Below are 57,135 nucleotides of genomic sequence, written 5' to 3'. Positions count from 1 at the left end.
GAAGACGTCCCCCTCGCCCCGCTGGAAGGCCGCCACCTGGGCCTCCCGCTCGGCCGCGGGCGTCTGGCCGTCCAGGTAGCGCAGCGGCACGCCCCGCGCCTCCAGCGCCTCGCGCACCAGCGCCAGATGCTTGACGAACTGGCTGAAGACGAGCGCCCGGCCTCCCCCGGCGCGCACCGCCTCCACCACCTCCAACAGGCGCTCCAGCTTCGAGGACGCCAGCGGCGAGTCCGCGTCCACCAGCCTCGGGTGACAGGCCGCCAGCCGCAGCCGGGTGAGCGCCGCCAGCACCTCGAAGCGCTTCTTCGGGCCTTTCGCGTCCGCCAGCCGCGCCAGCGCCGCCAACCGCGTGTCCTCGTAGAGCCGGCGCTCGCCCTCGGACAGGGTGATGGGCACCACCGTCTCCACGCGGGGCGGTAGCTCGCGCGCCACCTCCCCCTTGGTGCGCCGCAGCAGGAAGGGCCGCACCACCCGCGCCAGCGCCGCGCGGGCCTCGGGGTCCTTCGTCCGCTCGATGGGCCCGGCGAAACGCGTCCGGAAGGACTCGCGGCTGCCCAGCAGCCCCGGGAAGACGAGCCGGTAGAGGCTCCACAGCTCCGACAGCCGGTTCTCCACCGGCGTGCCCGAGAGGGCGATGCGCGCCTCGGCCTTCAGCGCCCGCACCGCCTTCGCCCGCGCCGTGTCCGGGTTCTTCACCGCCTGGGCCTCGTCCAGCACCAGCGTGGCGAAGGACACCTCGGAGAAGCGCCCGGCCTCGCGCATCAGCAGCGTGTAGCTCACCACCACCACGTCCCCGGCGCCCAGGCCGGAGAGCAGCTCCTCGCGCTCCGCCTCGCGGTAGGCGTGCACCTTCAGCGAGGGAGCGAAGCGCGCCGCCTCGCGCACCCAGTTGAAGCACACCGAGGTGGGCGCCACCACCAGCGCCGGGCCCGCCTCCGCGCGGTGCAGCAGCAGCGCGAGCGCCTGCAGCGTCTTGCCCAGCCCCATGTCGTCCGCGAGGCACCCGCCCCCGCCCCAGGCCGCCAGCCGGGCCATCCAGACGAAGCCCTCGCGCTGGTAGTCGCGCAGCCGGGCCTTCAGGCGCGAGGGCACGGGCACCTTCATCTTCTGCGCCTCGCGGATGCGTCCGGCGAGCTGACGCCAGTCCGGGGGAGCCTCCACGTGGGCCCCCGCTTCGGCCAGCCCGTCCAGCGCGGACGCCGCCGCCGCGCTCACCTCCCACTGGCCATGGGAGGGGTGTGCCACGTCCACCAGGGGCGCGAGCTGCTCCCGCAGCGCCTCGGTGAGCCGCATCCACCGCCCCGGCGCCAGCGGCACGTAGCGGTGCCCGCGCCGCAGCGCATCCAGCAGCACGGCCAGCTCCACGCGCTCGCCTTCCAGGTCCACGCCACCGCGCACGCCGAACCAGTCGCGCTCCCGGTGCACCTCCACCTTCAGGCCCCGCGCATCCGGCGAGCGCACCAGGCTCCACGGCCGCTCCTCCCACTCCACACGCAGCGAGGGGCCCGTCAGGGGCTCCAGCCGCTCGAGGAAGCCTAGCGCCGCCTCCGGGCCCTCCAGGGTGAAGCGGCCGTGCGTCTCCGCCGGCAGCCCCAGCCGCTCCAGCAGCGCGGCGGCCTCGGCGCGCTCGGCCTCCAGGTTCCTCCGCGCCCGCACGCGCTCACCGCCCCGCAGGCCCCGGACGACGTCGGCGCCCTCGCCCACCACCAGCGGCGGGGCCTCGGGCAGGGGCCGGACGAGCAGCGCGCCCTCCAACGTCTCCCCGCCCGTGGGGCGCAGGCGCAGCAACAGTCCGGGCGCGGAGGGGACCTCGCGCGCCTCCATGGACGCGGGAAGGGACACGGGAAAGGCCGACTCCACCCCGCCGAGCCGGTGCAGCAGCTCCGCGCGCGCCGAGGCGGGCAACCGCCCTCCGTACTCCGCCACCGGCTCCAACACCGCCAGGGCCTCGGGCGAGGCGGACACCAGCGTCACCCGGGGCAGCTCGTGCTCCACGTACAGCCAGGGCAAGGGAGGACGCCCCACCATCAACCCGTGCACGGTGCGCAGGGGGACTGGCTCGCCCCCGATGGTGGGGCGTACCCGGAGCCCCTCTCGCGCCTCCTCGCCCTCCTCGATGGCGAAGCCGAGCGGCGCGCTGCGTACCCGCAGCGGCGTCTCCGGTTTCGACTCGAGGACCAGCCGGGGGTGGTGCTCGAGCAGCTTCAGCGCCTGGACGAGCACCCGCCGGCGATCTCCCGGCTCATGCATGCGCACCACGAGGCGGCACAATTCGAAGGCCTCCACCTCCTCGGGGGAGACGAGGGAGGCCCGGGCCTCGGGCTCGTCGCGCAGGGCCACCTGCGTTCCCCTGGACAGGCCGCCGCGCTTGAGCGGCCGGTGGAGATAGGGCCGCAAGCGCGGTTCCCCCTCGTCGAAGCCCCCCAGGCGGAAGCTCACCTGGGAGGCGGTGGCAGGCGACTCCTGACGGGCCCGGAAGCTCGAGGCCCACCCTGTCCATGGCGGCCAGCAGCTCCCGGCTGGGCGCCACGAAGAGCCGGTCGGCGAGCCGCGCGTTGTCCACCGCCCGCCGCGAGTCCCCGAGCGCGGCGAGCAGCAAGTCGAGCGCGGTGAGGGTGTGGTGGCAGCGCGCTGGGCCCCGCGGCGCACACGTCGAGCACGTGAGGGCGCCCTCCTCCTCCTCGAGGAGCTGGGACAGATTCAGCCGCACACACCGGTGATGGGCGTGCTCCGAGAAGAGGGGGGTCCTGGAGAGCCCATACCCGGACTCATGGACGTGGGCGATCGGGCGATTCTCCGGGAAGCGGAGCATGAACTCGTTGTCGGGCAGGAGGCGGGGAACGGCGTGCTCGCGCACCCGGGCCCGCTCCCGCTGGAGCAGTTGCACGAGGGGCACGAGCCGCGCATCCGTGGGCGGAGGATGGACACGGCGGGTGCGCTCCAACTCCAGCCCCAGGCTCACGCGCTGGGCCTCGGCGCGGGCCCGGAGCCACGCGGCCCGCCTATAAAGGTCCCGATCCTTCTCGGGCCAGCCCTCGGGCAGCGGCATCGAGCCGTCCAGGAGGGACGTGACCGGGTATCCATCCAGGTGGTAGAGGCGGCGGGAGACGGCGAACCCCCGCGGCAGGAGGGAGTCCAGCTCCGAGGCGGAAACGGAGCGCAGGTGGGAGACGTGGTGGGCCTCCAACCAGGCTGTCACCTCCTCGGGAGAGCGCGGCAGTGCCTCCTCCTGACCCGCGGGCGAGCCCGTCCCACTTTCGGGAGTGATGGCCGCGAGGACGGCGAGCCCGAGCGCCACCACATGCTCGCAGAGGCGGGAGGCCTGGAAGCTGGAACACGGGCAGTTGCCGAGCAGGCCCTGCTCGTTGGCGGACACCGACACCGGGAGATGCCCTCCCCCGCGGCCGCGGACCTCTCCGTGCAGCACCTCCGCCACCGCCAACCAGGAGCGGACCCGCCCCTTGGCGGCCAGAGACCTGCCCCGGGAGTAGATGTCTTCGCCCGCGAGCAGGTGGAGTTGTTCCCGGGTGAGCCAGTGCCGCAGCCAGTTGCCGGGCAGGGAAGTGGACTTTTGCGGTAATGCCTTCGGCATGACCTCCAAGATAACGTCCGGAGGCGCACTTGTCCGCATCCACGTTGACGGATTGGCGGCAGCCGGGCGTCCAGCCAGGAGAGCGGTCCGCTCCAGTGCATCCCGGCCCTCGGGCAGGACCGGGCGGGTCCGGGACACCGTGAGGCGCTCCTCCGGACCCGCGCGGTCACGACGGGGACGACGGTACGAGCTACAGGACTAGCCGGTGACCTTCTTCCACGAGGGACGGGTGCTGATGCGCTCCCACCACCACTTCACGTGCGGGCGCTCGGTGATGAGGCTGCCGTGGGGGGTGGCCGAGAGGTACTGCAGGTAGGGCAGCCAGGAGATGTCCGCGAGGGAGAACGTGTCGCCCGCGAGGTAGGCCTGCGCCATGAGGGCCCGGTCGACGACGTCGAGCGCCTTGGCGGTGCCATCCCGGCCCTTGCTCACCTTGTCCATGTCGGGCTTCTCGCCGCGCATGGGCTTGAAGAACATCTCCATGATGATGGCCATGGAGCTCGGAGAGAAATAGGACTGCTCCACGCTCAGCCACTGCTCCATGCGGCCCAGCGAGGGCAGGTCGCTCGGGGTGAGCTTGGGCCCCGGCAGCTTCGCATCGAGGTAGCGGATGATGGCGCGGGACTCGTACATGGTGAAGCCGTCATCCTCGAAGAAGGGGATGACGCCGAAGGGGTGCTTCGCCGTGTACTGGGGCGCCTTGTGCTCGCCCTTCATCAAATCCACCAGTACGAACTGGGCCTCGTGGCCCTTCTCGGCGAGCGTGGTGAGCACCTTGCGGGTGCAGGTGCTGAACGGATGACCGTAGACCTTCATGAACGTGCCTCCTGGGGGTTGAAGCGGCGCGAAGCTATAAGAAGGTCCCGGGGGTTGCGCTAGCCTTCCGAGCCATGGATCGGAAGCGCACACTCGGGTGGCTCGTCATCGTGCTGGTGCTCGTGGGAGGCCTGCTGCTCGTCCTCCGGGGACGCGGCGGAGGACAGGAGCCCCAGGCCCCGCGGACCGCGAGCGCGGCGGCCCCGAAGCCCGCGGCCACCCGCACCGTCCCGGAAACGGCACCGAGGCCGGAGCCCGCCCCCACCGCGACGGCCCTGCCCACGCGTCTGGTGCCCGCCACCCGGGCGGAGGACTCGGCCGAGCCGCATGGGGCCTTCGAGGGCCGCGTCATCTCGGCCACCACGGGAGAAGGGGTGGGAGGCGCCGAGCTGACCTTCGCGGGGGCGGGGGGCGCCACGTCGGCGCGCACGGATGCGAGTGGACGGTTCCGCTTCGTCCCGAGCACGGCGGGCACGTGGCAGCTCGCGGTGGTGACGGCACGAGGCCACCTGCCCTTCGGTCCCGAGTGGGGACAGAGCCCCATCCGCTTCACGGCGGTGCCGGGCCAGCGCATCTCGGACATCGTGCTCGCCCTGACGCCCGAGGTGGAGCTGCTGGGGCGGGTGGAGGGCCCGGACGGGCAGCCCGTGGCCGGAGCGCGGGTGCGGGTGCTCACCGGCCGGGGCGGGGAGTCGGTGCTCTTCCCGACGTCGGACCACTACACGTCGGATGCGCGCGGGGAGTTCCGCTTCCACGGGCCCGAGGGAGCCGTCGTGGAGGCGCGCCACCCGGCCCACGCCTCCGCCCGCGCCGAGGTGACGCCCTCGACGGTGCTGGCACGCCGGTTGGTGTTGAAGCTGGGCAAGCGCGCGGGCCCCGAGGCCGCGCCACTGGGTGAGTCACTGGAGGGGCGCGTGGTGGATGCGGGCGGAACGGCCGTGCCCGGGGCGCTGGTGTCGGTGGTGTCCGCCGCGAGCGCATGGCCCAAGAGGTATGGAGACGAGCTCGGCTACGAGCGGGTGACGGACGACGAGGGACGCTTCACGGTCGAGGGCCTGGAGCCGGGGAGCTACGACGTCACGGCGCGGCTGATGGGGCTGTCACCCGGGGAGCTGCGGGATGTGGCGGCGGGGAGGAAGGACCTGGTGCTGACGCTCGCGCCGGGGGCGAGGCTGGTGGGCACGGTGCGCGACGCGGCCACCGGCAAGCCCATGCCCTCCTTCACCCTGGCCGTGTTCACGAAGCGAGGCCCCTTGCAGCGTGAGGTCTTCACGCAGCTCTCGTTCATCGACGCCCAGGGCCGCTACGAGCTGGCGGGAGTGCCGGCGGGGAGCTACGTGGTGCAGGCGGCCGCGTATGGCTACGCCCCGTCGGAGGTTGGCGTGGAGGTACCGAAAGGAGCCTCGGGGCCGGTGACGGCGAACGTGTCGCTCGGGCGTGGGGCGAAGATGACGGGGAAGGTGGTGGAGGAGGGCTCGGGCATTCCGCTGGAGCGCGCGAGCGTCTCCGTCGAGGGCATCGGCACCGGAGCGGGAGCACTGTCGGTGCGCTACGACGCCCTGACGGATGCGCAGGGGAACTTCACGCTCGACGGTCTGCCGACGGGCCAGATGACCCTGTACGTGTCCGCCGAGCGGCACCACAGCCGCCTCATCTCGGGAATCAACGTGAGCCCCGAGGCCACGCCGCCACGGCTGCTGGAGTTGAGGAAGACGGAGGAGGGAGAGGAGCCGCAGTTGGAGATGGTGGGAATCGGGGCGGTGCTGGCGGCGCGAGAGGATGCGCTGGTGGTGGGCCAGGTGTTCCCGGGAGGAGGCGCGGCAGAGGCGGGGTTGATGACGGGGGACGGCATCGTGCGCATCGACGGACGCCCGGTGGTGGAGCTCGGTTTCACGGACGCCATCCAGAGCATCCGTGGCGCCGAGGGAAGCACGTTGGTGCTCGGGGTGCGCAGGGCGCCGGCGCCAGGAACGGAGGGGAGCCCCGCGCCCATCGTGGACATCCCCGTGACGCGGCGGCGCGTACGGCGGTAGGGCACTCAACAGAAGCCGGGCTCGACAGGGTGCGCCCTCCAGCGGAGTGCTACCGTCCTCACCTGATGGCAGCATGCCAGGAGGAGAAGTGAGACAAGTGGTTTTGCTGATGACCGTGGCACTGGTCAACTTCGGGTGTGCGCACACTCAGCAACCGGAACGCAGAATCTACGTCATTTCCGAGGAGGGAGGAGGCATCGGCGGGTCTGGTGGCCATGATTGCGATGAAGAGCACATCCAGTGCTTCGACAGGTGCTGGAACAGGTCCCCTCCCATCTCGAGCATCAAGAAGGGCTCTGGCCCGCATAATGAGTACTGCACGAAGATCTGCCGCGAGCAATACACAGAGTGCATCGAGGAGCAGGAGCAGGAGCAGGCTGAACGCGAGAAGAAAAACAAGAAGCTGCACTTCTCAAACATTGATGCCGCGCTCGACTGGCTCGGAAATCACAAGACCGAAATCGCAATTGGAACTGTCGTTGTCGTCGCTGGTGTTGCCTTCGTCGTTGCAACTGGCGGCTCTGGCGCGTTGATTCTGGCGCCCCTCGCACTCTGAACCAGTGAAAGGACCTGGTGGTGAAATGACGATCATTCCAGATTTCGACTTGGACGACACCCTTAGAACCCTGGACTCCGCGAGCAAGAAGTTCCAAGAGGGCTCAAAAGAGGAAAAGACAATCCAGCTTGCTGCGGTTTCGCTACTCTACGTCCTCCACATCGGGAAGACGAAGGATTTCCAAAAGTACTACCAAGACATCCATGACCCCTCCTACCAAATCAAAGTGTCTCATTCGTTTTCGACACAAGAAGAGGCGGACGGATGGCTCTCCAGTGGAAATGCCACCGATGGCGAACGTGTGAGGATCGCCGGCCAGGGATTTCAAGTCATTCAACTCCCAAAGGGACTGAGATTCCTTCGAGCCCCCCTGCCAGAAGAGTTGGGGGATCCAGCCCCGGAGTAGGCGGCAGTCCGGGGCTGGATCCACTCAGCCGAAGGCGCAGTCCTTGCCCTTGGTCGGCAGCGCGGATTCCTCCCGCGTCAGGTACGTGTCGACGGCCTTCGCCGTCTCGCGCCCATCCGCGAGGGCCCAGACGATGAGGCTCGCCCCACGGCTCGCGTCACCCGCGCAGAACACGCCGTCCACCGACGTGGCGAAACGCGCGTCCACCTGCACGTTGCCTCGCGGCGTGAGCTTCGTCCCGAGCTGCTCGGCGAGCAGCCCCGTGTCCGGCCCTGTGAAGCCCATGGCCAGCACCAGCAGGTCCACCTCGTAGACCGACTCGGAGCCGGGCACCTCCACCAGCCGGAGCGCTCCTCCTGCCTCACGGTGCAGCTCCACCCGCACCGCGTGCAGCGCCTGAAGCCGCCCGTCCGCGCCCACGAGCTGCTTCGTCATCAGCCCGAACTCGCGAGCCCCACCCTCCTCCTGGCTCGACGAGGTGCGGAAGATGAGCGGCCAGCGCGGCCACGGGTTGCCCTCGGCACGCACCTTCGGCGGAGCCGGCATCAGCTCCACCTGCGTCACGCTCGCCGCGCCCTGGCGCAGCGCCGTGCCCAGGCAGTCCGAGCCCGTGTCACCGCCACCCAGAATCAGCACCCGCCGGCCCGCCGCGTCCAACCGGGGCTCGAGCGTGGCCAGCCCGGACACCACGCGGTTGTTGTGCTCCAGGTACTCCATGGCCTGCACCACCCCGGACAGCTCGCGCCCGGGCACCTCGAGCTCCCTCGCCTTCCTCGCGCCCATGGCCAGCACGACGGCGTCGTACTGCTCGCGCAGCGCGGCGAAGCCCGGCTCGCGGCCCACGTCCACGCCGCAGCGGAACTCCACGCCCTCGGCCTCCATCAGCTTCAGCCGCCGGTCCAGCACGGACTTCTCCAGCTTGAAGTCGGGAATGCCGTAGCGCAGCAATCCACCGGGCCGGTCATCCCGCTCGTACACGGTGACGCTGTGCCCCGCCTGGTTGAGCTGCGCCGCCGCCGCCAGCCCCGCGGGGCCCGAGCCCACCACCGCCACGCGCTTGCCCGTGCGGCTCGCCGGAGGACGGGCACGCACCCAGCCCTCGGTGAAGGCCCGCTCGATGATCTCCTTCTCCATCTGCTCGATGGTCACCGCGTCCTGGTTGATGCCGAGGACGCACGCGGCCTCGCACGGTGCCGGGCACAGCCGTCCGGTGAACTCGGGGAAGTTGTTGGTGGCGCTCAGCGCGAGGAACGCCTCCTTCCACTTGCCCCGGTACACCGCGTCGTTGAAGTCCGGGATGGGATTGCCCAGCGGGCAGCCCTGCTGACAGAAGGGCACGCCGCAGTCCATGCAGCGCCCCGCCTGCCGCTTCGCCTCCTCGTCGGACAGCGGCAGGACGAACTCGCGCGAGTCCCCCACACGCTCGGACTTCTCCCGCTTGGGGGCGGGCACGCGCTGCCACTCCATGAAGCCAGTCGTCTTTCCCATGGCTCAGCCCTCCCCTCCCACGACCTGGAGCCGTGGCACTGTGGCCGGAGGCGGCTTGCGGGCCGCCCGGCGAGCCTGGAGCACGCGCTTGTAGTCGGTGGGCATCACCTTCACGAACTGCGGCACCATCCGCTCCCAGTTGTCGAGCACCCGTTGCGCCAGCTTGCTGCCCGTGTGGTGCAGGTGCCGTTCAATCATCCCGTGTACGAGCCAGATTTCGGACTCGTCCACCAGCGACTCCAGCTCCACCATCTCCAGGTTGCAGCGCTCGCGGAAGGAGCGCTCGCGGTCGAGCACGAAGGCCATGCCTCCGCTCATGCCCGCGGCGAAGTTGCGCCCGGTGGGCCCGAGCACCACCACCGCGCCACCCGTCATGTACTCGCAGCCGTGGTCGCCCACGCCCTCGACGACGGCCTGGGCGCCGCTGTTGCGCACCGCGAAGCGCTCGCCCGCGAGCCCGCGCAGGTACACCTCACCGGCCGTGGCGCCGTAGAGGACGGTGTTGCCCACCAGGACGTTCTCCTCGGGAGCGAAGCGGCTGGCTCCGGGCGGGTAGACGATGATGCGTCCACCGGAGAGCCCCTTGCCGAGGTAGTCGTTGGCATCGCCCTCCAGCTCCAGCGTCACGCCGCTGGCGAGGAACGCCCCGAAGCTCTGCCCGGCCGAGCCCTGCAGGCGGATGCGCAACTGCCCGTCCGGAAGGCCCCGAGCCCCATAACGCCGGGCAATCTCCCCCGAGAGCATGGCCCCCACGGCGCGATGCGTGTTGCTCACCGGCCGGACCAGCAGCGTGGGTGCGCCACCGTCCAGCGTCGCCTTCGCGTCCTCGAGCAGCGCATGGTCCAGGTGGTCCGACACATCCTTGCGCCACGCCGAGTCGCACCGGCGGGGCTCCTCTTCGGGAGCACGAGGGAGCGACAGCAACCCGGAGAGGTCCACCCGCTTCACCTTCCAGTGGTCCGAGGCGGGCCGCTGCCGCAGCAGGTCCACCCGGCCCACCAGCTCGTCCAGCCGGCGCGCGCCGAGGGCCGCCATCTGCCGCCGCAGGTCCTCGGCCACCAGGAAGAAGAAGTTCACCACGTGCTCGGGCTTGCCGTGGAAGCGCTCGCGCAGGCCCGCGTCCTGGGTGGCGATGCCCACCGAGCACGTATTGAGGTGGCACTTGCGCAGCATGATGCACCCGAGCGCGATGAGGCTCGCGGTGGCCATGCCGAACTCCTCGGCGCCGAGCAGCGTGGCGACGAGCACGTCCCGGGCGGTGCGCAGGCCGCCGTCCACCTGGACGCGGATGCGCCCGCGCAGGCCGTTGTGCACCAGCACCTGCTGTGTCTCCGCCAGCCCCAGCTCCCACGGCAGGCCCGCGTGCTTGATGCTGGAGAGCGGCGAGGCGCCCGTACCCCCCTCGTAGCCGGAGATGACCACACCGCCCGCGCCGGCCTTGGCCACGCCCGCGGCGATGGTGCCCACCCCCACCTCGCTCACCAGCTTCACGCTCACCCGCGCCGCCGGGTTCACCGACTGCAGGTCATAGATGAGCTGCGCCAGGTCCTCGATGGAGTAGATGTCGTGGTGCGGCGGCGGGGAGATGAGCGTCACGCCCGGCGTGGACCAGCGCACGCGGGCAATCCGCTCGTCCACCTTGTGGCCCGGGAGCTGTCCTCCCTCGCCGGGCTTGGCGCCCTGGGCCATCTTGATTTGAAGCTCGGCCGCGTTGACGAGGTACTCGGTGGTGACGCCGAAGCGCGCGCTGGCCACCTGCTTGATGGCGCTGCGCCGCAGGTCCCCGTTCTCGTCGCGGGTGTAGCGGCGCGACTCCTCGCCACCTTCGCCGCTGTTGGAGCGCCCGCCCAGCCGGTTCATCGCGATGGCCAGCGTCTCGTGGGCCTCGGCGCTGATGGAGCCGAAGGACATGGCGCCGGTGACGAAGCGCTTGACGATCTCTGCCGCCGGCTCCACCTCCTCCAGGGGCACGGGGGCACGGCCCTCGGCCGCCACCTCCAGGAGCCCGCGCAGGTTGCAGTGCGCGCGCGACTCGTCGTCGGCCAGTTGCGAGTACTCGGCGAAGAGCTCGGCGTCATTCGTGCGCGCCGCCTGCTGCAGCTTCGCGATGGTGGCCGGGTTCCACTTGTGCGTCTCGCCCCGGCGGCGCCACTGGTACTGGCCGCCCACGGGGAGCAGCTCCGCCTCATGGTCCGCCACGGGTCCGAAGCCGAGCGCATGCCGCTCGCCCACCTCGCGCCCCAGCTCCGGCAGACCCACGCCCTCCACGCGCGAGGGCGTTCCGGTGAAGTGCTGCTCCACCAGTTCCCGCTGCAGGCCCACGGCCTCGAAGAGCTGCGCGCCCCGGTAGGACTGGAGCGTGGAGATGCCCATCTTGGACATCACCTTGAGCAGCCCCTCTTCAATGGCGTGGATGAAGTTCTCCTGCGCCTTCTCCTGGTCCACCGGCAGCTCGCCGGCGTCCGCGAGGGCGCGCAGGGTGTCCAGCGCGAGGTACGGGTTCACCGCGGAGACGCCGTAGCCGAAGAGGCACGCGAAGTGGTGCACCTCGCGGGCCTCGGCCGTCTCCAGCACGAGGCCGGTGTACATGCGGATGCCGTCGCGCACGAGCCGCTGGTGCACGGCGGACACGGCCAGCAGCGCGGGGATGGCGGCATGGGCCGCGTCCACGTCCCGGTCGCTCAGCACGAGGATGTTGGCGCCCGCGTCCACGGCCTCCACGGCCTCGTTGCACAACCGCTCCACCGCCGCCTCCAGCGCGCCCTCGCCCCCGTCCACCGGGTAGCGGAGGCTCAGCGGGAGCGTCTCGAAGATGCCCTCGTTGCGGATGGCGGCCAGCTTCGCGAGCTGCCCGTTGGTGAGGATGGGGCCCGGCAGCGACAACCGGTGGCACTGCTCCGGCGTCTCCTCGAAGGTGTTGCCCTCCGGCCCCAGCCCGGTGGCCAGCGTCATCACCAGCGACTCGCGGATGGGGTCGATGGGCGGGTTGGTCACCTGCGCGAAGAGCTGGTGGAAGTAGTTGAAGAGCGAGGGCGCCTGATCACTGAGCACGGCCAGCGGCGTGTCGGTACCCATGGAGCCCACCGGCTCCTTGCCCGTCTCGGCCATGGGGCGCAGCAGCAGCCGCACGTCCTCGTCCGAGTAGCCGAAGGCGCGCTGCAGCCGCCACAGCTCCTCGCCGCCCAGCCGCTGGGGCGCGGGCACCGTGGGCAGGTCCTCGAAGGTGAAGACGTTGTTCTGCAACCAGCGCCGGTAGGGCCAGCGTCCGGTGATGTCGCGCTTGACCTCCTCGTCCTCGAGGATGCGGCCCTCGAGCGTGTCCACCAGCAGCATGCGGCCCGGGGTGAGGCGGCCCTTGCGGCGCACCTGCGCGGCGGGCACGTCGAGCACGCCCGTCTCCGAGGCGAGGATGATGCGGTCGTCCTCGGTGATGAGGTAACGCGCGGGGCGCAGGCCGTTGCGGTCCAGCGTGGCGCCGATGAGCTGCCCGTCGGTGAAGGCGATGGCGGCCGGCCCGTCCCACGGCTCCAGCAGGGCGCTGGAGTACTCGTAGAAGGCGCGCCGCTCGTCGCTCATGAGCGTGTGGCCCTCCCACGCCTCGGGGATCATCATCATCATGGCGTGGGGCAGCGGGCGCCCGCCCAGGTACAGCAGCTCCACCATGTTGTCGAACTGGGCCGAGTCGCTCTTGCCCGGGACGATGAGGGGGAAGAGCGGCGCCAGGCTGCCACCGAACCTGGCCGACTGCAGCAGCCCGCGCCGCGCGTTCATCCAGTTGCGGTTGCCGTGCAGCGTGTTGATTTCGCCGTTGTGCGCGATGTAGCGGAACGGCTGCGCCAGCTCCCAGGTGGGGAAGGTGTTGGTGGAGAAGCGCGAGTGCACCAGGCCCAGCGCGCTCACGCACTCGGGGTGCTGCAGGTCCACGTAGAAGCGCGGGAGCTGCCGGGGCAGGAGCAGGCCCTTGTAGATGAGCGTCTCGGCTGAGAAGCTGGCCACGTGGAACTGGCCATCCGGGTCCAGGGCGCGCTCGCGGATGCGGCGCTCGGCCAGCTTGCGGATGCGGAACAGCTTGCGCTCGAAGGCGCTGGGCACCACTCGGCGCCGGGCGACGAAGAGCTGGCGGATGACGGGGGCACCCTCGCGGGCCAACCGCCCCAGGTGGGAGGGCTCCACCGGCACGTCGCGCCAGCCGAGCACGCGCTGGCCCTCGTCGGTGGCCACCTGCTCCAGGGCCGCCTCGCAGGAGATGCGCGCCTCCTCGTCCGAGGGGAGGAACACCATGGCCACGCCATACTGGTGGCGCGGAGGCAGCGCGAAGCCCAGCCGCTCACGCTCGAAGAGGCGGTGCGGGAGCTGGATGAGGATGCCGGCGCCGTCTCCCGTCTCGGGATCCCTCCCCGCCGCGGCCCGGTGGCTCAACCGGTTGAGCAGCTCCAGCGCGTCCTCGACGATGCCGCGCGACTTCTCCCCCTGGATGTGGGCCACGAAGCCCACCCCGCAGGCGTCATGCTCGGTGTCCGGTTCGTACAACCCATAGCGGCCCGGGCCTTGGTGCGACATCAGCACTCCCTCTCGGCGGGTGAATCCCGTTGACGCGGAGAGTCTAGTGCAGTGCGTCACCCCCGTCAGCCCGATGACGCGGTCAAGCAACGCGGAAACGTTCGCAAGCGCCTGGAGCGTTCAGGGAAGCGGGGGCCCGGTGAGCGCCCTCACGGCAGCATGAGGGCTTCCAGGGGGACGCGATCCAGACAGGAGGCGTGCTCCTCGGTGCGCCCGCGCTCGCCCACGAGGCCAAGCGTGGCGCGTACGGCGGCGAGCAGCTCCTGCTCCCGGTAGGGCCGGGCGCACAGCGAGTGCTCCGGGTGGGCCCAGGCGGGCCGCGAGGCCCCGGCCAGGACGATTGGAATGGGCCGGGCGCGCGGCAGTTCCGCGAAGGCGGACAGGAAGAGGCCCAGTTGCGTGGGCGGGGCGCCCTCGGACAGCAGCACCAGGTCCACCGGCAGGGAGGAAGCGCGGCGCAGCGACTCCACGCCCCCGTGCGCGGTGAGCACCTCGAAGCCCTCGGCGCGCAGCACGCGCTCGGCGGTCAGCTCCTGCACCGGATCCTCGTCCAGCAGCAGCACCCGGCGCGGCAGGCGGCGCACCTCGTTGGCGGACATGCGCGGCAGGCCCAGGGTGAAGGTGGAGCCCTCGCCCTCGGCGCTGGCCATGGACAGCGCGCCCTGGTGCAACTGGGCGATGGAGTGGCTGATGAAGAGCCCCAGCCCCAGCCCGCCGAAGTGGCGGTGCGAGGAGTTGCCCGCCCGGTGGAAGCGCTGGAAGAGGCGCGACTGGTCCTGCGTGGGGATGCCGATGCCCCGGTCCCTCACGTGCAGGCGCGCCTCACCGTGCGATGCCTCCACCTCCACGGAGATGGGCTCGCCCTTGGGGCTGTACTTGTCGGCGTTCTCCAGCAGGTTGATGAGCACCTGCTCCAGCCGCTCCCGGTCCGCCTGCACCCAGAGGTGCTCGCGTGGCACCGCCAGGCTGAAGGGGCGCTCGATGCTGTGACGGAATTGATCCACCACTTCGGCCACCAGGTGGCCCAGCTCCAACGGCGCGAGTTGCAAGGCCAGTTGACGATCCTCCAGCCGCGAGACATCCAACAGCTCGTTCACCAGACGCTCCAGACGCTCCACCTGCCGCTTCGACTGGGTGACGCAGGAGGGCTCCACGCGCTGCCCCTGGGCAATGCGGCGCTCGATGGAGCTGCAGCGTGAGCTTGAGGGGGGTGAGGGGCGTCTTCAGCTCGTGCGAGGCGATGGACATGAACTCCTCGCGCACGCGCAGGGCCGCCTGGGCCTCGCGCAGCAGGCGCGCGTTCTCCACCGTCACCGCCACCTGCCCGGCCGCCGCGCTCCACAGGTCCAGCTCGCGCAGGGAGAAGGAGGTGCCCTGCTCCTTGTAGAGGACGAGCAGCCCCAGGGCGCGCTTCTGGGACAGCAGCGGCACCGCGGCGAAGATGGAGCCCACCGCGTCCCCGTAGCCGCGCTGGACGCCAATCTGCGGCTGGCGGGTGATGAGGGCCGCCTCGAAGGAGTCGGCGTGGTCCTCGAGCGCGTCCTCGGGAGAGTCGGCGCTGGCCAGGTCGGACACGGCCACGCGGCGCAGGGGCTGGCCCTCCTCGGAGAGGTACACCTCGGCGCGGCGCACCTGGGCGCAGCGCACCACGGCCAGCACCGCGGCCTTGCACACGCTGTCCACGTCCAGCGTCTCGCCCACCTCGCGGGCGATCTCCTGGAGGGCCTGGGCGAAGGCGACGTCGTCATCGGCGCCGGAGGGCTCGAAGAGGAGCCAGGTACCCGAGGCCGCTCCCGGCGCGGCGGGACGCACGCGGATGCGCACCTGCTTGAGACCCGAGGTGATGGCATGGCCCGAGTGGGCATTGCCCTCGCGCAGCGCGCGCTCCAGGGCATCCCGGCCCCAACCGCCCTCGAGGGCCGAGAGCACCGGGTCCCCCACCTGGAGGACCATGCCCGTCTTGGAGCCGAAGTCCGGCTCCAGCCACTCCACCCGGAGATCCGGTCCGAGCCGGACCACGGCCTGGGGGACGCACGCGAGAATGTCCTGGAAATCAGAGGGCAGCATGCGGGGCGAGGATCTGAGTTACGCCCCTGGGAAGGGAGACACAAGGTGGCCCGGCCCGGGCTGCTCCCCCCTGGACAGAGGGGACGTTGGGGGCCGGACAGGAGGGGGGGCCAGGCAGGAGGGGGAGCGTCCGCCAGACGGAGGCTGAAATCCGCGTGGTGTGTGTTAGACGACACCCCGCCATGTCTTCCCAGCCGACCAAGGAATTGAAGACCTTCCCCAACCCCGCCGCGGATCGCGACTACGAGATCGCGTTCGACGTGCCGGAGTTCACGTGCCTCTGCCCGCTGACCGGGCAGCCGGACTTCGCGAAGTTCAAGATCCGCTACGTGCCGGACGAGCTGTGCGTGGAGCTGAAGAGCCTGAAGCTCTACATGTGGACGTACCGGAACGAGGGGGCCTTCCACGAGAAGGTGACCAACACGATCGCCGACGACATCGTGCGCGCCATCCAGCCGCGGAAGCTGACGGTGGAGGGGGACTTCTTCGTGCGAGGCGGCATCGGGACGCTGGTGACGGTGACGCACGAGAAGAAGGGCCGGAGCGCCAAGGCGAAGAAGAGCGCCCCCGCGCGCCGCAAGTAGGCCCCGGCTCCCCGCTCCCGTAACCCCGTAAAACCATCTTTACACGCCAATCCGGTGTTGCTCGGGGGTGCCACTCGTGAGAGATGGCCGCCCCCCACCTGGAGGCGTGATGTCGAGATGGAGTGCCTGGCTCATCCCGTGGATCGCAGTGCTGACGTACGGGTGCGTGCCCCTGGAGGGGGATGACGCGCGGGAGGGCCAGGGCGTGCAACAGCACGCCCTGACGGGCACGGAAGTCATCGACTTCTCCACCGCGAGCACGCTGGCGAACACGGATGCGTCCGGGAAGACCGGAGGCATGACCGTGCTCAAGGCGAACAGCTCGAATTGCACGGTGGGCACGTACGCGGACTGCTACGCGCAGTACATCGAGTTCAGCGCGGCCTACACGGGCCACCTGTCCTTCAAGCTCTCGAGCCTCACCCAGGCCGCGCCGGCGCCCTCGCAGATCACCCACCTCCAGGTGCTGACGAAGTACCAGGGGCCCGCGGTCTCCACGTCCTATTACCGGTGGCAGCTCTACCGGTTCACGACGGCGAGCTGGGTCAACATCGGCACCTCGCAGGGGCGCGGGGACTGGGCGTGGACGCCCGCACTCACGCTCAACCTTCCGAGCACCGAGACGGCGTCGAGCTTCGTCTCGAGCGACGGTGAGATTCGCGCGCGCCTCATCAAGGGCGCGGGGACGGATGCGGCGCAGCTCGACAGCCTGCGCCTGCAGGTGTCGTGGGATATTCCCTCGACGTGCACCCCCGAGACGAACGCGGCCTTCTGCGCGCGGCTGGGCCGCGACTGTGGGCAGGTGACGGGCACCGACAACTGCGGCCAGGCGCGCACCGTGTCGAGCTGTGGGACCTGCCTGAGCCCCGAGACGTGTGGCGGTGGCGGCACGGCGAACGTCTGCGGCCAGGGGGCGTCCTGCACCCGCGCGGCCTTCCCCAAGGGAACCACCTGGATGTGGGACCTCGAGAACAGCGCCATTCCCACGAACCTCAATGCCCAGGTCTACGTGGTCGACCTCTTCAACACCTCGAGCGCGAAGATCCAGGAGTACAAGAGCGCGGGCAAGAAGGTGGTCTGCTACTTCAGCGCCGGCACCTACGAGGACTGGCGGAGCGATGCCGGCCAGTTCCCGCAGGACACCTATTGCAGCCCTGGCGAGAACTGCGCCCAATCCGTCCACATCCTGGGGGACTGGTGCACGAGCGGGGGCTGCGAGTGGTGGTTGGATCACCGCAAGCCGGCGGTGCGGACCGTGATGGCGTCCCGCATGCAGCTCGCGCGTGACAAGGGCTGCGACGCGGTGGAGCCGGACAACATCGACGGCTACGCGCACGATGATGAAATCGCCTGCACCGACCAGGCCTGCTGGGGCCTCACGGCCACCCACCAGCTCGACTACAACCGCTGGCTGGCCGATACCGCCCATGCCAAATGCCTGAGCATCGCGCTCAAGAACGACGTGGATCAGATTCCCCAGCTCGCCGCGTCCTTCGACTTCGCCCTCAACGAGGAGTGCCAGCGGTACAACGAGTGTGGCGCCTACAAGACCTGGTTCACGGACCAGAACAAGGCCGTCTTCAACGCCGAGTACCTCAAGGACGCGGGCGGCGATTCCATGGCCTGGACCTCGTGCACGGGAACGCAAGCCACCTGCGCCTGTGGCCAGAGCGGCTTCGCCCCGGGTGACATGAGCACGCTGGTCTACAGGACCTCGGCGGTCCGCTACGACAACGTCGGCATCACCTGCTGGTAGTCAGTCAGGGCGGACGGGGGGACTCGCGCTACTGCGAGTCCCCCATCTTCGACTCCAGGTCGCGCGCGCGCTGGTCGGCATCGGACTCGATGCGGCTGGCGGCGCCGCGGACGTTGTCGAGCTGCCGCCTGGGAGCGCTGGCGCCCTCCGCGGAGGAGCCACGCGAGCCGTGGTTGAGCGCGTAGTACGCGGCGCCCGAGATGACGGCGATGGCGAGGATGGCGGTGATCATCTTGCCCATGACGAGTGCTCCCGGGGCCGTGCGCGTCAGCGGATGGTGAGCTGGCGCACCAGTCCCATCCAATACGAGTGGGTGAGGGCCAGCCCGGTGCCCAGGGCTCCGGCGACGGCGGCGAAGGCGAGCAGCCACCGGGCCCACGGCCGGGAGAGCAGCTTCGCCTGGTCGTCGAAGACCTCGACGACGTCCAGTTCCTTCTGGGTGAGGTGGGCGAGCGCCTCGGTCTCGGTGAGCTTCTTGCGGTGGCGCAGGAAGCCGACGAGGAGGGCCTCGTAGGACATGCGCACGCGCTGGGCGAGGAACATCTCCAGCTCGCGGCGCATGGCGGCGGCGTTGGGGAAGCGATCCTCGGGCCGCACCTCGAGGGCGCGCTTGACGATGTCCGCCAGCGGCTTGGGGATGTGGGGCGCCACCTTCTGCAGCGGGGTGTACTCGCCGTCGCGGATGCGGGCGAACACTTCACCGGTGTTGCGGCCCAGGAAGGGGCGGGCTCCGGAGAGCGCCTCGTAGAGGAGCACCCCGAGCGCGAAGAGGTCCGTGCGCCCGTCCACCGGCGCGCCCGTCACCTGCTCGGGGGACATGTACGAGGGGGTGCCCACCGCCATGCCCTGCGCGGTGAGGGCCTCCAGGCCCGCGTCCTTGGCCACGCCGAAGTCCATCAGCTTCACGTCTCCGGCCTTGGAGAGCATCACGTTGGCCGGCTTGAGGTCGCGGTGGATGATGTGGCGGAAGTGGGCGTGCTCGAGCGCCCCGGCGATGCGCGCCGCGATGGCGGCACCCACCTCGGGCGGCAAGGGCCCCTCCTTGATGAGCTCGTGCAGGGTGGGCCCGTCCACGAACTCCATCACCATGAAGAGGACGTCGTTCTTCTCCACCAGATCGTACAGCGTGACGATGTTCTGGTGGCGGAAGGCGGCGAGCGCGAGCGCCTCGCGGCGGAAGCGCGACACGGCTTCCTTGTCCCGGATGGGATCCGCGAGCATCTCCTTGATGGCGACCTCGCGCTGCAACATCTCGTGCAGCCCCCGGTACACCTGGGCCATGCCTCCGCGTCCCAGCTCTCCGAGCACGCGGTAGGCGCCTATCTTCCGATGTCTGACAACGGGCTTCTCACTGGGCGGCACGGACGGGAGGGTACCGATTTGCCCGCGAGGCGTCGACACGCCCGGAGTGCAGACAGCCTGGCGGTAGAAATCCCTGTTCACGGGAGAGCAGAGCCACCCACATCCCGCGCCCGCTACGCTGCGCGCGCCATGAAGAAGACCCTCTTCCTCCTTCCCGCCATCCTGCTCGTCCTTCCGGGCTGCTTCGTCATCCGCGAGACCCGGTACGTTCCCAAGAGCAAGAAGTCCGCGCTCAAGTCCCGCCCCGACTGCCACCCCAGCCAGTACTGGGATGGCGAGCAGTGCCGCCACAAGGGCAAGGGCAAGGGCGCGCGGAAGCACGACGACTGACGCCCGGCCGATTCCACGGCTTCCACGGACACGGATGGATTCCCGGGCTCGAAATACCCTCACCCCGACCCTCTCCCGAGGGGAGAGGGAGGAGTTGTCTGGGGAGGGGTTGTCCGGGGAGCGCATCACGCTGCTGGATGGGGGCACCGAGGCCTATCCGCGCATGCTGGCGGCCATCGCCTCGGCCACCCGGCACGTCCACTTGGAGGTCTACGCCTTCGAGTACGAGGGCGTGGGGACCCACTTCATCCAGGCCCTCACCGCCGCGGCCCACCGGGGCGTGGAGGTGAAGGTCATCGTCGATGGGTGGGGCTCCATCGGAGAGAGCCGCGCGCTGGCGGACAGCCTGCGTCCGGCCGGCATCAAGGTCCGCGTCCACAATCCCCTCACCTCCGTCCTCCTGCTGGGCCGGCTCTGGCGCAACCACCGGAAGATCCTCCTCGTGGATGACACGGTGGCCTTCCTGGGCGGCATCAACATCGGGGACCACTACGCGGCGGCGGAAGGCCGGCCGGGGTGGGCGGACCTGGCGCTGGAGCTGCGGGGCGGCATCTGCGCGCAGTTGGGCGCGAGGCTCAACGCGGGAGCGTCCGCGCTGGCGGCGGGCCCGGTGCGCCTCCTCCTGTCGGGCTTCGGCGGCGGATGGCGCCTGCGAGCGCGCTACCTGGCGGCGCTGGCGCAGGCCCGGCGCGAGGTGGTGCTGGCCCATGCGTACTTCCTGCCGGACCGGGGCTTCGTGCGCGCCCTCACCCGCGCGGCGCGGCGGGGCGTGGAGGTGCACCTGTTGCTGGCCGGCCGCAGCGACGTCCCCTTTGCCCGCGCGGCCACCATGCGCCTGTACCGCACCCTGCTGCGGGGGGGCGTGCACATCCACGAGTGGACGGAGACCACCCTGCACGCCAAGGCGGCGGTGGTGGATGGCCAGCGCCTGCTGGTGGGCAGCTTCAACCTCGATCCGCTCTCGCTGGTGAACCTGGAGACGCTGGTGGAGGTGGAGGACGCGGACGTGGCCGGACAGGCCACCCGCTGGGTGCGGCGGCACCTGAGCGGCGCGAGGACCGTGGGCCTGGAGGATTGCGCGCGCTCGGGCCCGCAGCGCTGGCTGCTGGACGTGGTGGGGCTGGCGGTGGCGCGCTTCGCCGAGCGCGTCGCCACCTTCATCGGCTCGCGGCGCATGCGCCGCCGGGGCTGACGCTCAGGCCCTGCCCTGCACGCCGGAGACCCGGGCCACCGCTTCCAGGAGTTGCTCCAGCCGGAAGGGCTTCTTCAGGAAGGCCTGCCAGTGGCGCGGCGTGCTGGCTCTCGGGGAGGTCTCGCTCATGAGGATGACGGGCACCTCGTCCAGGCCGGGCGTCTTGCGCATCTCCTCGAGCGTCTGCATGCCGGAGAGGATGGGCATCATCACGTCCATCACCACGACGTCCGGGCGGTGCGTGCGCAGGCGCTGCAGGGCATCCCGGCCATTGCCGCAGACGGACACCTCGTAGCCCTCGTCCCGCAGCACGTCGGCCACCACCTGCTGCACGTCGAACTCGTCCTCGACGACCAGGATGGACCTCATTTCCCCCTCCCGCCACCCCGGCCGCCACGCCCGAGCACCTTCTTGAGCACCCCCACCCTCTTCTTCTTCTTGGGCTCCTCCGCCCGCTTCTTCCCGTCGCGGATGCGCCCGTGCCCGCTGAGGATGGCCTCCGCGCTCGCGAAGGACTCGGCCACGTCGATGCCGTCGCGCGAGATGCGGAACTCGCGCAGCGAGGTGTCGTAGCGGCTCTCGCGCATCTTCATGATGGAGAGCAACCGGTAGATTTGAGAGCGCAGCTCCACGTAGCGCAGCAGGAGGACCGTCTCCACCACGTTGGCGAGCTCCGGGGTGGGCAGGTTCAGCTCGGGCTGGAAGAGCTCCAGCTCGTCCGTCATGACGGTGGTGACGTCCTGCATGCGGAGCTGGTTGGTGAGCGCCGAGAGGAAGCGGGGGACGCGGTCCGGGTACACCGCCGCCGCGCGGAAGCCCTCGGCCCCGTCGATGAACAGGCGCCGGCGCTCCTTCTTCTCATCCACCCGCATCTTCTCCAGCAACTGCTCGGCCAGCGAGTCCATGAAGTGCTCGAGCGGCGGCTGCCACACCAGCTCGATGCGGCCCTCCTTCACGTACCGCTCCAGGGGCAGGCCCACGTCCTCGGCCTTCTCGATGAGGCGGGGGGGCGGCTCGTAGAAGCCGAAGTAGGTGCCGTGCTGGCCCTGGCGGGCCCCCTCCACCAGGAAGGAGAGCCCCAGCAGCGTCTTGCCCGTGCCCGGCGCGCCGATCAGCGCCGTGGTAGAGCCCGAGGGCAGCCCCCCGTCGAGCATCTCGTCCAGCCGCTTCAGGCCGAAGCCCATGCGGACGCGCTGCTCGCGTGCCTGCTCGGGCGGCCGGGCGAACTGGATCTCCGTGCGCGGGTGGATGACCAGACCCTCGCCGGTGATCTCCACCTCGTGGCGGCCCCGGAGGTAGTCGCTGCCGCGGAACTTGTGCACCGTCAGCTCGCGCACCGCCCGCGGCCCGACGAGCTTGTCGGACAGCTCGACGACGCCGTCCACCACGGCGTTCTCCACGTGCGTGCGCTCGCGCACGTTGGAGACCAGCAGCGTGGTGCAGCCCAGCAGGTTGGTGAAGGCCTGGAGGCCGTGCACGAACTCCCGGTAGGACTGGGGCGAGGTGGAGAACTGCTCCGCGCTCTCCATGCCGTCGATGACGAAGAAGGTCGCCCGGCGCTCGCGCAGCGTGCGGCGGATGAGTTCCATCAGCCCGGTGAAGCCCCCCTCGCGCACCTGCTGGTAGCCGCTGATGTAGTAGAGCCGCTCGGGGATGAACTCCGGCTTGTAGAAGCTCAGCGTGGAGAGGTGGGAGATCATCTTCGCGTGCGACTCGATGAGCAGCGTCATGTAGACGCAGCGCCCCTCCTGCTTCTGGATGTGGTTGCAGCAAAGCTGGTTGGCGAGGATGGTCTTCCCGCTGCCCGGAGGACCCATCAAGGCGTAGATGCCGCCGTGCTTGAACCCACCCTTGAGGATGAAGTCCAGCCGCGGGATGCCGCTCTGGATGCGGACATCACCGGCCTTGTTCTCCGTCCCCCCTGTTCCGGACTCACTCATACCCCTCCACCGCCTCCACGGGCAGCCGCAGCGTGAAGCAGGAGCCTCCGCCGTCGCGCCCCGTCAATCCCACCGTGCCTCCATGGGCACGGGCAATCTCCCGGACGATGTACAGGCCGAGCCCCAGGCTCTGCACCCGGTGGGCCGAGGAGGCCCGCTCGAACGGGTTGAAGATGCGCTCGCGGTCGTCCTCGGCCACGCCGAGGCCCCGGTCCGCCACCTGGAGGGACACCACCCCATCGCGCAGCTCGGCCCGGACCGAGATGGGCCCGCCCGCGCCATACTTGATGGCGTTGGTGATGAGGTTGCTGAGCGCCTGCTCCACCCGCAGCCGGTCCCAGTGCACCTCCACCTGGGGATGGGCCTCCAGGGTCAGCTCCGAACCCGCGTGGCGGGCCTGCTCGGTGAATCGCTCGCACACCTCGCGCAGCAGGGAGCCCAGCTCGAAGCGCTCGCGATCCAGGTCGAAGTGGTTGTTGCGGGCCCGGCTCACGTCGAGCAGGTTCTGCACCAGCACGCCCAGCCGGCGCACCTGGCGCAAGGCGGGCTCCAGCCGCTCGGCCACCTGGACGCCGGAGAAGCCCACCTCGCGGCGGGCGCTTCGCTGCAACCGCTCCAGCACGAGCTGGAGCGCGGTGATGGGGGACTTGAGCTCGTGCGAGGCGACGGAGAGGAAGGAGTCGCGCGCCCCGAGCGCCCGCAGCAGATCCGCCTCCGTCCGCTGCCACGGCGTCACGTCCTGGAAGGACACGGTCGCCACGCCCGGCGAGCGCGAGCGGTCCAGCCGCGAGTGCACCACGAACGACCGGTCCCCCTCGGGCGTCTTCCAGCGGAAGAGCTCTCCCTCCAGGGGCTCGCCGCGCGCGGCCCGCGACACCGGACACAGCTCGGGAGGCAGCGGCTCGCCCGACCCGTCCAGGACGGCACCGGGGGTGGGCGCCTCGAGGGAAAAGGGGAGGGCCCGTGCCGCCGCGTTGGCGGCCAGCACCCTCCCCGTCTCCTCTTCCACCCGCAGCACGGGCACGGCGAGGAAGTCGAGGACGCTCTCCTGTCCTGGCTGCTCGGACACGCCCGTCTCCATGTCCTCCACCCGCACAGCACGAACGGATGGAGCCCGCGGCACCCGGTGTCGCATGATGTGACCGCAGTCCCGCAAGATGGGCACGGGGTCAAGGATGGCAAGCGAGCCGCGGAAGCCCGCCCGGCCCTCACCGTTGCCTGATGGACGGATGGGGCCAGGGGCCCGCGGATGAGGGCAACCGGGGGAGCAGGCGCACGACGCGAAGCGCCTTCCCCGGCCCGTCTCAGCCCGGAGACAGCGGCAGCAGGCCGGCCTTCTCGAGCCGCTCGCGGACGCGCCCGGCCAGGGCGACATGCTCCGGGTTCTCCGGGGAGAAGCACTCCGGCGTGAGGGTAATGAGCGTGCCCTTGCCCTCCAGCGGCTCGACGCGCACGGGCCTGGGCAGGGACGGCACCTTGCCCCGCCGCGCCGGGACGTACATGAGCCACCCGAGGCAGGCGCCGCCCTCCTCCATCACCTTCTTCGCGCTCCGGTCCGCCTCCGGAATCACCGCGCACCCGTCCGGATCCCACGCCTGCACCATGGCGCGCACCACCTTCTTCAACACGGCGGCGGTGAGCACCCGGCTCGCCGCCGGCTCCTCCCGGGGCAGATGGAGCAGACACCCGTTGGAATAGTAGGGCTCGTTGGAGCCGCAGACGAAGCTCAGCCTGCCGCCACGCCCCTGCTGCTCCTGCCCCGTCCAGGCCTCGAAGGTGAACACCTCCCTCGCCAGCCGGTACTTCCTGCGCTCGAAGAAACGGAGGAACGTCTCCGCGGTGGGCTCGAATGGCAACTGGAGCGCGTGCCTGCGCGAGTACGCGTACTCGAACCAGCGCGCATAGGCCGCATCACACTGTCCCAACTGCCGGAAAAGCACTTCCACACGCCGGGCACACGCCTCGGCGGACTCCCTCCGGCCTGCCCAATGTGCCCCCGCCTGGAAAAGTTCCATCGGGCATGACATACGCCATGGGTAACAAAGTCACCATCCCAGAATGAGACTCGGCCCCACCTTCCCGGTCGGGCGGGCTCAGCTCCCCGTCTGGGGCACCTGGCGCGAGGGCACGGGCGCATCCGGGACCGTCGCGTGGCGCAGCGCCTGGAGGGGCTTGGGGTCCGGCTGGTTGGTGCGCCGGGCCAACTCCATCAGCACCCCCTGGCTGCGCACCGCCGTGCCGTCCCTGCCCACCGGGACGTAGGTGCCGTCCACCTGCAGCCGCCGCGCCTTTACGTTGTCCTTGAGCGACATCCCCAACACCTCGTCCAGCAGCCGCTGGCGGATGGCCGGGTCCTCCACGGGGAACATCGTTTCGATGCGGCGCACGAAGTTGCGCGGCATCCAGTCCGCGCTGCTCATCCACACCTCCGGGTGGCTGCCCGCCCCGAAGGCGAACACCCGGCTGTGCTCCAGGAAGCGGTCCACCACGCTCGTCACGCGGATGCGCTCGCTCACCCCCGGCACCCCGGGCCGCAGGCAGCAGATGCCGCGCACCAGCAAGTCGATCTCCACCCCCGCCTGGCTCGCCGCGTAGAGCGCGCGGATGACGGTGGAGTCCACCAGCGAGTTCATCTTCGCCACGATGCGCGCGGGCTCGCCGCGCCGGGCCTTCTCCGCCTCGCGCTGGATGAGCCCGAGCACCTTCTCGTGCAGCCCCATGGGCGCCACGGCCAGCCGCTTCCATTGCGGCGCCACCGCGTAGCCGGTGAGCATGTTGAAGAGCGCGCTCACGTCGTCCGCTATCTCTCCGCGCGAGGTGAAGAGGGACACGTCCGTGTACAGGCGCGCGGTGTGGGGGTTGTAGTTGCCCGTGCCCAGGTGCACGTAGCGGCGGATGCCGTTGCCCTCGCGGCGCACCACCAGCGCCACCTTGGCGTGCGTCTTCAGGCCGATGAGGCCGTAGACGACGTGCACCCCGCTCTCCTCCATCTTCCGCGCCCAGGCGATGTTGTTGGCCTCGTCCAGCCGGGCTTTTATCTCCACCAGCACCGCCACCTGCTTGCCGTTCTCCACCGCGCGCGACAGCGCCCGGGCGATGGGGCTGTCCCCGCTGGTGCGGTAGAGCGTCTGCTTGATGGCCAGCACGTCCGGATCCTCGGCGGCCTCCTCCAGGAAGCGCACCACGGGATCGAAGGACTCGTAGGGGTGGTGCAGGAGGATGTCGCGCCCGGCGACGACGTCCAGGAGGGACTCCACGTCGCGCAGCACCGGGGGCACCGTGGGCGTGAAGGGCTCCACGCGCAGCTCCGGCCGCGCATCCAGCTCCGTGAGCGCCATCAGGTCCGAGGGCTGCAACGGCGACTGCTGCCGGTACACGTCCATGGGCCCCAGCTTCAGGGCCGCGGTGAGCAGGGCTTCGATCTGCGGGCCGGCCGAGGCATCCAGCTCCAGGCGCACCGCGGCGCCCCGGTCCCTGCGGCGCAGCTCCTCTTGGATGGTGGAGAGCAGATCCTCGCTCTCCTCCTCGTCCACGTTGAGATCCCAGTTGCGCGTGACGCGGAAGGCGGCGGCGTGCTCGACGACGTAGCCGGGGAAGAGGTCCGCCGCGCACAAGGCGATGACCTCGCCCAGCAGCAGAAAGGCCAGGCCCTTCTCGGCGGGCATGGGCACGAGCCGGCTGAGGACACTGGGAACCTGCACCACGGCCAGCGAGGTGCCGTGCACGTTGCGCCGACGCCTGGGGCCCTCGCGCCGCAGCAGCACCGCCACGTTGAGCGACTTGTTGCGCAGGTGGGGGAAGGGGTGCCCCGGGTCCACCGCGAGCGGGGTGAGGGCCGGGAAGACGGAGGTGGTGAAGACGGTCCGCGCGACCGCCTTCTGCTCGGCCGTCAGCTTGTCGCGCGTGAGCAGGGAGACGCCCGCGGCCAGCAGCCCCGGGTGGAGCTCCTCGACCCAGAGGCGCGAGGCCGAGTCCACCAGCGCGTGGACGCGCTCGCTGATGGCGCTCAACTGCTCGGCGGGCAGCAATCCGTCCGCGGCCGGCTCGGCCACGCCGCTGGCGAGCTGCTGCTTCAGGCCCGCCACGCGGACCATGAAGAACTCGTCCAGGTTGGAGGAGGCGATGGCGAAGAACTTCAAGCGCTCGTAGAGCGGCAGCTCCCGGGAGCGGGCATCGTCCAGGACCCGCTCGTTGAAGGCGAGCCAGGACAGCTCGCGGTTGATGAAGAGTTGCGGATCGTTGAATTCCACGGGCCCAGAGTCTTGCAGGTGGCGGGTGACGTCACGTCACGGACCTGTCAAGAAACCCAGGTAAAGGTGGGCCGCCCGACAATGAAGGCCGTATCTTTCGAGCCGCAACCATCCCGAGCGCCTGAACCCCATGCCCACTTCCACCCAACAGCCCGTGCTCGCCGCCATCGACGTGGGCACCAATGCCGTCCGTCTGGAGTTGGCCCGGCCGGACGCGGAAGGCTCGCTGGAGACGCTCCACCAGGAGCGAGACCCCATCCGCCCGGGAGAGGGCGTCTTCACCAGTGGGGAGATGCCCGAGGAGACGGCGGACCGGCTGCTGTCCACGCTGCGGCGCTACGCGGCGCTGTGCCGGCGGCACAAGGCCCGGGTGCGCGCGGTGGCCACCAGCGCGATGCGCGACGCGAAGAACCGCGAGGAGATCGTCCAGCGGGTGCGCGACGAGGCGGGGCTGAACCTGGAGGTGGTGAGCGGCAAGGAGGAGGCGCGCCTCATCTGCCTGGGGGTGTTGCACCGCAAGCCGCCGCATGCGCGCTCGCTGCTGGTGGACATCGGCGGGGGCTCCACCGAGGTGGTGCTCGCCACGGGGGAGCGGCCGGATGACTTGTGGAGCCTCGCGCTGGGCTCGGTGCGGCTGACGGAGATGTTCGACGCGGCCGGGAAGGTGACGCCCAAGCAACTGCGGCTGATGCGCAGCTACGTGGAGGAGCACCTGCGCAAGTCCATCCCCGAGCGGCTCCCCAACCTGCCCCGGGTGGCCCTGGGCTCCTCGGGCACCATCAACGCGGTGGTGGGCTACGCGGCGAGCGAGGGCACCGGGCACGCGTCCATGCGCCAGCTCACGCACGCGGTGGAGACGCTGGCGGAGATGACGCCCGAGCGGCGGCGCAAGCGCTTCGACCCGCGGCGCGCGGACATCATCGTGGCGGGCGCCACCGTGCTCGAGCGGGTGGCCCGGCACCTGGGCGTGGAGACCGTCACCGGCGTCAACCGGGGCCTGCGCGACGGCCTGCTGGTGGACCTGCTGTACCGGCAGGACACGACGCGCGAGGACCACTCGCTGGCGGACGCGGCGGTGTCCATGGGGCGGCGCCTCCACTTCGACGAGAAGCACGCGCGCCAGGTGGCCTCGCTGGCCCTCACCCTCTTCGACGAGCTGGCCGCGCTGCACCAGTTGCCGCTCTCGTGCCGGCCGTACCTGGAGACGGCCGCGCTGCTGCACGACGTGGGCAACGCCGTCAGCTACGAGCGTCACCACAAGCACACGTACTACCTCATCCACAACGGCGACATCCCCGGCCTGGCGGACCGCGAGCGCGAGCTGGTGGCCCGGGTGGCGCGCTACCACCAGCGCAGCCCGCCGGAGCTCCACCACTCGGGCATGGAGGGGCTGAGCACCACCGAGGCCCGCCTGGTGCGCAAGCTGGCCACGCTGCTCCGGGTGGCCAACGCGCTGGACAGCAGCCACCACCAGCCCGTGAAGGAGCTGCGGGCCGTCAACGGCCGCGACGCGGTGTCCCTGCACTTCAAGTCGCGCCAGCCGGTGGACCTGGAGTTGTGGACGGTGGAGCGCGAGACGGCCCTCTTCCGCCGCGTCTTCGGCAAGCGGCTCACCCTGCACGTCAGCCGCTAGCCGCGCCGCCCGCCCTCCAGGAGAGGGAGCACCTTCGTCTGGCACCGGACGGAGCGCGTGCCCACCCCTACCGGGGAGATTCCGACACCAGTGCGCTCAGCGCCTGGAGCCCTGCGGGGAGAAGGAGCGGCAATGAAGGCGGTCGTCTTTCATGGGATTGGGGACATCCGGCTCGAGGACGTCGCGGAGCCCGTCCTCCAGCAGGACACGGACGCCATCGTCAGGCTGACGGCGAGCGCCATCTGCGGCACGGACCTGCATTTCGTACGCGGCACCTTCCCGGGAATGAAGCCGGGCACCATCCTCGGGCACGAGGGCGTGGGCATCATCGAGGCGCTGGGCCCGGACGTGCGCAACCTGCGCGTGGGGGACCGGGTGGTGATTCCGTCCACCATCGCCTGCGGCACGTGCTCGTACTGCCGCTCGGGCTACTACGCGCAATGCGACGTGGCCAACCCCAACGGCAAGCGCGCGGGAACGGCGTTCTTCGGCGGGCCGGAGATGAGCGGGCCCTTCCACGGGTTGCAGGCGGAGAAGGCGCGGGTGCCCTTCGCCAACGTGGGGCTGGTGAAGATTCCGGACGAGGTGACGGATGAGCATGCCATCCTGCTCTCGGACATCTTCCCCACGGGCTACTACGGGGCGGACATCGCGGAGATCAGCCCGGGTGACACGGTGGCGGTGTTCGGCTGCGGCTCGGTGGGGATGTTCGCCATCCTGAGCGCGAAGCTGATGGACGCGGGGCGCATCTTCGCCATCGACTGCCACCCGGACCGGCTGGACGCGGCGCGGACGCTGGGCGCCGAGGTCATCAACTTCGACGTGGAGGATCCGGTGGAGGCCATCCTCCGGCTGACGGGAGGCATCGGCGTGGACCGGGCCATCGACGCGGTGGGCGTGGACGCGATGCACGCGCACCACGGGCCGGCGGCGAAGACGGCGCGCAAGGAGAAGGCCGAGTTCAAGCGCGAGCTGAAGGAAGTCGCGCCGAACACGAACCCGGACGGAGACAACTGGGTGCCGGGTGACGCACCGGCCCAGGCGGTGATGTGGGCGGTGGAGGCGCTGGCCAAGGCCGGCACGCTGGCCATCATCGGCGTGTACCCGCAGCAGATGCGCACGTTCCCGCTCGGCCAGGCGATGAACAAGAACCTGACGTTGAACATGGGCAACTGCAACCACCGCAAGTACATCCCCCACCTCATGGAGCTGGTGCGCACGGGCGCGGTGGACCCCACCGAGATCCTCTCGCACGTGCAGCCGCTGACGAGCGCCCTGGATGCCTACCGCTCCTTCGACACGCGCAAGCCGGGCTGGATGAAGGTGGAGCTCGAGCCCTCCATGCTGACGTGAGCCGCCCCGCTCACGACTCCAGCAGGAGGGCAGCGGCAGCGGCAGCGGCGTGGGAGCCGTTGGTGGCCGTGCCAGGGCATTGGCAGAATGCCAACCCATGAGCGACGAGGAGCTGGCGGGCTGGCTGGCGCGCAACATCAAGGCGCTCCGGGAAGCGCGGGGAGCAACGCAGGCGCAACTCGCGAAGCTCGCGGGCGTGCCTCGGGCCACCTGGGCGAACCTGGAGTCGGGGTCGAGCAACCCGACGCTGGCCGTGCTGCACCGGGTGGCGTCGGCCCTCCAGGTGTCCCTGGAGGAGCTGGTGGCAAGGCCCCGGGCCAACGCCCGGCACTACCCCCGGGCGAGCCTGGCCGTGCGGATGAGGGGGCCGGGCTTCGTGCGCAAGCTGTTGCCGGACCCGCTGCCGGGAATGGAGTTCGACCGGGTGGAGCTGCCACCCGGGGCGCGGCTGGCGGGTGTGCCGCACACGCCCGGGACGCGCGAGTACCTCGTCTGCGAGTCGGGAAGCCTGGCGTTGGTGGCCAGTGGCGAGCGCTTCGTCCTGGAGACGGGAGACGTGGTCGTCTTCCGGGGGGACCAGAAACACTCGTATGAGAACGTAGGACCCAAGGTGGCAGTGGGCTATTCGGTGGTGCTGCTGGCCCCGGCCCTGCGCTGACGACCCCCCGGGCCCTAGGTTTCCGGGGCATGTGTGTGCTACGAAACACCGCGTTCCCGAGCCCACACTCGACGGGGGGGATTGAACGAATGCGGAGCCAGTCACTCGCGGCAGTTGCCCTCATCTTCGCCATGCTCTCTGGCTGCACCTGCGGCGGGGGCAAGGAGGAGGCGAAGAAGGGCCCTGCGCCCTCCGAGCTGTTGAAGTCCCTGCCCAGGGCGGCCGTCTCCCGGCCCTCCGCGCTGGTGCCCAAGGCCGTGATGGAGGGCTCGCCCCGCGCCATGGTGGTGGCCGCCGCGGACGCCCGCGGTGCCTGGGAAGCCTTCCTGAAGACGGCGCCCGGCCAGGCGCTGGTGGAAGGTGGCGCCCTCGAGCACGTGGGCCTCTCCGCGCAGATGGAGCGGGCGCTCTCGTTCAGCCATGACCTGGCCTCCGCCTCGGAGCACCCGCTCGCCGCGGATCGCCTCACCGAGGCCCTCTCCGGCCCCGCCGCCGTGGGCGTGATGGACGACGACCGCGAGGACGCCGACTTCGTGCTGGTGAAGGAAGTGGATGGCTCCCAGGAGTTCGTGGTCCGCCTCGCGCTGATGGCCTCCGCCGTGAAGGGCTATGGCGTGAGCACCGAGCAGCACGAGGGCCACCCCGTGCACCAGCTGCGGCGCGGCAGCCGCACCCTCTGGGTCGCCGCCTTCCAGAACGTCCTCATCGCCTCCAGCAACGCGACGCTGGCCAAGGCGGCCGTGTCGCTCGCGCTCGACAAGGGCGGGGATTCCGTCGAGGACATCGAGGGCTACAAGAAGGAGGTGGACAAGCTCCAGGGCCACCGCCTCGCCGCGCTGGTGTCGCTCGAGCAGGACGGCCCGCCGGCGCTGCTGCTGGGCCTCTCCCAGCTCGTGCTCGGGCTGGACGTCGACTCGGGGCAGCTCCAGCTCGGCGGTGAGCTTTCCGATTCTCCCGACACGGTGGCCGCCTTCCGAGCGCTGGCCTACGTGCCCAAGGACGCGGTGTTCTTCTCGAGCCTGGGCGCGGCCAATGCCACCGCCTTCCTCGAGCGGCTCGGCAACCCGGAGGGCAACAGCGCCGACGAGATGCGCAAGGCGCTCGTGATTCCCGCCGACCTGGAGGACGCCCTCACCGACGAGGCCTTCTACGGGCTGCTCGGCGTGTCCGACACGCGCTTCAACCACCTGCTCGGCCTGGGCCTGAAGGATGCCGCCGCCGGGGCCAAGGCCTTCCCCAAGCTGGCGAAGAGCTGGCTGGACAAGCCCTCCAAGAAGGACATCGCCCCGGGCGTCTCCGCCTTCTGCAACTCGACCGAGGGGCTGTGCCTGGCGCTGGCCAAGGACTACCTGCTGGCGGCCACGGACCTGGAGTCGCTGAAGGCCGCGGTGGAGACGGGGCTCGGCAAGCGCCCCGCCCTCTCCGACGTGCAGGGCTTCCAGCAGGTGGGCAAGAGCGGGGACCCGCGCTTCCTCACCGCCTACGTCGACACCGCCGGGGCGGCCGACGCCATGCTCACCTTCTTCCGCGCCGTGGGCCGGGGCCAGAGCCAGAACTTCGACACCGGCGACGTGGACGCCACCGTGGCGCCGCTGTGCGAGGCGATGAAGAAGCTGCCTCCCTACGGCGGTGGGCTCACGGTGGACGGCACCGCGGTGGCCGGCCAGTTCCAACCCCTGCCGGTGCAGCAGTAGGGGGCCGCCGCGTGAAGTGGGCCGTCGCCATCGCCGCCGTGCTGGCCGCGCCAGCGCTGGGCCTGCGCACCTCCGCGCGGGTGGAGCGCTCCGCGTCCGAGCTGCCCGCCGATGGGAGCGCCTCGATGAGCTTCCACGTCCAGCCGCGCTCGGTGCTGGGGCTCTCCGCGCCGATGCTGCCCTCCACCCGGGCGGCGCTCTCGCTCTCTCCCGCCATCGCGCGCGCCTCCTGCGGAGCGGGCAGCCGCGGCCCGGTGTGCACCGTCGTCGCGGGCACCACCCCGGGCGAGGTGCGCGGCACCCTGCGGGTGGAGGATGCGCTCGGGCTGGTGACGGAAGTGCCCGTGGAGCTGCGCCTGGTGGCCGACGCGTCCGACACGGACAAGGACGGCTTCCCGGACGCCGTCGAGCTCGACTCGGAGGACGACCGTCAGGCGTTCCGCCGCTGGTTCGTGACGATGGCCGCCGCGCAGTACCCCACGCCGGACCCGCGCTGGCCCGAGGTGCACCGCGACTGCGCCGGGCTCCTGCGCTTCGCCTACAAGGAGGCCCTCAAGGCCCACGGGGCGGGCTGGCGCAAGGGCCGCGAGCTGAACACGGCCTCGGCGCCGGACGTGAGCAAGTACCGCTACCCCGCCGTGCCCGTGCTCGGCGACAAGCTCTTCCGGGTGGCGCCCGGCGCCTATGACGCCCAGGCGGCGCTCGAATCGTCCTTCAGTGCGTCGGCCAGCGCGCGCTGGCTGCTGTCCGCCAACGCCGTCCGCGTTCCCGCTTCGCGGGCCCAGCCGGGGGACCTGCTCTTCTTCGAGGATCCCGAGGCTGGCGGGATGGCGTACCACTCGATGGTGTACCTGGGTGACCTCGACGGGGTGGGGCCCGAAGTCGTCTACCATACCGGCCCCGACAGCCGGCCCGGCGGTTCCAAGGGAATCGTCAAACGGCTCCGGCTCGAAGACCTTTTGTCGCATCCGGACGAGAAGTGGCGTCCACGCGACGACAACCCGCATTTCGTGGGGTTCTACCGATGGAAGATTCTCGATTGAAGTGGCTGTTCGCCGTGCTGTGGGTGCTCGCCGCGCCGGACGCATCGGCTCGCGGGCGCTTCTACCTGTCCACGCAGACGGTGACCGCCCCGGGCGAGCAGCCCGAGGTGAGCATCGAGGCGAATGGCGTGCGCGCCCTCTCCATGCGCGTCTACCGCATCCCCGAGCCGGAGCAGTTCCTCCTCGGGCAGACGGACCTGCACCGTCCGGTGACGCAGAACACCCTGCGCGACAAGCACCTCTTCACCGTACTCACCGGCGGCTACCGCGCGGCGGCCACCTCGCTGCGTGAGCAGGTGCGCGACGCGGTGTCCCCCAAGGCGCGCGCCTCGGCGCTCGGGGTGCTCGAGAAGGCCAACACCGGCCTGTCCAAGGCGCAGTCGGCCCCGGCCCGCGAGCAGGTGCGCATCCCGCTGCTCAAGGACTATCCGCTCGTCAGCTACTGGCGGGAGGACCTGGATGGCTCGGCCTCGGAGCCGGCGGAGGAGAGCGGCGAGGACGGCGAGGGGTACTCCGGCAACAGCGGGGGCTGGACGCTGCGCTCGCTGGAGCTGGGCGTGAAGGAGAGCGGCGTCTACCTGGTGGAGGGCGTGACGGGCGAGGACGTGGGCTACACGCTGGCGGTCGTCTCGCGCATCGGGCTGATGGTGAAGCAGGGCCCGGAGCAGACGGTGGCGCTGGCGGTGGACCAGACGACGGGCGCGGCGCTTCCGGGCGTGAAGGTGACGCTGTTCGACCAGGGCAAGCCGTACGCCGAGGGCACCACGGACAGCGACGGCCTCTTCAAGGCCAAGGTGAAGGCCGCCACGCAGACGCTGGCGCTCGCGCGCATGGGCGAGGACGTGGCGCTGGCGGATGCCACCTTCTACTCGGGGGCGGCGAATGACCGGGTGGTGTACCTCTTCACGGACCGGCCGGTGTACCGCCCCGGGCACGAGGTGCACTTCAAGGGCATCATCCGCTCGCGCTCGGGCACGGCCTACGCGCCGCCGAAGGGTGGCGAGGCCTCGGTGTCCGTGGTGGATCCGAGCGGCACGGCCGTGGACACGCTGGACGTGCAGGTCTCCGCCAATGGCAGCTTCACCGGGCGTTTCGAGCTGCCGGGCAAGGAGGCCCAGCCGGCGGCGGGTGTCTGGCGCATCCGCGCCGAGGTGGAGGGTGAGTCCTTCGAGGGCGAGTTCAAGCTGAAGGAGTTCACCAAGCCGGAGTACCAGGTGAGCGTGCAGTTGCAGCAGCCGTCGTACGTGCAGGGAGACGAGGTGTCGGGCCGGGTGCTCGCCCGCTTCTTCCATGGCGGCGTGCTCAAGAACGCGGACGTGCAGCTCACCGTGTACCGCAGCCGCTTCTTCATCCCGGACTTCGTGGACGCGGAGGCGGACTTCTTCGTCTCCGAGGGTGAGCGGGCCTCCGCGGGGCGGGAGATCGCCCAGGAGCTGTCGGGCAAGCTGGACGCCAACGGCTCGTTCCCCTTCAGCTTCACCACCACCTCGGATGACCAGGACTTCACCTACTCCATCGAGGCCAAGGTGGTGGACGGCTCGGGCAAGACGGCCCGAGGCCAGAAGGCGGTGGACGTGACGGTGGGCCGCTTCTTCCTGTCGGCCCGGGCGGACAGGCTCGTCTACGAGCCGGGTGACGAGGTGTCGCTCCAGGTGGTGGCGCGCGACTACGGCGAGAAGCCGGTGGCCACCCCGGTGAAGGTGGACATCACGTACCAGAAGCGCACGGGCGAATCGGTGGCGGAGGCCTCTCTGCCCCAGCAGCAGCTCCAGGTGGCGGCGTCCGCCACGGGCGGGGCGCACAAGCTGAAGCCCACCGAGCCCGGGGCCTACCTGGCCACCCTCACCGCCTCGGATGAGGCCGGCTCGGTCATCACCACCACGGTGCCCTTCTTCGTCACGTCGAAGGGCGGGGACATCCCCATGGCCAAGGGCGGGCTGGAGCTGTACTCGGACAAGCCCACCTACAAGGTCGGCGACGAGGCGGTGGTGCTGGTGCGCGCCCCGTTCGACTCGGCCAGCGTGCTGCTCACCCATCAGGGGCTGGAGGTGCTCTCCAGCGAGGCGCTCGAGCTCAAGGGCTACTCGGCGGTGCTGCGCTTCAAGGTGACGAAGGAGATGACGCCCAACATGTACGTGGGCGCCATGGCCATCTCCGCCGGACGCACCTTCCGCCAGGAGCTGCTGGTGCGGGTGCCGCCCACGGAGCGGGTGCTCCAGGTGAAGGTGACGGCGGACAAGGAGAAGTACGCGCCGGGCGACACGGGCACCTTCACGGTGTCGGTGACGTCGCCGGACGGCAAGCCGGTGGCCAACGCGGACATCGCCCTGTCCGTCGTGGACGAGGCCATCTACGCCGTGTCCCCCGAAATCGCTCCCTCGCTGCCGGAGTTCTTCTTCCACCCGGTGCGCGACAACGTGCGCGGCACCAGCTCCACCACCTTCCGCTTCTACGGCTACGGCCGCAGCGTGCGCGAGCAGATGAGCCAGCTCGTGAAGCGCAGCCGCGCGGGCTACGGTGACCTGAAGGCGCTCTCGCGCAAGGTGCGCAAGGAGTTCAAGGACACGCTGCTCTTCTCGCCCAACCTGGCCACCGGCCCGGACGGCAAGGCGCAGATGAAGGTGACCTTCCCGGACAACCTCACCACGTGGCGGGCCACCGCGCGCGTCATCACCAGCGACACCTCGGTGGGCTTCGGCGTGGGCAAGGCACGGGTGCACCAGGACTTCCAGGTGCGGCTGGCCACCCCGCGCTTCTTCCGCGAGCGCGACACCCTGCAGCTCGGCGTCCTGCTGGAGAACTCCACCAGCCAGAAGGGCACGGCCACGGTGACGCTCGAGGCCACCGGCGTCGAGCTGACCGAGAAGCAGAAGACCGTCACGGTGGACGGCAATGACCAGGCGGTGGCGGTGTTCGCCGTCAAGGTGACGGGCGGCGAAGGCAAGGTGAAGCTGCGGGCCAGCGGCAAGCTGGGCGCCCACTCCGACTCCATGGAGCTGGAGGTGCCCCGGCTGGCGCACGGCGCGCTGCTCGGCGAGGCCGTCGTCGCCTCGCTGGCCGCCGACTCCACCGAGCCGTTGGACCTCGCGCTGGAGATTCCGGCCTCCGCCCACCCCGAGTCCTCGCGGCTGGCGCTCTACGCCAGCACCGGCATTGCTCCGGCCATCGAGAGCGCCCTCGACTACCTCGTGGGCTACCCGTACGGCTGCACCGAGCAGACGATGAGCCGCTTCGTGCCCAACCTCGTGGCGGTGAAGGCGTATGAGCAGCTCAAGCTGCCGCGCAAGCAGCGCCATGGCGAGCTGCCGAAGATGGTGATGGCGGGCGTGGCGCGGCTGCGCCAGCTCCAGCACGGCGATGGTGGCTGGGGCTGGTGGGAGGAGGACGAGACGGACCCGGCCATGACGGGCTACGTGGTGCAGGGCCTGGCCATGGCGCGCTCGCTCGGCTACGGCGGCGAGGAGTTGGATCAGATGCTCACCCGCGGGCTCGTGATGCTCTCCGCGCTCGCCAACAAGGGCGACATGGAGGACGGGCTCCGGGCGCGCCTGCTCTACAACCTGGCGGTGGCGGGCAAGTCGTCGGACTCGATGCTCACCGCGCTCTCGCAGAAGGTGCGCGAGCAGGCCGAACTCTCGGCCTACACCAAGTCGCTGGTGGTGCTGGCGCTGGCCGAGTCGGGCAAGCAGGAAGACGCCGCCGCGCTGGCCGAGGAGGCTCGAGCGCTCGGCCAACCGGGTGGGCGAGCTGGTGGTGTTCGGTGGCGGCGGAACGGAGCCCTGGTGGCAGGGCCGCATCCAGCCGGCCATGGCCACGTGGGGGGGTGACCCCATCGAGTCCACCGCCTCGGCGATCCGGGCACTCGCCCGCGTGCGTCCCTCCAGCCCGTTCATCGACGGCGCGGTGAAGTTCCTCCTGCAGCAGCGGCGCGAGGGCCACTGGCAGAGCACCCGTGACACCGCGGTGGTGGTGGCCGCGCTGGCCGACGTGCTGCCGCGCTTCGCCAGCCAGACGCAGGGCGCCACCGTGGCCGCGCTGCTGGATGGCCAGCCGTTCGGCGAGCGCACCTACTCCGGCGAGGACCTCTATGGCCCCGAGCTGATGGTGGGTGAGTCGCTGACGATGAAGCCGGGCACGCATGCCCTCCAGGTGTCGCGCCGTGGCCAGGGCGCCGGGATGATGCTCGAGGCGCGGCTGTCGTACCTGGACGCGGGCGAGGGGCTGAAGGCGAGCACCAGCGGCCTGACCATCACCCGCCGCTACCACCGCGTGGTGCGGGAGCAGGGTGGCTCGGGCATCCAGGAGACGCTCCAGCCGCTCGGCAAGAGCGCCGAGCAGGATGGGCTGCTCTTCGTCGAGCTGGAGGTCAACGCTCCGAACGCCATGGAGTACGCGATGCTGGAGGATCCGCTCTGCTCCGGCTGTGAGGTGGAAGAGGCCGACGTGGGCCGCTCGCCCGGAGGGAGGGATCTCCACCCCAAGGGTCTGCACCGCGAGGTGCGTGACGAGAAGGTGGTCTTCTTCGCGAGCGACCTGAAGGCGGGCAAAAACCTCTTCGGCTACATGGTGACGCCGGGCCTCGCGGGCACCCTGCACGTGATGCCCGCCAGCGCCTCGCTCATGTACCACCCGCAGGTGCGGGGTACTTCGAACGAGCAGACGCTCGTCGTCGGAGGTGGGCTGTGAACGTCCGGACCCTGTTGTCGCTGTTGACGCTGCTGCTCTGTGGGGCCACCTCCGCGTGGGGCAAGGACGCCCCCACGGTGACGCTCGCCACCCCCGCCGGGGGATGGACCTCGAACCGGGTGGCGCGCATCACCGGCTCCATCTCGGATACCTCGCTGCGCGTCGGCACCCTCTCCATCAACGGCACCGAGCGCCCGCTGCCCCTGCGCAACGGCGAGTTCGATCTCTCCCTCGTGCTCTCGCCGGGGATGAACGTGATTGAGGTGGCCGCGGCCAACGAGGCGGGCACGGGCCGCGCCAAGGTGTCGGTGTTCGCCAAGGTGCCGAAGATCGACCTGCGCGTGGTGCTCTCCTGGGACACCGACGGCACGGACCTCGACCTGCACGTGGTGGAGCCCTCGGGCGAGGAGTCCTGGTACGGCCACAAGGAGACCGCGAGCGGCGGCTCGCTCGACGTGGACGTGACGACGGGCTACGGGCCGGAGATCTACACCCAGGCCAACTCGCAGGCGGGCACCTACAAAATCCTGGTGGACTACTTCTCCGACAACGGGAACGCCCAGACCGAGGTGAAGGTGGACGTGCTCCTCCACGAGGGCACGGACCGTGAGGAGCGGCACTCCTTCCGCCACATGCTCACCCGCACGGGTGGCAAGTTCGAGGTGGGTACCTTCGAGGTGAAGGCCGCCCGAGTCGTTCAGTGACCCTCGTGCCGCTCGGGCTGCTGCTGGTGCTCTCCGTGGCGGGAGGCACACCCGAGCTGCGCACCCGGCTCGCCGAGCGCGCCGAGGCCCTGCTGCCGGACGAGGACGATGCGGCGGCGGTGATGGACCTGGCCACCGGCGAGCTGGTGCTGGCCCACCACCCCGCCATCCTCACCCGGGCCTTTCCGCCCGGGAGCGTGCTGAAGCTGGCCAGTGCCTATGCGGCGCTCGACAGCCACCGGCTGCCCGAGGAGCCGCTGCGCTGCCGTGGCCGCGCCGAGATTGGAGGCCGGGAGCGGACGTGCTGGCTCCGCCCCGGCCATGGCCGCCTCGAGCTGACGCGGGCGCTGGCGCTCTCCTGCAACATCTACTTCCACGCCTTGGGAGACGTGCTGGAGGGCGAGGCGCTGCTGCGGGCCCTGCGTGCCTTCGGGCTCGGCAGGCCCACGGGGGCGCTGCCGGGGGAGGAGGGCGGCGTGTTGCCCCCGGCGCTCTCGCGCGAGGACCGGATTCGCGTGGCGGCCGGAGACAGCGAGCGGGTGCAGACGACGCCGCTCCAGTTGCTCCAGATGGCGGCGGTGCTCGCGGGCCGGGGACAGGCGCGGAGCCTGGGCGGGACGGGAGGCCGTCAGGGGGTGCGCCTCGGGAACGCGGCGGCGGCGGAGGTGCTGCGCGAGGCGATGCGGCAGGCGGCCGAGAGCGGCACGCTGGAGGCCACGCGGCTGGGCACCCTGCAAGGCGCGGGGAAGACGGGCACCGCGCGCTGGGACAAGGGCTGGCACACGCACGGCTGGTTCATCGGATTCGCGCCCTTCCGCGCGCCGCGCTTCGCGGTGGTGGCCTTCGCCCGGGAAGGACGCGGGGCCCACCAGGCCGCGCAGCCGGGGACGGAGCTGTTGAGCCTCGCGCTCGGGGAGGAGGAGCCCCCGCTCCCGGCCTGGGAGCGTCCCCCGGGCCACCTGCGTGTCCGCGTCCTGGCGAAGCAGCGTCCGGTGCGCGCCACGGTGATGACCGATGGAGGGCGGCTGCGCTGCGATGGGAAGGAGTTGGACCTGACGGGGGCCACGGCGGAGATAGACCAGGGGCTGTTGGACCTGGGCCGCCCGGACCGGCGCTGCCGCGAGCTCTACGCGCCGGGCGAGGGAATCGTGGTGCGGCTCGGTGCCACCACACGGCGGTACCGGGGAGCACTGCGGGCCACCGTGCTGGATGGGCAGATCGCCCTCTTCAACGAGCTCTCCGTGGAGGACTACCTCCGGGGCGTGGTGGGCAGCGAGCTGGCGGGAAAGCCGGAGGCGCTCAAGGCGCAGGCCATCGTCTCGCGCACCTACGCCATCGCCGGACGCAACCGGCATGAGCGGGCGGGCTATGACGTGTGCGACCTCACCCACTGCCAGCTCTACCGGGGCCGGCAGGACGAGCGCGCCGGGGTGGACAAGGCGGTGGCGGCCACGCGGGGAAAGGTGCTCCGGGGACGCGATGCCAAGGCACCGCTGGCGCCGGCCTATTTCCATTCGAGCTGTGGCGGCTCCACCAGCACGGCCGCGAATGTCTTCGGCTCGACCGAGCCCTCCAGCGCGGTGGCGGACCGGGTGGGCGCGTCCGGGCCGTTGTGCGCGGCCTCACCGCACCACCGCTGGCGGTTCGAGGTGTCGCGGGAGGAGCTCGCCCAGGCCCTGGGGATTCTCGCCGAGGGTCCGGCCTTCGAGGTGCTGCGCGCAGACAGTGGTGGCCGGGCACTGGAGGTGCGCACCTTCGGCGTGCCCCTGTCGGGCGAGGCCTTTCATGCGCGGGTGGGCCGGGCGCTGGGCTACCAGACGGTGAAGAGCCTGGCGGTGAGTGCACGTGAGGTGGGCGGGAAGGTGCGTTTCGAGGGGCGGGGCCTCGGCCATGGCGTGGGGCTGTGCCAGTACGGCGCCACGGCGCTGGAGCGGCGCGGGTACAAGTACGAGAAGATCCTGAAGCACTACTTCCCGGAGCGCACGATTGGCGAGCCCCCTCCTTAGCGTGGTGCTGTGCGCGGTGCTGGCGGCCGAGGTGCAGATAGGCGCCACGGTGGTGCGGCACGAGGAGGGCGCGGAAGGCGTGGCCACGCGCGTGGCACGGGCGCTGGAGCAGGCGCGCCAGTCCCTGCCGCCCTTCGTGGGCTCGGAGGTATCAGAGGTGCGGGCGGTGCTCTCCGAGTCGGTGGAGGCGTTCAGCGCGCGCACCGGCCTGCCCCGCACCGCCGCGGCCGGAGTGGTGGAGGGGGAAGTGCTCTTTCCTCCGGCGCGAGTCGTGGACCGGATGGAGGACCTGGGCGCGCTCGCGAGGCACGAGGTGGCGCACCTGGCGCTGATCTCCCATGCGGGGCCAGCACTGCCCCGCTGGTTCATCGAGGGATTCGCCACGGCGCTGGTGGAGCCGGGGCCCACCGCGAGCGGGCCGGAGGACTGCCGGGCGCTGACGGCGGAGCTGCTGGAAGTCCGCCCGGAGGTGCGGGAGCGGGCCTATGCGCGGGCGGCGGCGCTCGCCCGGCGGATTGCCCGCGAGGCCGGTGGAGTGGAGGCGCTGTGGAAGAAGCTCGGCACGAGACCCGATGCCCGCGAGTTCTGGCGGATGCCGCTGGGAGACAAAACCATCCGGGAGCACGCCTGCGAGCCCGCTCCCCAGAAACGCCAGCCCGTCCTCCCCTCTCCCTCTGGGAGAGGGTCAGGGTGAGGGTCTTCGCATCCCTTCACCCCGAGTTCCGCCCGTAGAACCACGCGGTGAGCGCGAGCCGGGGGCCGTGAGCGGGCAGCACCTCGTGCTCGATGCGCTCGCTGAGGAACACCACGAGCCGGTCGAGCGTGGGCTCCACGTCCACCGGGCCGCCCTCGGGGTAGATGCGCAGCAGGCCACCGTGGGCCGGTACCCAGTCCGGATTGAGGTAGTAGAGGGCCGTGACGCGCCGGTTGGACTGGCCGGGGAAGGCATCGAAGTGGCGCGCGTACCTCGCTCCGTTGCCCGGGTACCAGGCGAGCTGCAAATCGAACCGCCCGAGCCCGAGGTACGCCTCGGCCGACAGCGCCTCACCGAGCACGGCATAGGCCTCGCGCAGCCGACTGATCGCCGAGCCCTGCTCCTCCTCTTTCACCCAGGTGATGAAGTCGCCGCGGGTGTCCCGGTCCAGCGTGTGGTCCGCGCCCCGGCGGATGCCCGCGGGACGCAGCAGGCCGGCCTCGACCCGAGCCTTCGCCTCGGCGTGGATGGCCCTGGCCTCTCCCTCGCCGAGGAAGGAAGCACGGGTGAACCAGCCCCGCTCACCGAGTGATTGGATTTCTTCATCCCGAAGGGACAGTGGGCTCATGGCTCGGCGAACCCTACCCTGCCCCGGCTAGAATGGGACGCATGGTGCGTTTGCTCTCGCGGGTGTTGCTCGTCCTCGTCGCCCTCATCGCCGGAGCCGTGGGCTCGTTCCTGCTGCTCCGTCCCAAGCCCCCCGCCCTGCCCGATACGCCAGTCCTCCTCACCCGCGTCCGCGAGGTCGCCCGGCTCGAGACGCTCCAGGTGTCCCTCTACAAGAAGGTGGAGTTCTCTCCCCAGCCTCAGGCCACCGACGCCCTCTGGAAGGACGTCATCAACTGGGCGCGCTACTCCATCAACACCCCCATCGGCCGGGCCATCGTCTTCGCCGACGTGCACCTCGGCTATGACTTCAGCGAGCTCGAGGGCTCCGCCATGCGCATCCAGGGCACCCGCGTGGACGTGGTGCTCCCCCCCATCGAGGTGAAGGTGGAGCTCAAGCCCGGCGAGACGGAGATCATCGGCTCCAACCTCGACAGCGCCCAGACGACGCTCCTGCTGGAGAAGGCCCGCGAGGCCTTCGAGCGCGAGGTGAAGGGCGACGTCCGCTTGAAGGAGCGGGCCCGGCGCTCCGCGGAGAACACGCTGCGCGTGCTGTTCCTCTCGGCGGGTTTCCGCGAGGTGAACGTGGTGGACGTGCTGCCTCCTCCCGCCACCGCGGGGTAAAGAGAACGGGGACGGGCACCCTCACCCCGTCCCTCTCCCGGGGGGAGAGGGGAGGCTGGGTTCACAGGGACTCGAGTGTCTCCCCCGCGAGGCGGAAGAGACCGGGGATTCCGTCCGGCGCACTGCCCAGGCGGGCCAACGAGTCGCACGCGGGCACGTCCGACTCGCGGCACACCAGCGCGAACTCCCGCCAGCCCAGGCGGACGCGCAGCGGCACCTCTCCCGCGTGCAGCACGAGGCGCCTGCGCTGCTCCACCGTGAGGAGCCGCGCCCCATCGTACCCATCGCCTCCGGAAACGGCCCACAGGCCACTGAAGGTCTCCGCGAGCACCACCTGCCCCTCGTCCAGCACCACCGGCCTCACCGGTGCGGGGTGGGCCTCCAGGTTGCGCCAGGCCAGGGCGTCCACCGCCTCCGCCGAGAGCCCCGCCGGCCCGAGCGAGTCCCCGGGCAGGTAGTGCACGAACTCCGAGTCCTCCAGGACGTAGAACACCGAGAGCCCCGCGGGGCCCGCCCGGTGGAGCGCCCCCGCCGCCTGCGTCTCGAAGCCCCCCGGCCGCAGCACCGGACGCAGCCGGGCCTCCAGCGAGCCCGTATCCACCGCGAGCCCGGACAGCCCCCGCAGCCGCGCCACCATGCCCTGCACGTACGCGCCCAGCTCCTGCGTGCCGTCGCGGTAGGCCGCGTAGAGCGAGGCCACGTCCACCCGCCCCACCTCGCCCGAGGCGAGCTTCACCAGCAGATCCTTCCCCTGCCGCCGGCACGCCACGCCCGCGCGGTGCAGCGCGGCCAGCAGCGCGGCGGTGAACTCCGGACGCAGCGCCTGCACCTGGGGCGCGGGCGGAGGCGGCATGTCCGCGGCCTCCAGCTCCGTGCGCAGCAGGCGCGCCTCCTCGTCGAAGGGGTCCCTCTCCAGCACGTCCGCCACGTACGCCCGCGCCCGGGCATGCTCGCCCCGCCGCAGCGCCAGCACCGCGAGCACCTTCAGGGCCTCGGGGTCTCCCGGGTTGAGGACGAGCGCCTCGCGCAGCACCGCCTCCGCGTCTCCCGGCCGCTCCAGCCCGAGCAGCGCCCGCGCCAGCCCCAACCGCACCTGCACGTCCTGGGGGAAGTCGCGCCGCAACGTCTCCAGCAGGCGCAGGGCCTCGCGCTCCGCGCCCGCGTTCACCAGCGCATGCGCCACCGCCAGACGCAGCGTGGGACCCGGCGTGTTCTGCGCCGCGGTGCGGAGCGACTCCAGCTCCGCGTCACTCAGGGGCTCGCCGGCCTCCACCTTGCGGCGGAGGCGCTCCAGGGAAGAGAAATCCACGGCCCGAGTCTAGCCATGTGGCGCCCCCTCGGCTCACTCCCAGCAGACGTCGTATTCGCTATCGAGCGTGCCCGTCTGGCGGCCCACCACCTGCACGTTCCGAGCCCCCGTGCTCTCCAGCAGGGCCTGCAACACGCCCTCCAGGAAGGGGTAGGGCATGAAATCGCGCTCCATGGCCCAGTGGACGCTCGCCGGCCCCGTCCACCGCAGGGTGTGCTTGCCGTAGCTCAACCCCATCCGGAAACTCATGGGCACCTCGTCCAGGAAACGCTTCCCCTCGCCCCCGCCGAGCTTCAGCACCACCCTGCCCGCGTGGGACGCCAGGGAGTCCCTCACGCTGCGCAGGCCCAGGTACCGCAGCCCCCGGGCACCGCAGCCCTGCCGCGCGGCCAGCGTCTCCAGGGCCACGGACATCATCTGAAGCTGCAACCGGACGGGGTAGCGGAAGAACTCCACGAGCGGCCCGGGGCCACACACCTCGAGGCAGCGCCGCGCCAGCGCCTCGTCCCCGAGCGCACGCAGGGTCTCCAACGTGCTCCTCAGGTACAGCCCCCACGCGGTGTCCGCGGGCGTCGCCAGCACCGCACGGAGCGCCAGGTCCCTCGCCCAGAAGTCCGTGGGAGACGCGGCCACGCGCGCCCCCAGGCCCAGGCTCAGTCCCTCGCCGATGGCACCCACTTCCACCGCACCAGGAACGAGCTCCGCGGGCAAGGGCCGCCCCCTTTCATTGCCAGGAGATGTCGTACTCACTCTCGAGCGCGTCCGTCTGGCGCCCCACCACCTTCACCTTGCTGGCGTTCAACCGCTCGAGCATCGCCACCAGCATGCCCTCGTGGAACGAGGGCGGCATGAAGTCCCGCTTCATGGTGAAACGGCAGCACTGCGGCCCCGTCCACCGCACCGAGCGCTCGCCCGTCATCGACATGCGGTAGGTCAACGGCAGGTTGTTCACCAGCCGCTTCGGCTCGCCGCGCACCAGCACCTTCACCGTCCTGCCCGCCTCGGACTCCAGGAAGTCCGTGGCCACGCAGTGCCCCATCAACCACAGGGCGTGCTCCACGTCCGTGTGGCGCGCGGCCAGCTCCGGCATGGCCACCGACAGCATCTGCAGGTGCAACCGGATGGGGTAGTTGAAGAAGTCGAAGAAGCGCGACTGCCCACACGCGTTGGCGCTGCGCTTCTCCAGCGCCTCGTCCCCGAGCGACCGGATGGACTTCAGCACGCCCTGGAGGAACAGCCCGCGCGCGATGTCCTCCGAGCTGCACCAGCGCCATGCGCTGGCCCCAGAACGGACCACCCTCCCGGGGTGACACACTCCACGCCATCACCGCACTGCTCATTCCCCGGTCCCCCCTCGTCTCACTGCCAGCAGAAGTCGCATTCACTGTCGAGCCCTCCCGTCGGCCGCCCGCTCACCTTCACCTCACGCCCACCAAACAGGCCCAACGCCATCTCCACCACCCCCTCGTGAAAGGGGTGGGGCATGAAGTCACGCTTCAAGATGAACCGGCCGCTCCGGGCGCCCGTCCACTGCACCTCGTACCGCCCGAAGCTCACCGCCATGCGGTAGGCCACCGGCAACGAGTACCCCAACTGCCGGGGGCTGCCCGGCGTCAGCGACAACATCACCTTGCCCGCCCCCACCCGCAGGAAGCGGTGGGCCACCAGCCGCCCCAATTGACGCAGCGCTTCTTCCGAGTCCCCGTACTGCTCGGCCAGCACCGGCAGCGCCGTGCTCACCATCTGGCAATGCATCCGCACGGGATAGCTGAAGAAGTCCAGAAAGCGGGACTCTCCACACTCCTCGACGCAGCGCTTCACCAGCGAGCCGTCCCCCACCGAGCCCAGCACCTCCAACGTGCCGTTGAAGAGCATGCCGCGGATGGTGTCCTCCGAGGTCGCCAGACACATCCGCCGCTCCAATTCCTGCTCCCATGTGTCTGCCTTTGCCCACCTGGTGCGTGCGCTGCTGGTCACGGCCATGTGTGTCCCCCTTGGCAGGAATCAGCCCGGCTGAGGAATGGCTATCCTAATTGTTTCAGGACTTGCTGTCAGTAGGGGGAGTCACGATTGAGCCCCTTATTCCGTCCACCCCCGTTGTGGGATTGCACCAGCACCGCACCCCATATCCGTGTCTATGAAAGCTTTCAGCGCTGCAAAGCTTTTCACGTTTACGGTGGGATGGGATTCAAACAGCCCCGCCGGACTCAGCGCCCGCCGAGGAGCACGTGCTCGAAATCGGCGGGAAGGGAGGCGAAGTCGGAGGTGACCCAGTGGGCCCCGGCCTCGCGCAGCACCTCGGCGGGAGTCAGGGTGGTGACACCCACCGCGAGCATTCCCGCCGCGCGCGCCGCGTGGATGCCGTGCACGGCGTCCTCGAAGACGACACACCCGGAGGGCTCCACCCCGAGCGCCCGCGCGGCGGCGAGGAAGAGGTCCGGCGCCGGCTTGCCCCGCGTCACGTCCTCCGCGCCGATCACCTGGGAGAAGAAGGGGCGCAGGTGAAGCCCGTCCAGCACGAAGGCGCGGTTGGGGCGCGGCCCCGCCGAGGCCACCGCGAGCCCCAGCCCGGCGTCCCGCAGCCGCACGAGCAACTCGCGCGCGCCGCGCAGGGGCGCCAGGTGCGGCGCGTAGAGGGCGCGGTAGTGGGATTCCTTCTGCTCGGACAGGCGCGCCAGCTCCTCGGGAGGCACGGGCCGGCCGAGCAGCGCGGGAAATATCTCCTCGTTGCGCCGGCCGTTGAACTCCCGCTCGAAGCGCTCCGCGGGCGTCTCGAGGCCGAGGGAGCGGGACATGGCCACCCACGCCTGGATGTGGAAGCGCATGTTGTCCACCAGGGTGCCATCCAGGTCGAAGATGGCCGCGGAGAGCGCCACGCTCAGGCCTCCCAGGAGACGTCGTAGTCGCTCTCCAACAGGGAGAGTTGCTGGCCGAGCACCCGCGCGCCCCGGGCGTTGGCCTTCTTCAGCACGCCCAGCAACATCCCCTCCTGGAAGGAGCAGGGCATGAACTCGCGCCGCATGGTGAGCCGGCAGTTCGTGGGCCCCGTCCACACCACCAGGCGCACCCCGAAGCTCACCGAGGCCCGGTACATGGAAGGCATGTTGCCCACCAGACGGCGCGCGTCTCCCTTGGCCAGGAGCTGGAGCGCCAGGCCGGCCGTGGAGGCCAGGAAACACTCTGCGGCCCTGCCGCCGAGCTGCCGGAGCGCCTCGTCGATGCCGCCGTAACGGGCCTCCAGCATCCGTGCCGCGGTGAACACCATCCGCAGGTTCGCGCTGACGGGATAGGTGAAGAAATCCACGAGCTTGTCTTCCCCGCTCGCGTACAGGCACCGGAGCACCGCCTCCTCGTCTCCCAGGCTGCGCACCGCGTCCAACGTGGCCCGGAGGAACATGCCGCGCGCGGTGTCCGAGGGCGAGGCCATGGCCAGCCGCTGCGCCAGGTCCTCGTCGGAGCCCGGGGGAGCAGGCACCCACCAGCCCCGCTCATCGACCGTCTGCATGCATCCCCCCCCGCTTGTCGAGGTACCGAGCATGAGCACATTGTAACCCTTCCGACTCCATTCGTCAGGCTCCTCACCCTGTCTGTCATTGAGCCTGGATAAATACATTCCAGGTGTTTCGGGTTGAGACCGGGCCCCCCTTCCCCCGTCCCTCCGGCGGCCCTGCGCGCGCCGTGCGCATGCCCTCCCCGCGGCCGGTCCAAACATTGACAGGCGGACACCGCTCCCGCGGGTGGAGGAAATCATGGACGCCTGGCCGCGACTGCCGCTGGAGGCCTGGAAGGACACGCTCGCCACGCTCCACCGCTACACCCAGGTCATCGGCAAGGTGCGGCTCGAGCTGGCGCCGATGATGAACCATTGGTGGCAGGTGGCGCTGTACGTGGCGGCACGCGGGCTCACCACGTCGCCCATCCCCTCCGGGCAGGGCAGCTTCGAGGTGGACTTCGACTTCATCGCCCACGAGCTCCTCTTCCGCACCAGCGAGGGCGAGCAGCGGGTGCTCGCGCTGGAGGCCCGCCCGGTGGCCGAGTTCTACCGGGACGTGATGGCCACGCTGCGCTCGCTGGGCATCGAGGTGTCCATCAACGACACGCCCCAGGAGATTCCCGACGATTCCACCCGCTTCAGCGAGGACCGGCACCACGCCGCGTATGACCCCGAGTCCGTGCACCGCTGGTGGCGGGCGATGGTGCAGGCGGACAGCGTGCTCAAGGAGTTCCGGGCCCGCTTCACCGGCAAGTGCAGCCCGGTGCACTTCTTCTGGGGCAGCTTCGACCTGGCGGTGACGCGCTTCTCGGGCCGGCCCGCGCCAGAGCGGCCCGGCGCGGACCCCGTCACCCGGGAGGCCTACCGCGAGGAGGTCATCAGCGCCGGCTTCTGGCCCGGCACCGCGCAGCTCGGAGGCCCCGCCTTCTACTGCTACACCGTCCCGGAGCCCGCGGGCTTCTCCACCGCCCCCATCCACCCGCGCGCCGCCTGGTACGACGCCACCTTCAAGGAATACCTCCTGAAGTACGACGACGTGCGCGCGGCCTCCGACCCGAGGCGGATGCTGCTCGACTTCCTCCAGAGCACCTACGAGGCGGGCGCGGACCTCGCGGGCTGGGACCGGGAGCGGCTGGAGCGGCCCCTGACACGCGCCCGCGGCGCCTTCGTGCCCGAGCAGCCCGTCCCGGCGCCGTGACTCACGCGGAAGGTGGGGCCACCCCGGCCCCGCCACCGCCACCGCCCGCGTGGGGCTCGGACTGGCCGAGGAAGTCATCCAGCGCGCCCACGTCGATGGGCTTGCGGAACACGGCGTCCACCAGCGCGAGGTTGGCGCGGTTCTGCCCGCGCACGTCCATGCCCGTCACGATGGCCAGCAGCGCCTGCGGCGAGCGTTTGCGCAGCTCGCGCGCCACCTCCCAGCCCGACATGTCCGGCATCACCGCGTCCAGCAGGGCGGCATCGTAGCGGCGCTCGTCCCACATCTTCAGCGCCACGTCCCCGCTGTTGGCCACCTTCACGTCGTAGCCCTCCTCGCCGAGCACCTCCGCCATCATCCGCGCGTTGTCCGGATCGTCGTCCACCACCAGCACCCGGCGCGTCTGCTGGAAGCGCCGCGGGCCCGCCACCGCCTGGCTCTCCGCCGCCTGGGCCGCCTCCTCCTCGGAGCGCGCCAGCGGCAGCCGCACCACGAAGGCCGCACCCCCCTCGGGCAGGTTCTCCACCGTCAGCTCGCCGCCCCAGCGCTGCACCTGGTTGCGCGCCACCGCCAGCAACAGCGAGAGCTGCGGGGCTCCCGCGTCCCGGCTGAGCGGATCGAACATGCGCGTCATGTCCTCCGTCTCGTACGGCGTGCTGGAGTCCACCACCCGCAGCGTCACCCACCCATCCGCCTCCCGGCGCGTCTCCACCAGCACCCGCCCGCCCTCGTCGCTCAGGCGCTCGCGCTCGGCCAGCAGCAGGTTCACCACCAGCTCGCGGAAGAAGCCCGGGTCCGCCCGCACCGCTCCCGGCTCGCCCAGCCGCTGCTCCACCGTCACCGGGTGCTCGCGGCCCTCCAACTCCGGCCGCGCCAGCTCCAGCGCCTCGCGCACCGTCGCATCCACCTGCACGTCCGTGAGCTGCTCCTCGGTGCGCTGGACGTTGAACTCCTGCAGCCGCGCCACCAGCTCGCCCACCTGCCCCACTGTCTTGTCGAGCGCGTCCAGGTGCTCGGGTTTGAACTCGCGCCGCAGCAACGTAATCCGCAGGCGCAGCACGTTGAGGAAGTTGTTGAGCGCGTGCGCGGCGCCACTGGCCAGTTGCCCCAGGGCCTGGGTGCGCGTGCGCTGCAGCAGCCGTCCCTGCAGCCGGCGCACCGCGTCGTTGGCGCTCATCAGCGCCTTCGTCTTGGTGGCGGCCTCCGTCCGGTCGGTGAAGGTCTGGATGACCCCGGCCAGCTCGCCCTCCTCCTCCCACACGGGCGTGGCGCTCATCTCCAGGGTGGCCTCGCCCCCACCGGGCCGCTCCACCACCATCATCACGCCGCGCACCGGCCCGCGCTCCTTCAGCGCGCGCATGAAGGGCATGTCCACCACCTTGAAGGCCTCGCCGTTGGGCTGACGCGCACTCACCTGGGTGAGCACCACCGACAGCGGCGACTGCGAGCGCGAGCCCACCACGGCCCGCATGGGCACGCCGATCAGCCGGCTCACCGGCGGCGTGGCGAAGGACACCGTGCCATCCACCTCGGCCAGGAGGATGCCCACCTCCACGTGGTGCAGCACCGACTCCATCACCGCCGCCTCGCGGAAGCGCACCTCCTCCGTCCGCAGCACCCGCGCGAAGGAGGCCTGCGCCGAGGCGTGCGCCTCGCCCACCAGCTCCACGATGAAGGTGGCCACCTCCGGCTCCAGCCCCCCGTTGCGCCGGGCGTAGACGTAGATGAGCACCTCCTCCAGCGACTTGAACTCGCGCGCCAGGTCCTCCGCGTCGAAGCGCTGGTTGTACCGGCGGGCTCCGTGCGAACGCACGACCTCCGGCCAGAGGACCACGGCGTCCTTCCCTTGGTCCCTGAGCAGGCGGACGAGCTCGTCGATCAACCGACGCAGGGGCGCTCGCAGGTTGCGCCCGGAGATGTCCAGTTCATAGGTCTCGGCCCGGATGCGCTTGGACCACAGCCGCACCACGCGCTCCGCCTCTTCTTCCAGCAGTTGCAGCAGGGCGGCCACCGCATCCACGGGTGGCGGGGTGTCATGGAGGAAAGGGATGGCCATGGTTCCTCCGGGAGAGAGTGGGCACGGCGGCCCGGCACGGCCACCCGTGCGTCCGGGCTGCTCACCAGGGGAGACCAGAACGATGGCAAGCGACGGCAACGATCGCGAGAAGAACGAATACGAGGCCTTGCCCCTCTCGGATGCGTCCATGGCTCAGCTCTTCCGGGGTGAGCTCAGCCGCTCGGACACCTGGCGTTCACGCCTGGACAACACCACCAACTGGTCCATGACGACCACCGCCGCCGTCGTCTCCTTCGGCTTCTCCGCCAATGCCGCCCCGGTCGTCTTCCTGGTGGGTATCGGCATGGTGCTCTCCTTCCTCTTCATCGAGGCGCGCCGCTACCGCTACTACGATCTGTGGATCCGCCGGGTCCGGCTGCTGGAGGACGGCTACTGGGTGCCCATGCTGCGCCGCGAGCCGGTGGACCCGGACGCCCTGCGCGAGCTGGCGGGCCTCATGGAGCGGCCGCAGATCCAGCTCTCGCTCTTCTCCGCCATCTCCACCCGCCTCAACCGCGCCTACGGGCCCATCCTGCTGGTGCTGACGACCTCCTGGTTCGTCAAGGTGTACAGCCAGCCCTGGCCAGCCCGGAACTTCGCCGAGTTCGTGGAGCGCGCGCACATCGGCCCCATCCACGGCGGGTTCGTGATGGCGTTCTTCTTCTTGATGGTGCTCGTCTTCGCCTACCTCTTCGTGGCCTCCTTCTTCACCAAGGCCCCGCTGGGAGAGCTGCGCACCCGACCCCGAGGACGCCGCGCCGCGTTGTGGGAGTCCTTCTACCGGCCCTACGCCACGCTCGCCCCGCGCCGCCGGAGCAGCCGCAGGACCCCGGTCCGGCCCCCGGAGCCTCCGTCCGAGCCTCCCATCCAGACTCCACCCACGCATTAGAGCGGCTGCGGCCGGAGTGTTTTCCTCCTTCCGGGGCCTCGCCTTTTGTGCTTGAAGCCGAGGCCATGGCGAATACGCGTACGGTCACGGTCATCAATGGCGACGGCATCGGCCCCGAAGTGATGGCGGCCACCATCCGCGTCCTCGAGGCGCTCAAGGCTCCGCTCGAGTTCGAGTTCAAGGACGCGGGAGCCGAGGTCATCGCCAAGTACGGCACCAACCTGCCCCACGAGACGGTGGAGGCGGTGCTGCGCAGCGGCGTGGCGCTCAAGGGCCCCACGGGCACGGTGGTGGGCGGCGGCATGGCGTCGGCCAACGTGGGCCTGCGCAAGCGCCTGGACCTGTACTCCTCGCTGCGGCCCGTCAAGAGCGTGCCCGGCGTGAAGACGCGCTACGACAACGTGGACCTGGTGGTGGTGCGCGAGAACACCGAGTCGCTCTACGCGGGCCTCGAGCACATCATCGTCCCGGGCGTGGTGGAGTCGCTGAAGATCATCACCGAGAAGGCCTCCACGCGGATTGCCCGCTTCGCCTTCGAGTACGCCAAGAGGCACGGGCGCAAGAAGGTGACGAGCGTCCACAAGGCCAACATCATGAAGCTGTCGGACGGCCTCTTCCTCGACTGCACCCGCAAGGTGGGCCGGGAGTTCCCGGAGATCCAGTACGAGGAGGTCATCGTCGACAACATGTGCATGCAGCTCGTGAAGGATCCGACGCGCTACGACGTGCTGGTGATGGAGAACCTGTACGGGGACATCCTCAGCGACCTGTGCGCGGGTCTGGTGGGCGGCCTGGGCCTGGTGCCGGGCGCCAACATCGGCGAGCGCACGGCGATGTTCGAGGCGGTGCACGGCACGGCGCCGGACATCGCGGGCAAGGGCCTGGCCAACCCCACCGCGCTGATGATGTCGGCGGTGATGATGCTGGACTGGCTGGACATGCGGGACGAGGCGCGCAAGTTCGAGAGCGCGCTGGGCAAGGTGCACGGCGAGGGCAAGGTGCGCACGGGCGACCTGGCCGGCAGCGCCACCACGCGCGAGTTCACCGACGCGGTCATCGCGGCGCTGTAGTCCGCGCCACCGCAACAGCCGGAGGAGTCCACTCCTCCCTCAGCCCACGGTGACACGGCGCACGCCGCGGGCCTCCAGGAGCGCGGGGAGGCGCTCGCGCTGGTCGCCCTGCAGCACCAGGGTGTCCTCCTCCACGGTGCCGCCGCAGCCCAGGCCGCCCTTGAGGGCCTTGAGCCACTTCTCCAGCTCGGCGGCGGGCAGTCCGAGCTGCTCCACCACCGTCACCTCCTTGCCACCGCGCCCCTTGCGCTCCATGCGCACCACGGCGCGCGCGGGGCCCTTGGCCTCCTTGGCCCCTTCGGCCTTCACGGGCGCGGGAGCCGGCCCCGCGGGCAGCTCCTCGCGCTTGAGGCCGAGCGAGGCGAAGGGGTTGTGGAAGGGCGCCGCCGGAGCGGACGCCTCGGGCTTCTTGTCGCGCTTGCCCATGGCGTCCGTCCGCTCAGTGGGGGTGATCGTGGGCCTGCGCCGCCTGCGGATTCGGCGCGGGCAGCACCTGGAAGGCGGCGGCGTCGCCATTCCCGTCCGCCATGATGAGGGCGTAGAGGAAGGACGGGATGGCCTGCGCCTCGCGGCCGTTGATGACCACCAGCGGCGTGCCGTGCAGATCATGCTGCAGGGCGTACGCGATGTCCTCGGCCAGCTTCTTCTCCGTCTCGGCGCTGGCGACGCACGCCTCGAGCTGCGAGCGCGCGACGGAGCCGGAGGAGAGGATGCTCAGCACGTTCTCCCGGTTGAGCGTGGCCTGGGCGGCGAAGAGCTTCTCGCGCAGCTCCCAGTAGTCGGGGGCGTCCTCGATGCAGATCTGCGCCTTGGCGGCCACGCAGCGGGTGCCGGTGCCATCGGTGGCACGCGGGGGCATGCTGCTGTTGCACTGGACGTCGAGCGGGAACTGGCGCGCCTCCAGCGACAGCTTGCCCTCGGGCAGCCGCTTCTTCATGAGGGCGAGCACCTCGACCAGGCTCTTGCAGTGGGGGCAGCGGCTGTCCGTCCACTCCACCATCTTCACCGGCGCGTTCTCCGGGCCGTAGCGGCGGCGCGTGGCCGACAGGGCCGGCAGCGGCGTGTCCATGCGGTAGCGGGCGAGCGCGTTGGAGACGGCCTGCTGCTCCGCCATGGGCAGGCTGAGCAGGTAGGCCTCCAGCGAGCCGGGAGCGGCGCTGGAGGTCATGGTGGAGACCTTCTCCACGGCGGCGGTGGCCTTGGGCGTCTGCATGCCGGGCATCAGCATCGCCACGTAGGCGGCCACGGCGAAGCCGCCCGTCCACTGGAGGGCACGGCCCCACTCCCCCGTGCGCGGCAGCACGGGGCCGGGCAGGCCCTTCCAGGCCACGGCGGCGAAGGTGAGCGTGAGGGCATAGGTGCCCAGACACGTGGGGCACAGCGCCCCGGCGCTCGCGCTGGCGAGGCCGAAGACGAGGCTGGCCGCCACACCGGCCGCGGCCGTCAGGCGCAGGCCGTTGACGGCGGGGCGCACGTCGTGCCGGTTGTTGCGCCACACCAGGAAGAGCGCCGAGAGCGCCACGGCGACGATGGCCCACACGAGGCCGAGCGCGGCCACGGGCATGCGCGCCAGCTCGTGCACGCCGCTGGCGAAGGCGGAGTTCCACACCGTCTCGCAGTTGATCTTCTCGGAGAGACCGCAGGCGGTGGTGCCACCGCCGCGCAGGGTGAGGAGCTCCTTCCACTGGTAGATGGAGAGCGCGGCCTCGGCGAGGCCCAGGCCCAGCAGCGCCGCGGCGCCGCGTACGGGGACAGGAGGGGGCGGATTGGCCTTCTTGCTCATGCGTGCTCCGGAGGGGGGGTCATCAGGACGAGGAGGCGGGCATTACCAGGGCCGTCATTGGTGACGCCATGGTCAACGCCCGCGGGGGCGAAAAGGGCGGCGCCGGGGCCATGGGAGGCCTCGTCCGCGCCGATGCGGAAGCGGCACTGCCCCTCGAGGACGAGGTACACCTTGTCCGAGGTGGCGTGCCGGTGGGGCTTCTGGCTCTGGCCGGGCGTGAGGCAGTACACGTCCAGGAAGAAGCGTTCGGACTTGAAGAGGTTGTGCTTCTGGAGCTTCTCGGCCGAGAAGCCCAGGAAGTCCGACAGGTGTCTCACATCCATCGTGGCATTCACTCCGGGGCCTCTATATAGCGACGGTCATGGAACCGCTGTCTCTGCATTTTCTTCATGAGCAGGCAGGAGCCCATTTCCTGGAGGTCAACGGCCGCGAGGCAGTGGCCGACTACGGGGATGTGGAAGCCGAGTACCGGGCGGCCCGGCAAGCGGTGGCCCTCCATGATGCCACCTATCGGGAAGCGCTGCGGATAACCGGCGAGGACCGCGTGAGCTTCCTGCACGGGATGGTGACCCAGGACGTGAAGGGCCTGGCGGCCGGGGCAGCCACCTACGCGGCGATGATCACCGTGAAGGGCGCCATGGTGGCCGATGCCCGGCTCGTCCGGCGCGAGGCCGATCTCCTGCTGGACCTGGAGCCCGGGATGGGAGCCAAGGTCCAGGAATTCTTGGGGAAATTCCTCATCTCCGAGGACGCCGAGCTGCTCGACGCCACGGGCGAGCTGGGGGTGCTGCGGCTGATGGGACCCCGGACGGCCGACCTGCTGGGCGCCGTGTCGGGCGGTCCCTTCGCCGCCCTGCCACCGGACGCCACCCGGGCCGTCACCCTGGCGGGCCAGGAGGTGCTGGCGGTGGGCCGCGCCGGGCAGGAGCCGGGGGTGGACCTGCTGGTTCCCCGGGCAGGGCTGGAGGCGGTGTGGAAGGGGCTGGTGGGAGCGGGTGGGCCCTTCGGGCTGAAGCCGCTGGGCTGGCGGGCGCAGGAGGCGCTGCGAGTGGAGGCGGGGGTGCCGCGCTACGGCCAGGACATGGTGGACACCACCATTCCCCTGGAGGCGAACCTCACGAACGCCATCTCGTACAACAAGGGGTGCTACATCGGGCAGGAGGTCATCGCGCGAGCCACCTTCCGGGGACACATGAACCGGAAGCTGGCGGGCCTGCTGCTGGGAGCCACCGAGGCAGCCCCGGGCACCGAGCTGAAGAAGGACGGCAAGAAGGTGGGCTGGGTGACGAGCGTGGTGCGCTCGCCACTGAAGGGCCAGACGGTGGCCCTGGGGTACGTGCACCGGGACCACCTGGAGCCGGGAACGGTGCTGGCGGTGGGAGACGGCCCGGCGGAAGCCACCGTGGCCGCCCTGCCCTTCACCTGATCCCCGCGCATGGACGGGCGCCTCAATCCTCGCAGACGAAGCCGGTGATGCACGTCACCGATTCGTTCGCGGCGCCGACGTCGTTGAGCCTGCACTCCACGCCCTGATAGCCAACGAGGCGGCACAACTCCTGGCAGGCGGTGCCCGACGGAGGCGGCTTGTTGTCGGCCCCCCGGAGATTCGCCAGGAGGAACGTCTCCTCATAGTTGGAGTTCCTGTCCTCGCAATTGTCGGCCGAGGTGTCGCAGCCGGACAGGGCGAGGCAGGGCACGGCGAGCAGCAGACAGGTGAAACGGCGGAGCGTCCTGCGGGACATGAGCACCTCACATGGGCACGGCAATCCGCCGGCCTCTGGGCGCGTGGGAGCCTGTCACGGCGATCCACCTCCCGGTATGCGCCTCGAACGCGACTGTCCGCGGGCGGTAACAGCCCACCTCCCGCCGCGCTCCGGACGTCCACTTCGATTCCCGGCCTCACTCGTTAAGCCATATAAACCCGGTATTCCATTTTATTGGATTCCGAGAGAGGATGGCGCTTCCGGACCTGGTTCCGAGCGGCTTTCGCGGTGAATGGCCACCGCCGAGATGAAGGAGCGGACACGATGCGTTCGAGGGTAGGCGGTAGCGTTCTGCGGGCACTGGCCGTGGGTTTCTGCTCTCTGGTGGCCACGGGGTGCGAGCCCTTCGCGGAGCACGACAGCGGCGAGGTGGAGGTGGGTGCCATCCGCTCGGGGGTCAGCGTCGCGTCGGGCACGGTGGGAGGCAAACCGGTCTGGGCGCACTTCAGCAACCCGCCCGCGTTCGCTGGCCGGGACTACACCATCACCGAGGAGCTGAAGCGGCTCATCAACGCCACGCCCGCGGGCGGCAGCATCCGGGGCACCATCCACTCCATCAGCATCGACGGCGTGGCGGATGCGCTCCTGGCGGCACAGACGCGGGGCGTCGCGGTGTACGTCGTGCTGGACGGCAAGAACGCGAGCTCCGCGGACCCGGCGGTGGCCACCATCAAGAAGCTCACCCACCACCGGTTCTGCACCAACACGAGTGGCGGTGGCGGCTGCATCGGTACGAGCGCCGCCGGCAACATGCACACGAAGATGTTCACGTTCAGCCAGAGCACGGACCCCAATGGGGTGGCCCGCCCGTACGTGGTGTGGTTCGGCTCGTCGAACCTGACCTATGCGAGCGGCCCGGATGCGTTCAACAACACCATCAC

The 57,135-nt window shown here is 70.6% G+C and carries 49 protein-coding genes (2 of these 49 running past the window's edge); 23 read left to right on the top strand and 26 right to left on the bottom strand.

The window, feature by feature from the left end; all coding sequences use genetic code 11:
• The 3 genes from ACN28I_RS37790 to ACN28I_RS37780 form a co-directional block, all read right to left on the bottom strand.
• On the bottom strand, positions 1-1,035 hold the 5' portion of the coding sequence (locus tag ACN28I_RS37790; RefSeq protein WP_420948792.1) for a DEAD/DEAH box helicase. 384 nt of this gene lie to the left of the window's left edge; 1,035 of the gene's 1,419 nt are visible here — the first part of the coding sequence; its start codon is at positions 1,033-1,035; the stop codon falls past the left edge of the window.
• Positions 1,036-2,242: 1,207 nt separating this feature from the next.
• On the bottom strand, positions 2,243-3,592 hold the full coding sequence (locus ACN28I_RS37785) for a hypothetical protein (protein ID WP_420946754.1): 1,350 nt from the start codon (positions 3,590-3,592) through the stop codon (positions 2,243-2,245).
• A 198-nt stretch (positions 3,593-3,790) separates the two neighbouring features.
• On the bottom strand, positions 3,791-4,408 hold the full coding sequence (locus ACN28I_RS37780; RefSeq protein WP_420946753.1) for a glutathione S-transferase family protein: 618 nt from the start codon (positions 4,406-4,408) through the stop codon (positions 3,791-3,793).
• A gap of 74 nt (positions 4,409-4,482) precedes the next feature.
• Here ACN28I_RS37780 and ACN28I_RS37775 point away from each other — a divergent pair, with 74 nt between their 5' ends.
• The 3 genes from ACN28I_RS37775 (at position 4,483) to ACN28I_RS37765 (ending at position 7,403) form a co-directional block, all read left to right on the top strand.
• On the top strand, positions 4,483-6,441 hold the full coding sequence (locus tag ACN28I_RS37775) for a carboxypeptidase regulatory-like domain-containing protein (protein WP_420946752.1): 1,959 nt from the start codon (positions 4,483-4,485) through the stop codon (positions 6,439-6,441).
• Between the two features lie 88 nt (positions 6,442-6,529).
• Positions 6,530-6,997 carry a hypothetical protein gene (locus ACN28I_RS37770; RefSeq protein ID WP_420946751.1) on the top strand — a complete coding sequence of 156 codons (468 nt, stop codon included), beginning with the start codon at positions 6,530-6,532 and terminating at the stop codon, positions 6,995-6,997.
• Between the two features lie 25 nt (positions 6,998-7,022).
• On the top strand, positions 7,023-7,403 hold the full coding sequence (locus tag ACN28I_RS37765) for a hypothetical protein (protein WP_420946750.1): 381 nt from the start codon (positions 7,023-7,025) through the stop codon (positions 7,401-7,403).
• A gap of 24 nt (positions 7,404-7,427) precedes the next feature.
• Here ACN28I_RS37765 and ACN28I_RS37760 read toward each other — a convergent pair whose 3' ends face one another.
• The 4 genes from ACN28I_RS37760 to ACN28I_RS37745 all read right to left on the bottom strand — a co-directional run bounded on the left by ACN28I_RS37760 (position 7,428) and on the right by ACN28I_RS37745 (position 15,518).
• Complete coding sequence (locus tag ACN28I_RS37760; protein ID WP_420946749.1) at positions 7,428-8,891, bottom strand: glutamate synthase subunit beta; 1,464 nt, start codon at positions 8,889-8,891, stop codon at positions 7,428-7,430.
• 3 nt (positions 8,892-8,894) lie between these two features.
• Positions 8,895-13,451 (bottom strand): glutamate synthase large subunit, encoded by a 4,557-nt coding sequence (gene gltB, locus ACN28I_RS37755; RefSeq protein WP_420946748.1) that lies wholly within the window; start codon positions 13,449-13,451, stop codon positions 8,895-8,897.
• A 149-nt stretch (positions 13,452-13,600) separates the two neighbouring features.
• Positions 13,601-14,389, bottom strand: a complete 789-nt coding sequence (locus tag ACN28I_RS37750; protein WP_420946747.1) for an ATP-binding protein — start codon at positions 14,387-14,389, stop codon at positions 13,601-13,603.
• Positions 14,274-15,518 carry a GAF domain-containing protein gene (locus tag ACN28I_RS37745; protein ID WP_420946746.1) on the bottom strand — a complete coding sequence of 415 codons (1,245 nt, stop codon included), beginning with the start codon at positions 15,516-15,518 and terminating at the stop codon, positions 14,274-14,276. The genes ACN28I_RS37750 and ACN28I_RS37745 overlap by 116 nt, the downstream gene beginning before the upstream one ends.
• Positions 15,519-15,700: 182 nt before the next feature.
• On the opposite strand from ACN28I_RS37745, the gene queF reads away from it, so the two are divergent.
• Both queF and ACN28I_RS37735 read left to right on the top strand, forming a co-directional pair.
• Positions 15,701-16,102 (top strand): preQ(1) synthase, encoded by a 402-nt coding sequence (queF, locus tag ACN28I_RS37740; RefSeq protein ID WP_420946745.1) that lies wholly within the window; start codon positions 15,701-15,703, stop codon positions 16,100-16,102.
• Between the two features lie 109 nt (positions 16,103-16,211).
• Positions 16,212-17,858, top strand: coding sequence for an endo alpha-1,4 polygalactosaminidase (locus ACN28I_RS37735; RefSeq protein ID WP_420946744.1), 1,647 nt, complete (start codon positions 16,212-16,214; stop codon positions 17,856-17,858).
• Positions 17,859-17,886: 28 nt separating this feature from the next.
• Here ACN28I_RS37735 and ACN28I_RS37730 read toward each other — a convergent pair whose 3' ends face one another.
• Together ACN28I_RS37730 and ACN28I_RS37725 are read right to left on the bottom strand one after the other, a co-directional pair.
• A complete protein-coding gene (locus ACN28I_RS37730) occupies positions 17,887-18,099 on the bottom strand; it encodes a hypothetical protein (RefSeq protein ID WP_420946743.1) in 213 nt (70 codons plus the stop codon).
• A 26-nt stretch (positions 18,100-18,125) separates the two neighbouring features.
• The gene (locus tag ACN28I_RS37725) at positions 18,126-19,139 is read right to left on the bottom strand and encodes a serine/threonine-protein kinase (protein ID WP_420948791.1); all 1,014 of its coding nucleotides are present in this window, start codon (positions 19,137-19,139) and stop codon (positions 18,126-18,128) included.
• 210 nt (positions 19,140-19,349) lie between these two features.
• Here ACN28I_RS37725 and ACN28I_RS37720 point away from each other — a divergent pair, with 210 nt between their 5' ends.
• Both ACN28I_RS37720 and ACN28I_RS37715 read left to right on the top strand, forming a co-directional pair.
• The gene (locus ACN28I_RS37720; RefSeq protein WP_420946742.1) at positions 19,350-19,550 is read left to right on the top strand and encodes a hypothetical protein; all 201 of its coding nucleotides are present in this window, start codon (positions 19,350-19,352) and stop codon (positions 19,548-19,550) included.
• 109 nt (positions 19,551-19,659) lie between these two features.
• The gene (locus ACN28I_RS37715; protein ID WP_420946741.1) at positions 19,660-20,742 is read left to right on the top strand and encodes a phospholipase D-like domain-containing protein; all 1,083 of its coding nucleotides are present in this window, start codon (positions 19,660-19,662) and stop codon (positions 20,740-20,742) included.
• A gap of 3 nt (positions 20,743-20,745) precedes the next feature.
• Here the strand turns inward: ACN28I_RS37715 and ACN28I_RS37710 are convergent, their stop codons facing one another.
• The 5 genes from ACN28I_RS37710 to ppk1 form a co-directional block, all read right to left on the bottom strand.
• Positions 20,746-21,111, bottom strand: coding sequence for a response regulator (locus ACN28I_RS37710; protein ID WP_420946740.1), 366 nt, complete (start codon positions 21,109-21,111; stop codon positions 20,746-20,748).
• On the bottom strand, positions 21,108-22,682 hold the full coding sequence (locus ACN28I_RS37705; RefSeq protein ID WP_420946739.1) for an RAD55 family ATPase: 1,575 nt from the start codon (positions 22,680-22,682) through the stop codon (positions 21,108-21,110). The genes ACN28I_RS37710 and ACN28I_RS37705 overlap by 4 nt, the downstream gene beginning before the upstream one ends.
• Positions 22,675-23,763 carry a sensor histidine kinase gene (locus ACN28I_RS37700; RefSeq protein ID WP_420946738.1) on the bottom strand — a complete coding sequence of 363 codons (1,089 nt, stop codon included), beginning with the start codon at positions 23,761-23,763 and terminating at the stop codon, positions 22,675-22,677. The genes ACN28I_RS37705 and ACN28I_RS37700 overlap by 8 nt, the downstream gene beginning before the upstream one ends.
• 223 nt (positions 23,764-23,986) lie before the next feature.
• Complete coding sequence (locus ACN28I_RS37695; protein ID WP_420946737.1) at positions 23,987-24,697, bottom strand: Imm52 family immunity protein; 711 nt, start codon at positions 24,695-24,697, stop codon at positions 23,987-23,989.
• Positions 24,698-24,775: 78 nt separating this feature from the next.
• Positions 24,776-26,932 carry a polyphosphate kinase 1 gene (ppk1, locus tag ACN28I_RS37690; protein WP_420946736.1) on the bottom strand — a complete coding sequence of 719 codons (2,157 nt, stop codon included), beginning with the start codon at positions 26,930-26,932 and terminating at the stop codon, positions 24,776-24,778.
• A 130-nt stretch (positions 26,933-27,062) separates the two neighbouring features.
• On the opposite strand from ppk1, the gene ACN28I_RS37685 reads away from it, so the two are divergent.
• The 10 genes from ACN28I_RS37685 (at position 27,063) to ACN28I_RS37640 (ending at position 41,403) form a co-directional block, all read left to right on the top strand.
• Positions 27,063-28,565, top strand: coding sequence for an HD domain-containing protein (locus ACN28I_RS37685; RefSeq protein ID WP_420946735.1), 1,503 nt, complete (start codon positions 27,063-27,065; stop codon positions 28,563-28,565).
• Positions 28,566-28,697: 132 nt separating this feature from the next.
• Entirely contained in the window at positions 28,698-29,918 is a 1,221-nt protein-coding gene (locus ACN28I_RS37680) for a zinc-dependent alcohol dehydrogenase (RefSeq protein ID WP_420946734.1), read from the top strand.
• Positions 29,919-30,015: 97 nt separating this feature from the next.
• Entirely contained in the window at positions 30,016-30,576 is a 561-nt protein-coding gene (locus ACN28I_RS37675; RefSeq protein ID WP_420946733.1) for a helix-turn-helix domain-containing protein, read from the top strand.
• 89 nt (positions 30,577-30,665) lie between these two features.
• On the top strand, positions 30,666-32,270 hold the full coding sequence (locus tag ACN28I_RS37670) for a hypothetical protein (protein ID WP_420946732.1): 1,605 nt from the start codon (positions 30,666-30,668) through the stop codon (positions 32,268-32,270).
• 11 nt (positions 32,271-32,281) lie between these two features.
• Positions 32,282-33,313, top strand: a complete 1,032-nt coding sequence (locus ACN28I_RS37665; RefSeq protein ID WP_420946731.1) for a DUF1175 domain-containing protein — start codon at positions 32,282-32,284, stop codon at positions 33,311-33,313.
• The gene (locus tag ACN28I_RS37660; protein WP_420946730.1) at positions 33,310-37,140 is read left to right on the top strand and encodes an alpha-2-macroglobulin family protein; all 3,831 of its coding nucleotides are present in this window, start codon (positions 33,310-33,312) and stop codon (positions 37,138-37,140) included. The genes ACN28I_RS37665 and ACN28I_RS37660 overlap by 4 nt, the downstream gene beginning before the upstream one ends.
• The gene (locus ACN28I_RS37655) at positions 37,121-37,999 is read left to right on the top strand and encodes a hypothetical protein (RefSeq protein WP_420946729.1); all 879 of its coding nucleotides are present in this window, start codon (positions 37,121-37,123) and stop codon (positions 37,997-37,999) included. The genes ACN28I_RS37660 and ACN28I_RS37655 overlap by 20 nt, the downstream gene beginning before the upstream one ends.
• Complete coding sequence (locus ACN28I_RS37650) at positions 37,996-38,703, top strand: DUF2135 domain-containing protein (RefSeq protein ID WP_420946728.1); 708 nt, start codon at positions 37,996-37,998, stop codon at positions 38,701-38,703. Before ACN28I_RS37655 ends, ACN28I_RS37650 begins: the two co-directional genes overlap by 4 nt.
• A complete protein-coding gene (locus ACN28I_RS37645; protein WP_420946727.1) occupies positions 38,700-40,709 on the top strand; it encodes a SpoIID/LytB domain-containing protein in 2,010 nt (669 codons plus the stop codon). The genes ACN28I_RS37650 and ACN28I_RS37645 overlap by 4 nt, the downstream gene beginning before the upstream one ends.
• Entirely contained in the window at positions 40,690-41,403 is a 714-nt protein-coding gene (locus ACN28I_RS37640; RefSeq protein ID WP_420946726.1) for a hypothetical protein, read from the top strand. The genes ACN28I_RS37645 and ACN28I_RS37640 overlap by 20 nt, the downstream gene beginning before the upstream one ends.
• A 16-nt stretch (positions 41,404-41,419) precedes the next feature.
• Here ACN28I_RS37640 and ACN28I_RS37635 read toward each other — a convergent pair whose 3' ends face one another.
• Entirely contained in the window at positions 41,420-42,031 is a 612-nt protein-coding gene (locus ACN28I_RS37635) for a 2OG-Fe(II) oxygenase (RefSeq protein ID WP_420946725.1), read from the bottom strand.
• Between the two features lie 41 nt (positions 42,032-42,072).
• Here ACN28I_RS37635 and ACN28I_RS37630 point away from each other — a divergent pair, with 41 nt between their 5' ends.
• Entirely contained in the window at positions 42,073-42,693 is a 621-nt protein-coding gene (locus ACN28I_RS37630; protein ID WP_420946724.1) for a DUF4230 domain-containing protein, read from the top strand.
• A gap of 61 nt (positions 42,694-42,754) precedes the next feature.
• On the opposite strand, the gene ACN28I_RS37625 is transcribed toward ACN28I_RS37630, so the two are convergent.
• The 6 genes from ACN28I_RS37625 to ACN28I_RS37600 form a co-directional block, all read right to left on the bottom strand.
• The gene (locus ACN28I_RS37625) at positions 42,755-44,002 is read right to left on the bottom strand and encodes a tetratricopeptide repeat protein (protein WP_420946723.1); all 1,248 of its coding nucleotides are present in this window, start codon (positions 44,000-44,002) and stop codon (positions 42,755-42,757) included.
• 33 nt (positions 44,003-44,035) lie between these two features.
• Complete coding sequence (locus ACN28I_RS37620; protein ID WP_420946722.1) at positions 44,036-44,713, bottom strand: TIGR02265 family protein; 678 nt, start codon at positions 44,711-44,713, stop codon at positions 44,036-44,038.
• Positions 44,714-44,726: 13 nt separating this feature from the next.
• A complete protein-coding gene (locus ACN28I_RS37615) occupies positions 44,727-45,299 on the bottom strand; it encodes a TIGR02265 family protein (RefSeq protein WP_420946721.1) in 573 nt (190 codons plus the stop codon).
• Positions 45,300-45,361: 62 nt separating this feature from the next.
• Entirely contained in the window at positions 45,362-45,913 is a 552-nt protein-coding gene (locus ACN28I_RS37610) for a TIGR02265 family protein (RefSeq protein WP_420946720.1), read from the bottom strand.
• Positions 45,914-46,209: 296 nt separating this feature from the next.
• On the bottom strand, positions 46,210-46,878 hold the full coding sequence (locus tag ACN28I_RS37605) for an HAD family hydrolase (RefSeq protein WP_420946719.1): 669 nt from the start codon (positions 46,876-46,878) through the stop codon (positions 46,210-46,212).
• A gap of 2 nt (positions 46,879-46,880) precedes the next feature.
• Positions 46,881-47,507: a TIGR02265 family protein gene (locus ACN28I_RS37600; protein WP_420946718.1), complete on the bottom strand. Its 627-nt coding sequence runs from the start codon at positions 47,505-47,507 to the stop codon at positions 46,881-46,883.
• Between the two features lie 244 nt (positions 47,508-47,751).
• Here ACN28I_RS37600 and ACN28I_RS37595 point away from each other — a divergent pair, with 244 nt between their 5' ends.
• Positions 47,752-48,693, top strand: a complete 942-nt coding sequence (locus ACN28I_RS37595; RefSeq protein WP_420946717.1) for a DUF5996 family protein — start codon at positions 47,752-47,754, stop codon at positions 48,691-48,693.
• Position 48,694: 1 nt separating this feature from the next.
• Here the strand turns inward: ACN28I_RS37595 and ACN28I_RS37590 are convergent, their stop codons facing one another.
• Entirely contained in the window at positions 48,695-50,749 is a 2,055-nt protein-coding gene (locus ACN28I_RS37590) for a response regulator (protein WP_420946716.1), read from the bottom strand.
• 82 nt (positions 50,750-50,831) lie between these two features.
• Between ACN28I_RS37590 and ACN28I_RS37585 the strand changes: the two genes are divergently transcribed.
• Together ACN28I_RS37585 and ACN28I_RS37580 are read left to right on the top strand one after the other, a co-directional pair.
• Positions 50,832-51,638 carry a DUF2270 domain-containing protein gene (locus ACN28I_RS37585; protein ID WP_420946715.1) on the top strand — a complete coding sequence of 269 codons (807 nt, stop codon included), beginning with the start codon at positions 50,832-50,834 and terminating at the stop codon, positions 51,636-51,638.
• 65 nt (positions 51,639-51,703) lie between these two features.
• Positions 51,704-52,708 (top strand): isocitrate/isopropylmalate dehydrogenase family protein, encoded by a 1,005-nt coding sequence (locus tag ACN28I_RS37580; protein WP_420946714.1) that lies wholly within the window; start codon positions 51,704-51,706, stop codon positions 52,706-52,708.
• 39 nt (positions 52,709-52,747) lie between these two features.
• Here the strand turns inward: ACN28I_RS37580 and ACN28I_RS37575 are convergent, their stop codons facing one another.
• Genes ACN28I_RS37575 through ACN28I_RS37565 form a run of 3 tightly spaced genes read right to left on the bottom strand, consistent with a single transcriptional unit; the run spans position 52,748 to position 54,826 of the window.
• Entirely contained in the window at positions 52,748-53,134 is a 387-nt protein-coding gene (locus ACN28I_RS37575) for a translation initiation factor (protein ID WP_420946713.1), read from the bottom strand.
• A 13-nt stretch (positions 53,135-53,147) separates the two neighbouring features.
• Positions 53,148-54,491, bottom strand: a complete 1,344-nt coding sequence (locus ACN28I_RS37570) for a thioredoxin domain-containing protein (RefSeq protein ID WP_420946712.1) — start codon at positions 54,489-54,491, stop codon at positions 53,148-53,150.
• The gene (locus tag ACN28I_RS37565) at positions 54,488-54,826 is read right to left on the bottom strand and encodes a cupin domain-containing protein (RefSeq protein WP_420946711.1); all 339 of its coding nucleotides are present in this window, start codon (positions 54,824-54,826) and stop codon (positions 54,488-54,490) included. The genes ACN28I_RS37570 and ACN28I_RS37565 overlap by 4 nt, the downstream gene beginning before the upstream one ends.
• Positions 54,827-54,852: 26 nt before the next feature.
• Here ACN28I_RS37565 and ACN28I_RS37560 point away from each other — a divergent pair, with 26 nt between their 5' ends.
• The gene (locus ACN28I_RS37560; RefSeq protein ID WP_420946710.1) at positions 54,853-55,917 is read left to right on the top strand and encodes a YgfZ/GcvT domain-containing protein; all 1,065 of its coding nucleotides are present in this window, start codon (positions 54,853-54,855) and stop codon (positions 55,915-55,917) included.
• A 22-nt stretch (positions 55,918-55,939) separates the two neighbouring features.
• Here the strand turns inward: ACN28I_RS37560 and ACN28I_RS37555 are convergent, their stop codons facing one another.
• Positions 55,940-56,233: a hypothetical protein gene (locus tag ACN28I_RS37555; RefSeq protein ID WP_420946709.1), complete on the bottom strand. Its 294-nt coding sequence runs from the start codon at positions 56,231-56,233 to the stop codon at positions 55,940-55,942.
• Between the two features lie 285 nt (positions 56,234-56,518).
• Between ACN28I_RS37555 and ACN28I_RS37550 the strand changes: the two genes are divergently transcribed.
• Positions 56,519-57,135: the start of a phospholipase D-like domain-containing protein gene (locus ACN28I_RS37550; protein ID WP_420946708.1), read on the top strand. The gene runs 646 nt beyond the window's last position; only the first 617 of its 1,263 coding nucleotides appear in the window; its start codon is at positions 56,519-56,521; its stop codon lies beyond the right edge, outside the window.

It is taken from the genome of Archangium gephyra (assembly GCF_049060025.1).
Lineage (GTDB): Bacteria > Myxococcota > Myxococcia > Myxococcales > Myxococcaceae > Archangium > Archangium gephyra_A.
The sequence above is the reverse complement of the archived record's forward strand: the minus strand, read 5'-3'. Positions and strand labels throughout refer to the sequence as shown.

Bases quoted from the DNA above. Each gene is read 5' to 3' on its own strand.
- ACN28I_RS37610 (WP_420946720.1), bottom strand. From the start codon at position 45,913: ATGTGTCTGGCGACCTCGGAGGACACCATCCGCGGCATGCTCTTCAAC.
- ACN28I_RS37695 (WP_420946737.1), bottom strand. From the start codon at position 24,697: ATGGAACTTTTCCAGGCGGGGGCACATTGGGCAGGCCGGAGGGAGTCC.
- ACN28I_RS37585 (WP_420946715.1), top strand. From the start codon at position 50,832: ATGGCAAGCGACGGCAACGATCGCGAGAAGAACGAATACGAGGCCTTG.
- ACN28I_RS37725 (WP_420948791.1), bottom strand. From the start codon at position 19,139: ATGGCCCAGGTGTACCGGGGGCTGCACGAGATGTTGCAGCGCGAGGTC.
- ACN28I_RS37730 (WP_420946743.1), bottom strand. From the start codon at position 18,099: ATGGGCAAGATGATCACCGCCATCCTCGCCATCGCCGTCATCTCGGGC.
- ACN28I_RS37680 (WP_420946734.1), top strand. From the start codon at position 28,698: ATGAAGGCGGTCGTCTTTCATGGGATTGGGGACATCCGGCTCGAGGAC.
- ACN28I_RS37570 (WP_420946712.1), bottom strand. From the start codon at position 54,491: ATGAGCAAGAAGGCCAATCCGCCCCCTCCTGTCCCCGTACGCGGCGCC.
- gltB (WP_420946748.1), bottom strand. From the start codon at position 13,451: ATGTCGCACCAAGGCCCGGGCCGCTATGGGTTGTACGAACCGGACACC.
- ACN28I_RS37555 (WP_420946709.1), bottom strand. From the start codon at position 56,233: ATGTCCCGCAGGACGCTCCGCCGTTTCACCTGTCTGCTGCTCGCCGTG.
- ACN28I_RS37745 (WP_420946746.1), bottom strand. From the start codon at position 15,518: ATGCTGCCCTCTGATTTCCAGGACATTCTCGCGTGCGTCCCCCAGGCC.
- ACN28I_RS37720 (WP_420946742.1), top strand. From the start codon at position 19,350: ATGAAGAAGACCCTCTTCCTCCTTCCCGCCATCCTGCTCGTCCTTCCG.
- ACN28I_RS37670 (WP_420946732.1), top strand. From the start codon at position 30,666: ATGCGGAGCCAGTCACTCGCGGCAGTTGCCCTCATCTTCGCCATGCTC.
- ACN28I_RS37710 (WP_420946740.1), bottom strand. From the start codon at position 21,111: ATGAGGTCCATCCTGGTCGTCGAGGACGAGTTCGACGTGCAGCAGGTG.
- ACN28I_RS37775 (WP_420946752.1), top strand. From the start codon at position 4,483: ATGGATCGGAAGCGCACACTCGGGTGGCTCGTCATCGTGCTGGTGCTC.
- ACN28I_RS37785 (WP_420946754.1), bottom strand. From the start codon at position 3,592: ATGCCGAAGGCATTACCGCAAAAGTCCACTTCCCTGCCCGGCAACTGG.
- ACN28I_RS37675 (WP_420946733.1), top strand. From the start codon at position 30,016: ATGAGCGACGAGGAGCTGGCGGGCTGGCTGGCGCGCAACATCAAGGCG.
- ACN28I_RS37760 (WP_420946749.1), bottom strand. From the start codon at position 8,891: ATGGGAAAGACGACTGGCTTCATGGAGTGGCAGCGCGTGCCCGCCCCC.
- ACN28I_RS37655 (WP_420946729.1), top strand. From the start codon at position 37,121: ATGGCCACGTGGGGGGGTGACCCCATCGAGTCCACCGCCTCGGCGATC.
- ACN28I_RS37575 (WP_420946713.1), bottom strand. From the start codon at position 53,134: ATGGGCAAGCGCGACAAGAAGCCCGAGGCGTCCGCTCCGGCGGCGCCC.
- queF (WP_420946745.1), top strand. From the start codon at position 15,701: ATGTCTTCCCAGCCGACCAAGGAATTGAAGACCTTCCCCAACCCCGCC.
- ACN28I_RS37630 (WP_420946724.1), top strand. From the start codon at position 42,073: ATGGTGCGTTTGCTCTCGCGGGTGTTGCTCGTCCTCGTCGCCCTCATC.
- ACN28I_RS37635 (WP_420946725.1), bottom strand. From the start codon at position 42,031: ATGAGCCCACTGTCCCTTCGGGATGAAGAAATCCAATCACTCGGTGAG.
- ACN28I_RS37765 (WP_420946750.1), top strand. From the start codon at position 7,023: ATGACGATCATTCCAGATTTCGACTTGGACGACACCCTTAGAACCCTG.
- ACN28I_RS37595 (WP_420946717.1), top strand. From the start codon at position 47,752: ATGGACGCCTGGCCGCGACTGCCGCTGGAGGCCTGGAAGGACACGCTC.
- ACN28I_RS37705 (WP_420946739.1), bottom strand. From the start codon at position 22,682: ATGAGTGAGTCCGGAACAGGGGGGACGGAGAACAAGGCCGGTGATGTC.
- ACN28I_RS37780 (WP_420946753.1), bottom strand. From the start codon at position 4,408: ATGAAGGTCTACGGTCATCCGTTCAGCACCTGCACCCGCAAGGTGCTC.
- ACN28I_RS37600 (WP_420946718.1), bottom strand. From the start codon at position 47,507: ATGCAGACGGTCGATGAGCGGGGCTGGTGGGTGCCTGCTCCCCCGGGC.
- ACN28I_RS37560 (WP_420946710.1), top strand. From the start codon at position 54,853: ATGGAACCGCTGTCTCTGCATTTTCTTCATGAGCAGGCAGGAGCCCAT.
- ACN28I_RS37590 (WP_420946716.1), bottom strand. From the start codon at position 50,749: ATGGCCATCCCTTTCCTCCATGACACCCCGCCACCCGTGGATGCGGTG.
- ACN28I_RS37580 (WP_420946714.1), top strand. From the start codon at position 51,704: ATGGCGAATACGCGTACGGTCACGGTCATCAATGGCGACGGCATCGGC.
- ACN28I_RS37685 (WP_420946735.1), top strand. From the start codon at position 27,063: ATGCCCACTTCCACCCAACAGCCCGTGCTCGCCGCCATCGACGTGGGC.
- ACN28I_RS37700 (WP_420946738.1), bottom strand. From the start codon at position 23,763: ATGGAGACGGGCGTGTCCGAGCAGCCAGGACAGGAGAGCGTCCTCGAC.
- ACN28I_RS37735 (WP_420946744.1), top strand. From the start codon at position 16,212: ATGTCGAGATGGAGTGCCTGGCTCATCCCGTGGATCGCAGTGCTGACG.